The sequence below is a fragment of the Raoultella sp. genome, assembly GCF_039594335.1.
In the GTDB taxonomy this organism is placed as follows: Bacteria; Pseudomonadota; Gammaproteobacteria; order Enterobacterales; family Enterobacteriaceae; genus Klebsiella.
In genome coordinates this window covers 54,155-98,933 of sequence record NZ_JBCNNS010000001.1, presented here as the reverse complement: position 1 = coordinate 98,933, position 44,779 = coordinate 54,155, and the positions used below count along the sequence as shown (strand labels likewise).

43 protein-coding genes, 1 other RNA gene and 1 pseudogene (1 of these 45 only partly in view) are annotated in these 44,779 nt (G+C 55.0%); 24 read left to right on the top strand and 21 right to left on the bottom strand.

Annotation, left to right across the window (positions count from 1 at the left end; all coding sequences use genetic code 11):
- Positions 1 to 80 precede the first annotated feature (80 nt).
- The 10 genes from nusA (at position 81) to mtr (ending at position 13,216) form a co-directional block, all read left to right on the top strand.
- Positions 81 to 1,568, top strand: a complete 1,488-nt coding sequence (gene nusA, locus ACZAHD_RS00540) for a transcription termination factor NusA (RefSeq protein WP_004868073.1) — start codon at positions 81 to 83, stop codon at positions 1,566 to 1,568.
- Between the two features lie 24 nt (positions 1,569 to 1,592).
- The gene (infB, locus tag ACZAHD_RS00535) at positions 1,593 to 4,277 is read left to right on the top strand and encodes a translation initiation factor IF-2 (RefSeq protein ID WP_462455048.1); all 2,685 of its coding nucleotides are present in this window, start codon (positions 1,593 to 1,595) and stop codon (positions 4,275 to 4,277) included.
- Positions 4,278 to 4,568: 291 nt separating this feature from the next.
- Positions 4,569 to 4,970: a 30S ribosome-binding factor RbfA gene (gene rbfA, locus ACZAHD_RS00530; protein ID WP_002918248.1), complete on the top strand. Its 402-nt coding sequence runs from the start codon at positions 4,569 to 4,571 to the stop codon at positions 4,968 to 4,970.
- Complete coding sequence (gene truB / locus ACZAHD_RS00525) at positions 4,970 to 5,914, top strand: tRNA pseudouridine(55) synthase TruB (protein WP_462455047.1); 945 nt, start codon at positions 4,970 to 4,972, stop codon at positions 5,912 to 5,914. The genes rbfA and truB overlap by 1 nt, the downstream gene beginning before the upstream one ends.
- 147 nt (positions 5,915 to 6,061) lie before the next feature.
- Positions 6,062 to 6,331, top strand: a complete 270-nt coding sequence (rpsO, locus tag ACZAHD_RS00520; RefSeq protein WP_004868066.1) for a 30S ribosomal protein S15 — start codon at positions 6,062 to 6,064, stop codon at positions 6,329 to 6,331.
- A gap of 242 nt (positions 6,332 to 6,573) precedes the next feature.
- Positions 6,574 to 8,709, top strand: a complete 2,136-nt coding sequence (gene pnp, locus ACZAHD_RS00515; protein ID WP_462455046.1) for a polyribonucleotide nucleotidyltransferase — start codon at positions 6,574 to 6,576, stop codon at positions 8,707 to 8,709.
- Positions 8,710 to 8,817: 108 nt separating this feature from the next.
- Positions 8,818 to 9,702 carry a lipoprotein NlpI gene (gene nlpI / locus ACZAHD_RS00510; RefSeq protein WP_462455045.1) on the top strand — a complete coding sequence of 295 codons (885 nt, stop codon included), beginning with the start codon at positions 8,818 to 8,820 and terminating at the stop codon, positions 9,700 to 9,702.
- Positions 9,703 to 9,803: 101 nt separating this feature from the next.
- Positions 9,804 to 9,884, top strand: a complete 81-nt coding sequence (yrbN, locus tag ACZAHD_RS00505) for a protein YrbN (RefSeq protein ID WP_099001532.1) — start codon at positions 9,804 to 9,806, stop codon at positions 9,882 to 9,884.
- The gene (locus ACZAHD_RS00500) at positions 9,877 to 11,829 is read left to right on the top strand and encodes a DEAD/DEAH family ATP-dependent RNA helicase (RefSeq protein ID WP_462455044.1); all 1,953 of its coding nucleotides are present in this window, start codon (positions 9,877 to 9,879) and stop codon (positions 11,827 to 11,829) included. Before yrbN ends, ACZAHD_RS00500 begins: the two co-directional genes overlap by 8 nt.
- A 142-nt stretch (positions 11,830 to 11,971) precedes the next feature.
- A complete protein-coding gene (mtr, locus tag ACZAHD_RS00495; RefSeq protein WP_462455043.1) occupies positions 11,972 to 13,216 on the top strand; it encodes a tryptophan permease in 1,245 nt (414 codons plus the stop codon).
- A gap of 79 nt (positions 13,217 to 13,295) precedes the next feature.
- Here mtr and ACZAHD_RS00490 read toward each other — a convergent pair whose 3' ends face one another.
- The 3 genes from ACZAHD_RS00490 to ubiU form a co-directional block, all read right to left on the bottom strand.
- Positions 13,296 to 14,303: a luciferase-like monooxygenase gene (locus tag ACZAHD_RS00490; protein WP_462455042.1), complete on the bottom strand. Its 1,008-nt coding sequence runs from the start codon at positions 14,301 to 14,303 to the stop codon at positions 13,296 to 13,298.
- Between the two features lie 142 nt (positions 14,304 to 14,445).
- Positions 14,446 to 15,324 (bottom strand): U32 family peptidase, encoded by an 879-nt coding sequence (locus ACZAHD_RS00485; protein ID WP_462455041.1) that lies wholly within the window; start codon positions 15,322 to 15,324, stop codon positions 14,446 to 14,448.
- Between the two features lie 8 nt (positions 15,325 to 15,332).
- Positions 15,333 to 16,328 (bottom strand): ubiquinone anaerobic biosynthesis protein UbiU, encoded by a 996-nt coding sequence (gene ubiU, locus ACZAHD_RS00480; RefSeq protein ID WP_462455040.1) that lies wholly within the window; start codon positions 16,326 to 16,328, stop codon positions 15,333 to 15,335.
- 221 nt (positions 16,329 to 16,549) lie between these two features.
- Here ubiU and ubiT point away from each other — a divergent pair, with 221 nt between their 5' ends.
- Both ubiT and ACZAHD_RS00470 read left to right on the top strand, forming a co-directional pair.
- Positions 16,550 to 17,074 carry a ubiquinone anaerobic biosynthesis accessory factor UbiT gene (ubiT, locus tag ACZAHD_RS00475; RefSeq protein ID WP_462455039.1) on the top strand — a complete coding sequence of 175 codons (525 nt, stop codon included), beginning with the start codon at positions 16,550 to 16,552 and terminating at the stop codon, positions 17,072 to 17,074.
- On the top strand, positions 17,068 to 17,571 hold the full coding sequence (locus ACZAHD_RS00470) for a GNAT family N-acetyltransferase (RefSeq protein ID WP_462455038.1): 504 nt from the start codon (positions 17,068 to 17,070) through the stop codon (positions 17,569 to 17,571). The genes ubiT and ACZAHD_RS00470 overlap by 7 nt, the downstream gene beginning before the upstream one ends.
- Here the strand turns inward: ACZAHD_RS00470 and ACZAHD_RS00465 are convergent.
- Complete coding sequence (locus ACZAHD_RS00465; RefSeq protein WP_462455037.1) at positions 17,558 to 17,842, bottom strand: GIY-YIG nuclease family protein; 285 nt, start codon at positions 17,840 to 17,842, stop codon at positions 17,558 to 17,560. The genes ACZAHD_RS00470 and ACZAHD_RS00465 overlap by 14 nt on opposite strands.
- A 55-nt stretch (positions 17,843 to 17,897) precedes the next feature.
- Between ACZAHD_RS00465 and ACZAHD_RS00460 the strand changes: the two genes are divergently transcribed.
- The 3 genes from ACZAHD_RS00460 (at position 17,898) to ACZAHD_RS00450 (ending at position 20,172) form a co-directional block, all read left to right on the top strand.
- On the top strand, positions 17,898 to 18,335 hold the full coding sequence (locus ACZAHD_RS00460; RefSeq protein ID WP_462455036.1) for a YhbP family protein: 438 nt from the start codon (positions 17,898 to 17,900) through the stop codon (positions 18,333 to 18,335).
- Positions 18,336 to 18,426: 91 nt separating this feature from the next.
- Positions 18,427 to 19,071, top strand: a complete 645-nt coding sequence (locus ACZAHD_RS00455) for an NAD(P)H-binding protein (RefSeq protein ID WP_462455035.1) — start codon at positions 18,427 to 18,429, stop codon at positions 19,069 to 19,071.
- A 42-nt stretch (positions 19,072 to 19,113) separates the two neighbouring features.
- Positions 19,114 to 20,172 carry a permease gene (locus ACZAHD_RS00450; RefSeq protein ID WP_462455034.1) on the top strand — a complete coding sequence of 353 codons (1,059 nt, stop codon included), beginning with the start codon at positions 19,114 to 19,116 and terminating at the stop codon, positions 20,170 to 20,172.
- A 255-nt stretch (positions 20,173 to 20,427) separates the two neighbouring features.
- On the opposite strand, the gene dolP is transcribed toward ACZAHD_RS00450, so the two are convergent.
- The 4 genes from dolP to ACZAHD_RS00430 are packed head-to-tail and all read right to left on the bottom strand — an operon-like array spanning position 20,428 to position 24,036.
- Complete coding sequence (gene dolP / locus ACZAHD_RS00445; protein ID WP_462455033.1) at positions 20,428 to 21,003, bottom strand: division/outer membrane stress-associated lipid-binding lipoprotein; 576 nt, start codon at positions 21,001 to 21,003, stop codon at positions 20,428 to 20,430.
- A gap of 9 nt (positions 21,004 to 21,012) precedes the next feature.
- Entirely contained in the window at positions 21,013 to 21,603 is a 591-nt protein-coding gene (diaA, locus tag ACZAHD_RS00440; protein WP_004868024.1) for a DnaA initiator-associating protein DiaA, read from the bottom strand.
- 22 nt (positions 21,604 to 21,625) lie between these two features.
- Entirely contained in the window at positions 21,626 to 22,012 is a 387-nt protein-coding gene (locus ACZAHD_RS00435) for a YraN family protein (RefSeq protein WP_462455032.1), read from the bottom strand.
- Positions 21,970 to 24,036, bottom strand: coding sequence for a penicillin-binding protein activator (locus ACZAHD_RS00430; protein WP_462455031.1), 2,067 nt, complete (start codon positions 24,034 to 24,036; stop codon positions 21,970 to 21,972). The genes ACZAHD_RS00435 and ACZAHD_RS00430 overlap by 43 nt, the downstream gene beginning before the upstream one ends.
- Before the next feature lie 63 nt (positions 24,037 to 24,099).
- Between ACZAHD_RS00430 and rsmI the strand changes: the two genes are divergently transcribed.
- Positions 24,100 to 24,960: a 16S rRNA (cytidine(1402)-2'-O)-methyltransferase gene (gene rsmI / locus ACZAHD_RS00425; RefSeq protein ID WP_462455030.1), complete on the top strand. Its 861-nt coding sequence runs from the start codon at positions 24,100 to 24,102 to the stop codon at positions 24,958 to 24,960.
- A gap of 32 nt (positions 24,961 to 24,992) precedes the next feature.
- Here the strand turns inward: rsmI and ACZAHD_RS00420 are convergent, their stop codons facing one another.
- The 9 genes from ACZAHD_RS00420 to kbaZ all read right to left on the bottom strand — a co-directional run bounded on the left by ACZAHD_RS00420 (position 24,993) and on the right by kbaZ (position 34,347).
- Positions 24,993 to 26,882 carry an alpha-galactosidase gene (locus ACZAHD_RS00420; RefSeq protein WP_462455029.1) on the bottom strand — a complete coding sequence of 630 codons (1,890 nt, stop codon included), beginning with the start codon at positions 26,880 to 26,882 and terminating at the stop codon, positions 24,993 to 24,995.
- Between the two features lie 94 nt (positions 26,883 to 26,976).
- Positions 26,977 to 27,849, bottom strand: coding sequence for a tagatose-bisphosphate aldolase subunit KbaY (gene kbaY / locus ACZAHD_RS00415; RefSeq protein ID WP_462455028.1), 873 nt, complete (start codon positions 27,847 to 27,849; stop codon positions 26,977 to 26,979).
- 12 nt (positions 27,850 to 27,861) lie between these two features.
- The gene (locus tag ACZAHD_RS00410) at positions 27,862 to 29,019 is read right to left on the bottom strand and encodes an SIS domain-containing protein (RefSeq protein WP_462455027.1); all 1,158 of its coding nucleotides are present in this window, start codon (positions 29,017 to 29,019) and stop codon (positions 27,862 to 27,864) included.
- Positions 29,020 to 29,318: 299 nt separating this feature from the next.
- Positions 29,319 to 30,452, bottom strand: a complete 1,134-nt coding sequence (gene nagA / locus ACZAHD_RS00405) for an N-acetylglucosamine-6-phosphate deacetylase (protein ID WP_462455026.1) — start codon at positions 30,450 to 30,452, stop codon at positions 29,319 to 29,321.
- Positions 30,449 to 30,883 (bottom strand): PTS galactosamine/N-acetylgalactosamine transporter subunit IIA, encoded by a 435-nt coding sequence (gene agaF, locus ACZAHD_RS00400; protein WP_131048487.1) that lies wholly within the window; start codon positions 30,881 to 30,883, stop codon positions 30,449 to 30,451. The genes nagA and agaF overlap by 4 nt, the downstream gene beginning before the upstream one ends.
- 17 nt (positions 30,884 to 30,900) lie before the next feature.
- Complete coding sequence (gene agaE / locus ACZAHD_RS00395; RefSeq protein ID WP_015585675.1) at positions 30,901 to 31,779, bottom strand: PTS N-acetylgalactosamine transporter subunit IID; 879 nt, start codon at positions 31,777 to 31,779, stop codon at positions 30,901 to 30,903.
- The gene (gene agaW / locus ACZAHD_RS00390) at positions 31,769 to 32,548 is read right to left on the bottom strand and encodes a PTS N-acetylgalactosamine transporter subunit IIC (protein ID WP_100685523.1); all 780 of its coding nucleotides are present in this window, start codon (positions 32,546 to 32,548) and stop codon (positions 31,769 to 31,771) included. The genes agaE and agaW overlap by 11 nt, the downstream gene beginning before the upstream one ends.
- Before the next feature lie 10 nt (positions 32,549 to 32,558).
- On the bottom strand, positions 32,559 to 33,032 hold the full coding sequence (gene agaV / locus ACZAHD_RS00385) for a PTS N-acetylgalactosamine transporter subunit IIB (protein WP_015585677.1): 474 nt from the start codon (positions 33,030 to 33,032) through the stop codon (positions 32,559 to 32,561).
- A 19-nt stretch (positions 33,033 to 33,051) separates the two neighbouring features.
- On the bottom strand, positions 33,052 to 34,347 hold the full coding sequence (gene kbaZ / locus ACZAHD_RS00380) for a tagatose-bisphosphate aldolase subunit KbaZ (RefSeq protein ID WP_462455025.1): 1,296 nt from the start codon (positions 34,345 to 34,347) through the stop codon (positions 33,052 to 33,054).
- Between the two features lie 250 nt (positions 34,348 to 34,597).
- On the opposite strand from kbaZ, the gene ACZAHD_RS00375 reads away from it, so the two are divergent.
- Positions 34,598 to 35,419 carry a DeoR family transcriptional regulator gene (locus ACZAHD_RS00375; RefSeq protein WP_462455024.1) on the top strand — a complete coding sequence of 274 codons (822 nt, stop codon included), beginning with the start codon at positions 34,598 to 34,600 and terminating at the stop codon, positions 35,417 to 35,419.
- Between the two features lie 64 nt (positions 35,420 to 35,483).
- On the opposite strand, the gene garD is transcribed toward ACZAHD_RS00375, so the two are convergent.
- Entirely contained in the window at positions 35,484 to 37,055 is a 1,572-nt protein-coding gene (gene garD / locus ACZAHD_RS00370; protein WP_462455023.1) for a galactarate dehydratase, read from the bottom strand.
- Positions 37,056 to 37,561: 506 nt separating this feature from the next.
- Here garD and garL point away from each other — a divergent pair.
- From garL to ACZAHD_RS00345, 5 genes are all read left to right on the top strand, one after another.
- Entirely contained in the window at positions 37,562 to 38,332 is a 771-nt protein-coding gene (gene garL / locus ACZAHD_RS00365) for a 2-dehydro-3-deoxyglucarate aldolase (RefSeq protein WP_462455022.1), read from the top strand.
- Positions 38,226 to 39,251, top strand: a complete 1,026-nt coding sequence (gene garR / locus ACZAHD_RS00360; RefSeq protein WP_462455021.1) for a 2-hydroxy-3-oxopropionate reductase — start codon at positions 38,226 to 38,228, stop codon at positions 39,249 to 39,251. The genes garL and garR overlap by 107 nt, the downstream gene beginning before the upstream one ends.
- A gap of 61 nt (positions 39,252 to 39,312) precedes the next feature.
- A complete protein-coding gene (gene garK, locus ACZAHD_RS00355; RefSeq protein ID WP_462455020.1) occupies positions 39,313 to 40,458 on the top strand; it encodes a glycerate 2-kinase in 1,146 nt (381 codons plus the stop codon).
- Between the two features lie 32 nt (positions 40,459 to 40,490).
- An RNA gene (gene rnpB, locus ACZAHD_RS00350) (RNase P RNA component class A) lies at positions 40,491 to 40,869 on the top strand.
- A gap of 197 nt (positions 40,870 to 41,066) precedes the next feature.
- Complete coding sequence (locus ACZAHD_RS00345; protein WP_462455019.1) at positions 41,067 to 41,225, top strand: replication initiation protein; 159 nt, start codon at positions 41,067 to 41,069, stop codon at positions 41,223 to 41,225.
- Positions 41,226 to 41,433: 208 nt separating this feature from the next.
- Here ACZAHD_RS00345 and ACZAHD_RS00340 read toward each other — a convergent pair whose 3' ends face one another.
- The 3 genes and pseudogenes from ACZAHD_RS00340 to ACZAHD_RS00330 form a co-directional block, all read right to left on the bottom strand.
- Entirely contained in the window at positions 41,434 to 41,790 is a 357-nt protein-coding gene (locus tag ACZAHD_RS00340) for a hypothetical protein (RefSeq protein ID WP_462455018.1), read from the bottom strand.
- Complete coding sequence (locus ACZAHD_RS00335) at positions 41,787 to 42,113, bottom strand: hypothetical protein (RefSeq protein WP_462455017.1); 327 nt, start codon at positions 42,111 to 42,113, stop codon at positions 41,787 to 41,789. Before ACZAHD_RS00335 ends, ACZAHD_RS00340 begins: the two co-directional genes overlap by 4 nt.
- A 413-nt stretch (positions 42,114 to 42,526) precedes the next feature.
- Positions 42,527 to 42,607: pseudogene (locus ACZAHD_RS00330) on the bottom strand (MbeD/MobD family mobilization/exclusion family protein); the annotation flags it as partial.
- Positions 42,608 to 43,013: 406 nt separating this feature from the next.
- Between ACZAHD_RS00330 and ACZAHD_RS00325 the strand changes: the two are divergent.
- A complete protein-coding gene (locus tag ACZAHD_RS00325) occupies positions 43,014 to 43,391 on the top strand; it encodes a hypothetical protein (protein WP_462455016.1) in 378 nt (125 codons plus the stop codon).
- Positions 43,392 to 43,401: 10 nt separating this feature from the next.
- Positions 43,402 to 44,779, top strand: the 5' portion of a protein-coding gene (locus ACZAHD_RS00320) for a colicin E3/pyocin S6 family cytotoxin (RefSeq protein ID WP_462455015.1). The gene runs 158 nt beyond the window's last position; 1,378 of the gene's 1,536 nt are visible here — the first part of the coding sequence; its start codon is at positions 43,402 to 43,404; the stop codon falls past the right edge of the window.

Genomic DNA, 44,779 nt, shown 5'->3' with positions numbered 1-44,779 from the left:
AAGTGTTCGCGCTGAGTAACATCCAGAAGGCGAACCTGGTTCCCCACTTTTAACAGTCTGGATTGAGGTGAAAGGCCCCGATGAACAAAGAAATTTTGGCTGTTGTTGAAGCCGTTTCCAACGAAAAGGCGCTGCCGCGCGAAAAGATTTTCGAAGCGTTGGAAAGCGCTCTGGCAACGGCAACCAAGAAAAAATACGAACAAGAGATCGATGTGCGTGTCAGCATCGATCGTCGTAGCGGCGATTTTGATACGTTCCGTCGCTGGCTGGTTGTTGAAGAAGTGACCCAGCCGACGCGCGAAATTACGCTTGAAGCGGCGCGCTACGAAGACGAAAGCATGAATCCTGGTGACTACGTCGAGGACCAGATTGAATCCGTCACCTTCGACCGTATCACTACGCAGACCGCGAAGCAGGTTATCGTCCAGAAAGTCCGTGAAGCTGAACGCGCCATGGTTGTCGATCAGTTCCGCGAGCACGAAGGTGAAATCATCACCGGCGTGGTGAAGAAAGTAAACCGCGATAACATCACTCTTGATCTGGGCAGCAATGCTGAAGCCGTGATCCTGCGTGAAGATATGTTGCCGCGTGAGAACTTCCGTCCGGGTGACCGTATTCGTGGTGTCCTGTATGCGGTTCGTCCGGAAGCGCGCGGCGCTCAGCTGTTCGTGACCCGTTCTAAGCCGGAAATGCTGGTTGAATTGTTCCGTATTGAAGTACCGGAAATCGGCGAAGAAGTTCTCGAAATCAAAGCCGCCGCTCGCGATCCGGGCTCCCGTGCCAAGATTGCGGTGAAAACCAACGATAAGCGTATCGATCCGGTTGGCGCTTGCGTAGGTATGCGTGGCGCGCGCGTTCAGGCGGTTTCGACCGAACTGGGCGGCGAGCGTATCGATATCGTCCTGTGGGATGATAACCCGGCGCAATTCGTGATTAACGCGATGGCACCGGCTGATGTCGCCTCTATCGTGGTGGATGAAGATAAACACACCATGGATATCGCGGTTGAAGCGGGCAATCTGGCGCAGGCAATTGGCCGTAACGGTCAAAACGTCCGTCTGGCCTCGCAACTGAGCGGCTGGGAACTCAATGTGATGACCGTTGACGACCTGCAGGCGAAGCATCAGGCTGAAGCCCACGCGGCGATCGATACCTTCACCAAATATCTTGATATTGATGAAGATTTCGCCACGCTGTTGGTTGAAGAAGGTTTCGCGACGCTGGAAGAACTGGCCTATGTGCCGGTGAAAGAACTGCTGGAAATCGACGGTCTGGATGAAGCCACCGTTGAAGCACTTCGTGAGCGTGCAAAAAACGCGCTGACCACGTTGGCGCTGGCTCAGGAAGAAAGCCTGGGAGATACTAAACCTGCCGATGATTTGTTAAATCTGGAAGGTTTAGAACGTTTGATGGCTTTCAAACTGGCTGCCCGTGGTGTTTGTACGCTGGAAGATCTCGCCGAGCAGGGCATTGATGATCTGGCTGATATCGAAGGGTTGACCGACGAAAAAGCCGGAGAGCTCATCATGGCCGCCCGTAATATTTGTTGGTTCGGCGACGAAGCGTAATAAACTGTAGCAGGAAGGAACAGCATGACAGATGTGACCATTAAAGCGCTGGCCTCAGAGATTCAGACCTCTGTGGATCGCCTGATACAGCAATTTGCTGATGCAGGGATTCGCAAATCGGCTGATGATTCTGTGACAGCGCAAGAGAAGCAGACCTTGTTGACGCACCTGAACCGCGAACACGGTTCGGCGCCCGACAAGCTGACGCTGCAGCGCAAAACGCGCAGCACGTTAAATATTCCAGGTACCGGTGGTAAAAGTAAATCGGTACAAATCGAAGTCCGCAAGAAGCGCACCTTTGTGAAACGCGACCCGCAAGAGGCAGAACGCCTTGCCGCGGAAGAGCAGGCGCAGCGTGAAGCGGAAGAGCAAGCCCACCGCGAGGCAGAAGAAGCTGCCAAGCGAGAGGCGCAATTAAAAGCTGAACGTGAGGCCGCAGAACAAGCTAAACGTGAAGTCGCTGAGAAAGCGAAACGTGAAGCTGCGGAAAAAGACAAAGTGAGCAATCAACAAACCGACGACATGACAAAAAGCGCCCAGGCTGAAAAGATCCGCCGTGAAAACGAAGCAGCAGAGCTGAAACGTAAAGCGGAAGAAGAAGCACGTCGCAAGCTTGAAGAAGAAGCGCGCCGCGTAGCGGACGAAGCACGCCGTATGGCTGCAGAAAACGAAAAGAACTGGACCGAAACGCCAGAAGCTCCAGAAGAAACCAGCGATTATCACGTGACGACGTCTCAGCATGCTCGTCAGGCTGAAGATGATAACGATCGCGAAGTTGAAGGCGGTCGTGGCCGCGGTCGCAACAGCAAAACTGCGCGTCCGAAGAAAGGCAACAAGCACGCCGAATCAAAAGCCGATCGTGAAGAAGCCCGTGCAGCCGTTCGTGGCGGCAAAGGTGGCAAGCGTAAAGGTTCTTCTCTGCAACAGGGCTTCCAGAAGCCTGCGCAGGCTGTAAACCGTGACGTTATTATCGGTGAAACCATCACCGTTGGCGATCTGGCTAACAAGATGGCGGTCAAAGGCTCTCAGGTCATCAAAGCGATGATGAAGCTGGGCGCGATGGCAACCATCAACCAGGTCATCGACCAGGAAACCGCGCAACTGGTTGCTGAAGAGATGGGCCACAAAGTTATCCTGCGTCGTGAGAACGAACTGGAAGAAGCGGTAATGAGCGACCGTGATACCGGCGCGGCGGCAGAAGCCCGTGCACCGGTTGTGACCATCATGGGTCACGTTGACCACGGTAAAACCTCTCTGCTGGACTACATTCGTTCAACCAAAGTGGCATCCGGCGAAGCGGGTGGTATTACCCAGCACATCGGTGCATACCACGTTGAAACTGAAAACGGGATGATCACCTTCCTGGATACTCCGGGCCACGCCGCATTTACCTCAATGCGTGCTCGTGGTGCGCAGGCAACGGATATCGTGGTTCTGGTTGTCGCTGCAGACGATGGCGTAATGCCACAGACTATCGAAGCTATCCAGCACGCAAAAGCGGCTCAGGTGCCGGTAGTGGTTGCGGTCAACAAGATCGACAAACCTGAAGCAGATATGGACCGCGTTAAAAACGAACTGTCTCAGTACGGTGTTATGCCGGAAGAGTGGGGCGGCGAATCTCAGTTCATCCCTGTTTCTGCGAAAGCAGGTACCGGTATTGATGACCTGTTGAATGCTATTCTGCTGCAGGCAGAAGTTCTGGAGCTGAAAGCTGTACGTAACGGTATGGCCAGCGGTGCGGTTATCGAATCCTTCCTGGATAAAGGTCGTGGTCCGGTAGCAACCGTCCTGGTTCGCGAAGGTACACTGCACAAGGGCGACATCGTTCTGTGCGGCTTCGAATACGGTCGCGTTCGTGCGATGCGTAACGAGCTGGGTCAGGAAGTTCTGGAAGCGGGTCCGTCCATTCCGGTGGAAATCCTTGGTCTGTCCGGTGTTCCGGCTGCGGGTGATGAAGTGACCGTTGTTCGTGACGAGAAAAAAGCGCGTGAAGTTGCGTTGTATCGTCAGGGTAAATTCCGTGAAGTTAAACTGGCGCGTCAGCAGAAATCTAAACTCGAGAACATGTTCGCTAACATGACTGAAGGCGAAGTTCACGAAGTGAACGTTGTGCTTAAGGCGGACGTTCAGGGTTCTGTGGAAGCGATCTCCGACTCTTTACTGAAACTGTCTACCGACGAAGTCAAAGTGAAGATCATCGGTTCTGGCGTTGGTGGCATCACCGAAACCGACGCGACCCTGGCTGCGGCATCCAACGCCATCCTGGTGGGCTTCAACGTGCGTGCCGATGCGTCTGCGCGTAAAGTTATCGAAGCGGAAAGCCTGGATCTGCGCTATTACTCCGTCATCTATAACCTGATCGACGAAGTGAAAGCTGCGATGAGCGGTATGTTGTCTCCGGAACTGAAACAGCAGATCATCGGTCTGGCTGAAGTTCGTGATGTCTTTAAATCGCCGAAATTCGGCGCTATCGCGGGCTGTATGGTTACCGAAGGGACGATTAAACGTCATAACCCAATCCGCGTTCTGCGTGACAACGTGGTTATCTACGAAGGTGAGCTGGAATCCCTGCGCCGCTTCAAAGATGACGTTAACGAAGTCCGTAACGGTATGGAATGTGGTATCGGCGTGAAGAACTACAACGACGTTCGCGTTGGCGATATGATTGAAGTGTTCGAAATCATCGAGATCCAGCGTACCATCGCGTAATCTTCGTCGATTTTTGGGCCGCCACTGCGTTGGGCTGCGCTCGCTCACTCTGGTCACATAGTTATCTATGTGCCTGGAGATTGATGAGAGACATCGGTGTTTCTCACCGAAGGCCAGCCTTCGGTTGTTCAAATTCGTTGCTGACGAATTTGTCACGAGCCTGCAGCCTTGTTGCCACCCAAAATCCTTAGACGATTGACTCGTGTAGGCCGGGTTAGCATAGCGCCACCCGGCAATAATTCTAAAAAGGGGCTTATGGCCCCTTTTTTGTCTTTATCTGGAGAATTTATTATGGCGAAAGAATTTGGTCGCCCGCAGCGCGTGGCTCAGGAGATGCAAAAAGAGATTGCTATCATCCTGCAGCGCGAAATTAAAGACCCGCGTCTGGGCATGATGACCACCGTTTCTGGCGTTGAAATGTCCCGCGATCTGGCTTATGCCAAAGTCTACGTGACCTTTCTGAACGACAAAGACGAAGCGGCGGTTAAAGCCGGTATCAAGGCATTGCAGGAAGCATCCGGCTTTATCCGCTCTCTGCTGGGGAAAGCGATGCGCTTGCGTATCGTGCCGGAACTGACCTTCTTCTACGATAATTCGCTGGTTGAAGGGATGCGTATGTCTAACCTGGTGACCAGCGTGGTGAAGCATGACGATGAGCGTCGTGTGAACCCGGACGACAGCAAGGAGGACTGATGAGTCGTCCTCGTCGTCGCGGTCGCGATGTGCATGGTGTGCTGTTGCTGGATAAGCCTCAGGGCGCCTCCAGCAATGATGTACTGCAGAAAGTAAAACGTATCTATAACGCGAACCGCGCAGGGCACACCGGTGCGCTGGATCCGCTGGCAACCGGCATGCTGCCGATTTGTCTCGGGGAAGCCACCAAGTTTTCCCAGTATCTGCTGGATTCCGATAAGCGCTATCGTGTGATTGCGAAACTCGGACAGCGTACCGACACCTCTGATGCCGACGGCCTGGTGGTAGAAGAGCGCCCGCTGACCTTCAGCGATGAACAGCTTGCGGCGGCGCTGGACAGTTTCCGCGGCGAAACCCAACAGGTACCGTCGATGTATTCGGCGCTGAAATACCAGGGGAAAAAGCTCTACGAATATGCCCGCCAGGGGATTGACGTCCCGCGTGAAGCCCGGCCGATTAACGTCTATGAGCTGCTGTTTATCCGCCACGAAGGGGATGAGCTGGAGCTGGAAATTCACTGTTCCAAAGGCACCTATATTCGGACGATTATCGACGATCTGGGTGAGAAACTGCGCTGTGGCGCACATGTTATTTATCTGCGCCGTCTGGCCGTCAGCAAATATCCGGTTGAGCGGATGGTGACGCTGGAGCAGCTGCAGGCGCTGGTTGAGCAGGCAATGGTGCAGGATATTCCTGCCGCGCAGCTGCTCGATCCGCTGCTGATGCCGATGGACAGTCCGGCATCGGACTATCCACTGGTTAATCTTGCCGAAACATCGGCTGTTTACTTTAAGAATGGCAACCCGGTCCGCACCACAGGAGTCCCGCTACAGGGCCTGGTGCGGGTGACTGAAGGTGAAGACGGGAAGTTCCTCGGTATGGGTGAGATTGACGATGAAGGCCGTGTGGCGCCGCGTCGTCTTGTTGTCGAATACCCGGCTTGAGGGCTGTTCTTGCGATAACAGTCAGCTGCGGGTAGAATATCGCCGCTTAACGTCCGCAAAAGTGTTTTAACATTTTCGGGCGTTGCATCAGGGGTCGCTGAATTAGAGATCGGCACCCTTTCTTTCTTTTAAATCTGGAGTTTTAAAATGTCTCTAAGCGTTGAAGCTAAAGCAAAAATCGTTTCTGAGTTTGGTCGTGGCGAAAACGACAGCGGTTCTACCGAAGTTCAGGTTGCACTGCTGACTGCACAGATTAACCATCTGCAGGGTCACTTCTCCGAGCATAAAAAAGATCACCACAGCCGTCGTGGTCTGCTGCGCATGGTTTCCCAGCGTCGTAAACTGCTCGACTACCTGAAACGTAAAGATGTTGCACGTTACTCTTCGCTGATCGAGCGTCTGGGTCTGCGTCGCTAATTCTGCGAGTTTCAGAAAAAGGGGCCTCAGGGCCCCTTTTTTCGACCAGGCGGCAGCAATTCACTAAAAACTCATGTATTGTTGCTATTAATGATCTTCGTGCAGAGGTTCGCGCGGCTAATGAGAAGCTTGATCCGCAGGGGCGGGTAAAGGTTGTCATTAGTCGCGAGGATGCAGGAGATCGGGTCAACTGACGTTATGTCGTGGATATAGCGTCACCTATTGATATAAAGGATAGAATTTTGCTAAATCCGATCGTTCGTAAATTCCAGTACGGCCAACATACCGTAACGCTGGAAACCGGCATGATGGCTCGTCAGGCCACTGCTGCTGTCATGGTTAGCATGGATGACACTGCGGTATTCGTTACCGTTGTGGGTCAGAAAAAAGCGAAACCAGGTCAGGACTTCTTCCCTCTGACTGTTAACTATCAAGAACGTACCTACGCAGCAGGTAAAATCCCGGGTGGTTTCTTCCGTCGTGAAGGCCGTCCAAGCGAAGGCGAAACCCTGATCGCGCGTCTGATTGACCGCCCGGTTCGTCCGCTGTTCCCGGAAGGTTTCGTTAACGAAGTGCAGGTTATCGCTACCGTTGTTTCCGTTAACCCGCAGGTTAACCCGGATATCGTGGCGATGATTGGTGCTTCCGCAGCGCTGTCCCTGTCCGGTATTCCGTTCAACGGTCCTATCGGTTCTGCCCGCGTGGGTTACATCAACGACCAGTACGTTCTGAACCCGACTCAGGACGAGCTGAAAGAAAGTAAGCTGGACCTGGTTGTTGCCGGTACCGAAGCGGCCGTGCTGATGGTTGAATCTGAAGCTGAACTGCTGAGCGAAGACCAGATGCTGGGTGCGGTGGTCTTTGGCCACGAGCAGCAGCAGATTGTCATTCAGAACATCAACGACCTGGTTAAAGAAGCGGGTAAACCGCGCTGGGACTGGCAGCCGGAAGCTGTCAACGAAGCGCTGAATGCGCGCGTTGCTGCCCTGGCCGAAGCGCGTCTGAGCGATGCTTACCGTATCACTGATAAACAAGAGCGTTACGCTCAGATTGACGTGATCAAAGCAGAAACCATCGCGACCCTGATTGCTGAAGATGAAACCCTGGACGCTAACGAACTGGGTGAAATCCTGCATGCTATCGAGAAAAATGCCGTGCGTAGCCGCGTACTGGCAGGCGAGCCGCGTATCGATGGCCGTGAAAAAGATATGATCCGTGGTCTGGACGTTCGTACCGGCGTACTGCCGCGTACTCACGGTTCCGCACTGTTCACCCGTGGCGAAACGCAGGCGCTGGTTACCGCGACTCTGGGTACCGCACGTGATGCGCAGAACATCGACGAACTGATGGGCGAGCGTACTGACTCCTTCCTGTTCCACTACAACTTCCCTCCGTACTCTGTCGGCGAGACCGGGATGGTGGGTTCACCGAAGCGTCGTGAAATCGGTCACGGTCGTCTGGCTAAGCGCGGCGTACTGGCCGTTATGCCGACCACGGAAGAATTCCCGTACACCGTTCGCGTGGTGTCTGAAATCACCGAATCTAACGGTTCTTCCTCCATGGCTTCCGTGTGCGGTGCTTCTCTGGCGCTGATGGATGCTGGCGTGCCGGTGAAAGCCGCCGTTGCGGGTATCGCGATGGGTCTGGTGAAAGAGGGTGACAACTTCGTCGTTCTGTCTGACATCCTGGGTGACGAAGACCACCTCGGCGATATGGACTTCAAAGTGGCGGGTTCCCGCGACGGTATCTCTGCGCTGCAGATGGATATCAAAATTGAAGGTATCACCAAAGAGATCATGCAGGTTGCATTGAACCAGGCGAAAGGTGCACGTTTGCACATCCTGGGCGTAATGGAGCAGGCGATTAACGCGCCGCGCGGCGATATCTCCGAATTCGCACCGCGTATCCACACTATCAAGATCAGCCCGGACAAGATCAAAGATGTGATCGGTAAAGGCGGTTCTGTGATTCGTGCGCTGACCGAAGAAACCGGCACCACCATCGAAATCGAAGATGACGGTACCGTGAAGATCGCAGCAACCGACGGCGACAAAGCGCAGCATGCTATCCGTCGTATCGAAGAGATCACTGCTGAGATCGAAGTCGGCCGTGTTTACACTGGTAAAGTGACCCGTATCGTTGACTTTGGCGCATTTGTTGCCATTGGCGGCGGTAAAGAAGGTCTGGTGCACATTTCTCAGATCGCCGATAAGCGCGTGGAGAAAGTGACCGATTACCTGCAGATGGGTCAGGAAGTGCCGGTTAAGGTTCTGGAAGTTGACCGTCAGGGCCGCGTTCGTCTGAGCATTAAAGAAGCAGTTGAACAGACTCAGCCTGCCGCAGCACCGGAAGCTCCGGTTGCCGAGCAAGGCGAGTAAGGTTGCCGTTTGCCCTCCGCGTTGGCGGAGGGCGTATTACGGGCAGGACGCCTTGTTTGCAGCCGGGGAACTGGACGTTCATCCAATCGTTGTCTTCGGGAGTGGGAAATGAAGCCTTTTTTGCGCTGGTGTTTCGTGGCGACAGCTCTCACGCTGGCAGGATGCAGCAACTCTGCCTGGCGTAAGGACGCAGTCCTCGCGGTGCCATTGCAACCGACTTTGCAGCAAGAAGTGATTCTGGCGCGCATGGAACAAATTCTTGCCAGTCGGGCTTTAACCGATGACGAACGCGCACAGCTTTTATATGAGCGCGGAGTGTTGTATGATAGTCTCGGTCTGAGGGCATTAGCGCGAAATGATTTTTCACAAGCGTTGGCAATCAGACCTGATATGCCTGAAGTATTCAATTACTTAGGCATTTATTTAACGCAGGCAGGCAATTTTGATGCTGCCTATGAAGCGTTTGATTCTGTACTTGAGCTTGATCCAACTTACAACTACGCGCACTTGAATCGCGGTATCGCCCTTTATTACGGCGGTCGCGCTAAGTTAGCGCAAGATGATCTGCTGGCGTTTTATCAAGACGATCCCAATGATCCTTTCCGTAGCCTGTGGCTTTACCTCGCTGAGCGTAAGCTTGACGAGAAGCAGGCGCTTGAAGCACTGAAACAGCGCTTCGACAAATCGGATAAAGAGCAATGGGGATGGAACATTGTCGAGTTCTACCTTAGCGACATCAACGAAAAAACGTTGATGGAACGTTTGAAGGCAGACGCAACGGATAACACCTCGCTCGCTGAGCATCTCAGTGAAACCAACTTCTATTTAGGTAAGTACTACCTAAGTCTGGGGGACAAGGACAGCGCTACGGCACTGTTCAAACTGGCGGTCGCAAACAACGTTCACAACTACGTTGAGCACCGATACGCATTGTTGGAATTATCGCTCTTGGGCCAGGAGCAAGATGACCTGGCAGAATCGGACCAGCAATAGCTGACGAACACATCAGCCCATTTTTTGTTTGCCATCACCTTAACAGGTGAGGGCGTTGTTGTTCGTTAATACACCTACTTTGAGCCGGTTCACACTTTTCAATGAAAATTACTCTAAATTTTCACGTTGAGTTATGTAGACTGGCCGCCATTAATTTTGAGGCACACGTACTACATGGCTGAATTCGAAACCACTTTTGCAGATCTGGGCCTGAAGGCTCCTATCCTTGAAGCGCTTAACGATCTGGGTTACGAAAAACCATCTCCGATCCAGGCTGAGTGCATTCCGCATCTTCTGGGCGGCCGCGATGTTCTGGGTATGGCCCAGACGGGTAGCGGTAAAACTGCAGCGTTCTCTTTACCGCTGCTTAACAACCTTGATCCTGAGCTCAAAGCACCGCAAATTCTGGTGCTGGCGCCGACCCGCGAACTGGCGGTACAGGTTGCTGAAGCAATGACGGACTTCTCTAAACATATGCGCGGCGTAAACGTGGTAGCCCTTTACGGCGGCCAGCGTTATGACGTGCAACTGCGTGCTCTGCGCCAGGGACCACAAATCGTTGTGGGCACCCCAGGTCGTCTGCTGGACCACCTGAAGCGCGGTACTCTTGATCTCTCTAAACTGAGCGGTCTGGTACTGGATGAAGCTGACGAAATGTTGCGTATGGGCTTCATCGAAGACGTAGAAACGATTATGGCGCAGATCCCGGAAGGTCATCAGACCGCTCTGTTCTCTGCCACCATGCCGGAAGCGATCCGTCGCATTACCCGCCGCTTTATGAAAGAGCCGCAGGAAGTGCGCATCCAGTCCAGCGTCACCACTCGCCCGGACATCAGCCAGAGTTACTGGACTGCTTACGGTATGCGTAAAAATGAAGCGCTGGTGCGTTTCCTGGAAGCAGAAGATTTTGATGCGGCGATTATCTTCGTTCGTACCAAAAACGCGACCCTGGAAGTGGCTGAAGCGCTGGAACGCAGCGGCTACAACAGCGCTGCGCTGAACGGTGACATGAACCAGGCGCTGCGTGAGCAGACTCTGGAGCGTCTGAAAGATGGTCGTCTGGATATTCTGATTGCAACCGACGTTGCGGCTCGTGGCCTCGATGTTGAGCGTATCAGCCTGGTTGTTAACTATGATATCCCGATGGATTCCGAGTCTTACGTCCACCGTATCGGCCGTACCGGTCGTGCGGGTCGTGCGGGTCGCGCGCTGCTGTTCGTTGAGAACCGTGAACGCCGCCTGTTGCGTAACATCGAACGCACCATGAAACTGACGATTCCGGAAGTAGAACTGCCGAATGCAGAACTGCTGGGCAAACGTCGCCTGGAAAAATTTGCCGCGAAAGTTCAGCAGCAGCTGGAAAGCAGCGATCTGGATCAGTACCGCGCGCTGCTGGCGAAAATCCAGCCGTCTGCTGAAGGTGAAGAGCTGGATATCGAAACTCTGGCCGCAGCACTGTTGAAAATGGCTCAGGGCGAACGTCCACTGATTCTGCCGCCGGATGCACCGATGCGTCCTAAGCGTGAATTCCGCGACCGTGACGATCGTTTCGAGCGCCGTGGTGACCGTAACGACCGTGGCCCGCGTGGCGACCGTCCGGAGCGTAGTGGTGAAGATCGTCCTAAGCGCGAACGTCGCGATGTGGGCGATATGGAACTGTATCGCATTGAAGTGGGCCGCGATGATGGTGTTGAAGTTCGTCATATTGTTGGCGCTATCGCTAACGAAGGCGACATCAGCAGCCGTTACATCGGTAACATCAAGCTGTTTGGTACCCACTCCACGATCGAACTGCCGAAAGGCATGCCGGGCGAAGTTCTGCAGCACTTCACGCGCACTCGCATCCTCAACAAGCCGATGAACATGCAGTTGCTGGGCGATGCTCAGCCGCGTCCGGAACGTCGTGGCGGTGGTGAGCGTCGTGAAGGCGGTCGCGCATTCGGTGGCGAACGTCGTGAAGGTGGCCGCAACTTCGGTGGTGAGCGTCGTGAAGGCGGTCGTGGTGATGGTCGTCGTTTCAGCGGCGAACGTCGTGAGGGTGCTCGTGCTCCGCGTCGTGATGATACCGCTGCGGCTCCGCGCCGCGATGATTCCGCTGGCCGTCGTCGTTTCGGTGGCGATGCGTAATTAGCGCGCTCCGCTAGCGTAAAGTAAATAATACAGCCCCGATCGTGATGATTGGGGCTTTTTTTATTTCCTTTGTACTCATGTACTGGTACAGTGCCGCGCGTTAACAACAAAAAGCATGATTGACTGGAGATATCGGCAAATGGCGACACTTACCACTACGGCAACCCGACCGTCCTTGTTTGGCGGTGTGGTGATTATCGGCGGGACCATCATTGGCGCAGGCATGTTCTCGCTGCCGGTGGTCATGTCCGGTGCGTGGTTTTTCTGGTCGCTGGCTGCGCTGATCTTTACCTGGTTTTGTATGCTCCATTCCGGACTGATGATTCTGGAAGCGAACCTGAACTACCGCATTGGCTCTAGCTTCGACACCATCACCAAAGATCTGCTGGGTAAAGGCTGGAATCTGGTCAACGGTCTGTCGATCGCTTTTGTGCTCTATATCCTGACCTACGCCTATATCTCGGCCAGCGGTTCCATACTGCACCATACCTTCTCGGAGCTTTCATTGAATGTGCCGGCGCGGGCTGCGGGCTTTGGCTTTGCGCTGCTGGTGGCTTTTATCGTCTGGTTGAGTACCAAAGCGGTGAGTCGAATGACGGCAATCGTGCTGGGAGCAAAGGTCATCACCTTCTTCCTGACCTTCGGAAGCTTGCTGGGGCACGTTGAGCCGACAACACTGTTCAACGTCGGCGAAAAGAATGCCTCCTACACGCCGTACCTGTTGATGACTCTCCCGTTTTGCCTGGCCTCCTTTGGCTATCACGGTAACGTACCGAGCCTGATGAAGTATTATGGCAAAGATCCCCGGACGATTACCCGCTGCCTGGTCTACGGCACGCTTCTGGCTCTGGGGTTGTATGTCGTCTGGTTACTGGTGACGATGGGCAACATTCCACGCCCTGAGTTTATCGGTATCGCGCTGAAGGGCGGTAACATTGATGTGCTGGTACAGGCATTGAGCGGGGTGCTCAACAGCCGTAGTCTGGACCTGTTGTTGGTGGTGTTCTCGAACTTCGCCGTTGCCAGCTCTTTCCTTGGGGTCACCCTCGGCCTGTTTGACTATCTGGCGGACCTGTTTGGTTTTGATGATTCTGCTCTCGGCCGTTTTAAGACCGCGCTCCTGACTTTTGTTCCACCGGTTATTGGCGGCCTGCTGCAGCCCGATGGTTTCCTGTATGCCATCGGCTATGCCGGTCTGGCCGCAACCATCTGGGCGGCGATTGTCCCGGCGCTGTTGGCCCGGGCATCGCGTAACCGCTTCGGTAGCCCACAGTTTCGTGTCTGGGGCGGAACGCCGATGATTGTGCTGATTCTGCTGTTTGGCGCCGGTAACATTATCGTGCATTTCTTATCGAGCTTTAATCTGTTGCCTGTTTACCAGTAAACAGAATGCCCGGCGGCGCGATGCTTACCGGGCCTACAGGCTCGGGCGGGTCGGATAGGGCGCCGCCGTCCGGCAAAAACTACCCTACCAGCTCTTCTTTTATCTGCATCGCTAAATCAAACGAATGTAAGCGCGCCTGATGATCGAAGATCTGGCCGTTCACCATCAGCTCATCGGCCTCGGTTTCCCGCAAAATGGATTCCAGCCCATGGCGGATTCTGGCTTTATCGCCAACCAGCGACATGCTGAGCGCCTGTTGTACTCCGTACTGTTCAGAGGCGGACCATAGTTGATGCATATTTTCCACCGGTGGCGGGAGCTGACCGGTTTCACCACGACGTAGTTTCACGAATGCCTGTTGCATCGAGGTGAACAGGAATTCGGCATCACGGTTACTATCGGCGGCGATGATATTAATACATACCATGGCGTACGGTTTCGCTAAGCGTTCGGATGGTTTGAACTGGGTGCGATAGAGATGCAGCGCCTGGAATAACATATCCGGCGCGAAGTGCGAGGCGAAGGCAAAAGGCAGCCCAAGCTGTGCCGCCAGCTGCGCGCTGTATAAACTGGATCCTAACAGCCACACCGGGATCTTCTCTCCGTAGCCGGGAACCGGGCGCACGTGCGGATTGGGATCGCGGGCATCAAACCAGTCCACCAGTTCGGCGACGTCGCGTGGGAAGTTATCAACATCTCCGCCCATATGACGGCGGAGCGCCATCATCGTACGCTGGTCGCTGCCCGGTGCCCGGCCAAGCCCCAGGTCAATACGTCCGGGATACAAGGTATTGAGCGTACCGAACTGTTCGGCGATCACCAGCGGTGAATGGTTGGGTAACATTACGCCACCGGAGCCCAGTTGCAGCGTCGTGGTATTTGCCGCCAGATAACCGATAAGCACCGATGTTGCAGCGCTGGCGATGCCAACCATGTTGTGGTGTTCCGCCAGCCAATAGCGGTGATAGCCGCGTTTTTCAGCCAGACGCGCGAGATCCAGAGAGTGTGAGAAGGCCGCTTTGGCGCAAGAACCCTCGGGGATCGGTGCCAGATCGAGCACCGAGAACGGAATAGATTTGTCGGTCATAAAGGCTCACTTTGTTACAGCATCGTCATCAGATTGAAGGTCTTCTTTCAGCCTGGCGCATTCAGCGAGCGCCGGCCAGAAAAGCTGCAACGTTCATACTGCATGAAAAGACGAAGTATGCTGTTAACAAAGTGAGCTATTTTCAGGACTGCAGTTCCAGCCCGGCCAGCCGTTTCCAGTAACCGTTACAGTCACTGTTGGTGAGCAGCGGCAGCGGCGAGGTACCGTTCTCATTGGCGCGGAAAGCATCGATCATGGCAAAGGTATCGTTGCACAGCGGTGACAGGCGCACCATATCCACCAGCCCCTGCATCGACGTCAGTTCGTTGCCGAGGTTATAGACATAGCCGCTCATGGTCTGAATACCGTTCAGGACAAACACCTGCTGGTTTTCCTGGGACAGCACGCTGCGTCCGTTCGGGTACTTGATGCAGCAGGTCTCGCATTCGTCTTTTGGCCGATCTTCGGAACGCGCGGTAAAGCAGCGCGCGGAATAGGCCAGCGGAAGATGACCGTAGCTCAATACCTCCACTTCAAATTGATTGCGAATGCCAAGCTCTTCGCACTGGGTGAGCAGATTCCCCAACCAGTCGCGAGACAGTTCAACCGGCATGCACCAGCGGATCATGCCTTGTTTACGCAGCAGACGCAGGGTGACGGCGTTATAGCAGTTGAGCGCATGTCCGGCGACGAACGGCAGTTTGCGCTCTGCGCACATATTGACGACGCCAAGGTCGCTGGCTTCGATCAGAAATTCCCCGTTATCGACATAGCGCTTCAGCTCATTGAGCTCGGAAGAGGCCTGTACCAGCGCAAGCGTGGAGAGCACCACCTGCTTACCGCTGCCCGCCAGCTCTTTCGCCATCTCCAGCCAGTCGCCGACTTTGGTGGCGCGGCGTTTACTGCATACGGCTTCGCCGAGATAGATCGTATCGGCACTGGAACGTGCGGCCTGTTGGTAAAAATCTTCCAGCGTCTCTTTCGACCAGTAGTAAAGTACCGGCCCTAATGAATATTTCATTACTTTTCTCACTGCCATTTACGGTGGTAGGCGCCAAGAGTGGTTTGTGTCCCTTCGGACATCGCACCGAGCGTCTCCATCCACGCGGATTGCGGAATAAAGTTTTGCGGATCGGCTTTGCAGCGGTCGATTGCCTGGCGCCATACTTTCGCCACCTGGGTGACATAGGCCGGGCTACGCTGACGTCCTTCAATTTTCACCGACGCAATATTTGCCGCCATCAGTTCCGGCAGTAGCTCCAGCGTATTGAGGCTGGTAGGCTCTTCCAGTGCATGATAGCGCTCACCATCTACCAGATAGCGGCCCTTGCACAGCGTCGGGTAGCCCGCATTTTCGCCATCCTGATAGCGATCGATCAGCACTTCGTTGAGGCGCGATTCGAGACCCTGCGGCGTTTGTTGCCAGCGAACAAAACGCGCAGGTGAACAGGCTCCGACGGTATTCGGCGATTCGCCGGTGAGGTAGGAAGAGAGGTAGCAGCGGCCTTCCGCCATGATGCACAGGCTACCGAAAGCGAAGACCTCCAGCGGAACCGGCGTCGTGCGCGCCAGCTGTTTTACCTGATGAATCGAGAGCACGCGCGGCAGCACGACGCGGGCGACATCGAAATTACGTTGATAGAAACGCACCGCCTCTTCGTTGGTTGCCGACGCCTGAACCGAAACGTGGCGTTCAATGTACGGGTAACGCTCCGCGGCGTATTCCAGCATGGCGATATCGGCAAGGATTAAAGCATCCGCGCCCAACTGTGCCGCCATGTCTACCGCGCGCTGCCAGCGGGCATAACCGTCAGGATGCGCAAAGGTATTGATCGCAATATGCAGCTTACGACGGTGTCGATGTACAAAGCTAACGGCTTCCTGCAGTTTCTTTTCGGTGAAATTAAGGCCGGCAAAGTGGCGGGCGTTGGTGTCATCTTTCAGCCCGATATAGACGGCATCGGCACCGTTTTCGATGGCCGCCTTAAGTGCCGGAAGGTTGCCGGCTGGGCAGAGCAGCTCCATAACTTTTCCTGAGAAATGCGGCCCGTAGGGACGCTGATAGGGTTAATGAACAGGAATTTTAGTTAACCTTCTGGTGACAATTTTTGATTTGAGGCAGTTAATAGCGTATTGGCGGCGCCAATAATCGGTACCCGTCGTCGTGATTTTGTTGATTTACGCCGCTATGTCATTTATTTGATATGGCACAATAGCGGAACTATTGCTTTCATGGAGTAAGGCTTGTGTTGGATAAATTGCGTTCCCGGCTGGTCCACTTTGGCCCGTCTTTGATGAGCGTGCCGGTTAAGCTGGCGCCTTTTGCCCTCAAGCGCCAGGTGCTGGAGCAGGTATTAAGCTGGCAGTTTCGTCAGGCTCTGGAAGATGGCGAACTGGATTTTCTCGAAGGCCGCTGGTTAAGTATTAATGTGCGTGATATCGGTCTGCTGTGGTATACCTCGGTAAGCGAAGGGCGTCTGGTTGTCAGCTCTGTGGCCGAAGCGGATGTGAGCTTCAGCGCCGATGCCAGCGATCTGCTGATGATTGCCGCGCGTAAGCAGGATCCGGATACGTTGTTCTTCCAGCGTCGGCTGGTCATTGAAGGCGATACTGAGCTGGGGCTGTATGTAAAAAACCTGATGGATGCCATTGAGCTGGAGCAGATGCCAAAAGCGCTGCGCGTGATGCTGCTGCAGCTGGCTGACTTTGTTGAAGCGGGGCTGAACGGTCCGCGGAAACCTGAACAGACATCGGTAGGTGAGGCATGCTGATTCGAGTTGAAATTGGGATTGATGCACCGGGAATCGACGCGTTATTGCGCCGTACGTTTGGCAGCGATACCGAAGCGCAATTGGTGCACGATTTACGTGAAGACGGCCTGATCACACTGGGCGTGGTGGCGACAGATGATGAAGGGCAGGTTATTGGCTACGTCGCTTTCAGCCCGGTCTCCATTGAAGGCGAAGAGCTGCAGTGGGTCGGACTGGCGCCGCTGGCGGTAGATGAAAACTATCGCGGCCAGGGAATCGGCAGCCAGCTGGTCTACGAAGGGCTGGATTCATTGAATGAGTTTAGCTATGCCGCCGTGGTGACGCTGGGTGATCCGGCCTTCTACGGGCGCCTCGGCTTTGAGCCGGCTGCCCGCTTCGATCTGCGTTGCCGCTGGCCAGATACCGCCGAGGCGTTCCAGGTGCGCCCGCTGGCCGATGACGCGCTGGAAGGGGTGCATGGGCTGGTAGAGTACTGCGATCGCTTTAACCGCCTCTGAGGCTCTCCAGCAGAGTCTCAAAAGAACCATCTCCGGCAACGAGGCGCTCTTTCTGGCGCTTCGTTAGCTGCTTGATGCGATACTCCAGTCGTAGTGCAAGTGAGTGTTCACCAACTTCCTGGCTGAACGCCAGACGCAGCTCGCCTTTCCCCCGCAATGCTTTGGCTCCCTTGCCATCCTGATGCTGACAAAAACGGCGCGCAACATCGGTAGTAATCCCGGTATAAAGGCGATTATCGGCGGTACGTATCAGATAGAGAAACCAGCGCACGGTAGAAAGGTCGGTATGTTAAGGTAGATGCACCATAACATACCGGAGAGTAAAGATGGATACGCTTGCTGCTATCAGCCGCTGGCTTGGCAAACAGCATGTGATTACCTGGTGCGTTGCCAGCGAGGGAGAACTGTGGTGCGCCAATGCGTTCTATGTGTATGACGCGCAAAACATCGCCTTCTATCTCCTGAGTGATGACCATACCCGCCACGGGCAGATGACCGGCCTGCGTGCAAAGGTCGCCGGCACCGTAAATGGCCAGCCGAAAACCGTTGCCCACATTCGCGGCCTCCAGTTCAAAGGTGAAATCCGCCGTCTTTCCGGCGACGAGGAAGCGGCGATGCGCGCGCGGTACGTCAGCCGCTTTCCGATCGCCAGGATGCTGCGGGCACCGGTCTGGGAAATCCGTCCGGATGAGCTCAAGTTCACCGATAACACGCTGGGGTTCGGCGCCAAGTTACACTGGCTCCGTCACCCCGATAGCGAGTGAGGTCCGTAGCGGCCGTGCAGCGTCGCACATTTCCGCATACTCTTATTACCGCGGCATCCGCTGCTGAAGGGCTGATTTTTCAGGGGGCATAATGAGCCAGGTGCTAATAACAGGGGCTACCGGATTAGTTGGTGGGCACTTACTTCGAATGCTAATTCAGGCGCCGGGCATGGCGGCGATAACCGCCGCGACCCGCCGCCCGCTGGTGGATGCCGAGAGGGTACTGAATCCCCATGCTCCTCAACTGAACGATGCGCTGGCGCAGGTTGTTGACCCTGTCGATATCGTGTTTTGCTGTCTGGGGACCACGCTGCGAGACGCGGGCAGTAAAGCCGCCTTCATTCAGGCCGATTACCGGCTGGTGGTGGATACGGCGCTCACCGGGCTACGGCTGGGCGCGAAGCACATGCTGGTGGTCAGCGCGATGGGGGCCAATCCGCATTCGATGTTCTTCTACAACCGCGTTAAAGGCGAAATGGAAGAGGCGCTGCGTGCGCAGCCGTGGAGGCGTCTGACGATTTTACGCCCGTCGATGCTGCTGGGCGCTCGCGAGAAAAAAAGGACAAACGAAGCGGTGCTGGCGCCATTGTTCCGACTGCTGCCGGGAAACTGGAAATCTATCCATGCCCATGAGGTGGCGCAAGCGATGCTGAGCGAAGCGCTGACCCCTGGACGGGAAGGTGTGACGATTCTGCCATCGGCAAAACTGCGTGAAATTGCGACCAGCGAAGCGTAGTATTCTGCGCTTCACATCACCACATCCTTCCTGGGGAATGCTATGGCTGGTCAGTCTTCATCTCGGGCGGCATCACCGTTTCAATGGTGGAAGCCCGCACTGTTTTTTCTCGTTGTTATCATTGGCCTGTGGTTCGTCAAATGGCAGCCTTACTATGGCAAGGTGTTTACGGCCGCAGAAACGCACAGTATCGGCAAATCAATTCTGGCCCAGGCAGACGACAACCCGCTGAAAGCGGCATGGGACTACGCGGTGGTTTACTTCCTGGCGGTCTGGAAAGCGGCGGTGCTGGGCGTGCTGCTCGGTTCGCTGATTCAGGTGCTGATCCCGCGCGACTGGCTGCTGCGTACGCTGGGGCCATCGTGCTTTCGCGGTACGCTCTCAGGTGTGCTGTTTTCACTGCCCGGTATGATGTGTACATGCTGCGCCGCACCGGTCGCGGCGGGGATGCGTAAGCAGCAGGTATCGATGGGCGGCGCGCTGGCGTTCTGGATGGGCAACCCGTTGCTGAATCCGGCAACGCTGGTGTTTATGGGATTTGTGCTGGGCTGGCAGTTTGCGTTGATTCGGCTGGTTGCCGGGCTGGCAACGGTGTTGATCGTGGCGACGTTGGTGCAAAAATGGGTCAAAGAGGCGGCAACGCAGCCGTCAGCCGTTCCGGATGTCGGTGATACCGCGCAGGGGCCTTTTTTCACCCGCTGGCTGAGTGCGCTCTGGACCTTGTTCTGGAACACTATCCCGGTCTATATTCTGGCGGTCCTGGTGCTGGGAGCAGCACGCGTCTGGCTGTTCCCGCATGCCGATGGCGTGGTGGGGAATACCCTGTTCTGGGTAATAGCGATGGCAATAGCCGGCTGTCTGTTTGTCATCCCTACCGCGGCGGAGATCCCTATCGTCCAAACCATGATGCTGGCGGGAATGGGGTTTGCCCCGGCGCTGGCGCTGCTTATCACGTTGCCTGCCGTCAGCGTGCCGTCGTTGATTATGTTGCGTAAGGCTTTTCCGGCGAAAGCGCTGTGGCTAACCGGTGGGCTGGTGGCGCTGTGTGGCGCGGTGGTTGGCGCACTGGCGCTGATATCATTCTCCTGGGCTGCGGCGTAAACGCCTGAGCCGGGCGACAGGACGAGTGGCGCTGTGTGGCGCGGTGGTTGGCGCACTGGCGCTGATATCATTCTCCTGGGCTGCGGCGTAAACGCCTGAGCCGGGCGACAGGACGAGTGGCGCTGTGTGGCGCGGTGGTTGGCGCACTGGCGCTGATATCATTCTCCCGGGCTGCGGCGTAAACGCCTTGCCCGGGTGACGGGACAGCAAATTCGTGGCCCGGCTCAGCGTAGCGCAAGCCGGGATGTATAGCGTTTACTTGATATAGGTAAAGGCGGTGGTCACGCGCGACACGCCGCTCACCCGGCTGGCGATATCCGCCGCCGCACGACCTTCACGGTCGGTGACCAGACCCATCAGGAACACTTCGCCGTTTTCGGTTGTCACTTTCACGTTGGAGGATTTCACCTGGTCGGTAGCGAGCAGTTGGGAACGGACTTTAGTGGTGATCCAGGTATCCGAAGAAGCGGTACCTAAACCAATCGGCTGGCCCTGACGTACTTCGTTAAATACTTCCGTTGTACCTTCGACGCCCATCGCAATTTGTTTCGCGCGAGCGGAGAGATCTGCCACCGGAGACTGGCCGGTCAGCAGGACTTTACCCTGATAGGCGGTGACGTTAATCCGAGCCTGTTTCTTAATTTGCTCGTCTTTCGACAGCGCGCTGTTGACGCGCAGTTCCAGCGTACTGTCATCAACCTGAGTACCCACCGTACGCGGGTCCGTGGCGGCTTTAGTGCCGACAGCGGCCGTTCCGACTACCGCTGCCGCAACGCATCCTTGTAGCAGTAGTGCAGAAAGAATGATGGCGAGGGGCGAGAGAGCCTTCATGTGTTCTCCTTAATCGTCCTGGTGTGGAAAAAGCGTGTTATCAATCAAATCGCACAGGCAGTTAACGGTGAGCATATGCATTTCCTGAATTCGCGCGCTGCGATGAGACGGAATGCGTATTTCGACATCCTGCTGGCCCAGCAGGCCAGCCAGTTCACCGCCATCGTAGCCGGTGAGTGCGACGATGGTCATATCGCGGGTGACGGCAGCTTCAACGGCTTTCACGATGTCCCGACTATTGCCGCGCGTGGAAATAGCCAGCAGAACATCACCTGCGTGGCCTAACGCGCGAACCTGCTTGGCGTAAATTTCGTCATGCAGGCGATCGTTGGCAATTGCGGTTAAGACCACATTATCGGTATTTAGTGCAATGGCAGGTAAACCAGGACGCTCTGTTTCAAAACGATTAATCATGCTGGCAGCAAAATGCTGTGCGTTGGCGGCAGAGGTGCCATTGCCACAACAGAGGATTTTGTTGCCATTGAGTAACGACTGTACCAGGGTCAAGGCCGCACGGGAGATGGCATCCGGGAGAGCTTCCGCTGCTGCAATTTGGGTTTGAATGCTTTCAGTGAAGCAGGCTTTAATTCTATCGAGCACGGGATCCCTTAATTCATTTACGCTATTCGCCAAAGGCGTTTTTCAGCCATTGGATGTCGTTTCCGGTGAAGGCTACCACATCGAAACGGCAATCCACAGTGTCAAAGCTCCCATTCTGCCGGGAGAGCCACAGGCGAGCAGCCTGGAGGAGTCTTTGTTGTTTTTTTTGCGTGACGCTGGAGGCGGCATCTCCGTAGTTTGCGCTGCGCCGATAGCGCACCTCGACGAAAACGGTTACCGCGCCATCGCGCATGATGAGGTCAATTTCACCGCCCCGCTCACGAGCGTTAGCGGCGATAAAACGGAGCCCCTGGCTTTCCAGCCACCGGCGAGCCTGGTTTTCCCAGGCATCTCCGGTCTGTTTGGTTAGTTGGCTGCGACGATCTGTCCGTGTTGGTACTTGAGCCATGACAATTTCCTGTTGATCACGCAGTCCTGGGTGGCCGTCAGATCGCCGGTGTTACCGTTCAGCTCGAAGCCCGGCGTCTGGCGCATTTGGGCGAAATGGTTAGCCAGCGACCAGGCGTCTGCCCCCATCGCATACAGGCGAGCCAGCGAGTAATCGTTGCGCACGGCGGAGAGCGCCTGCTGCATCAGCATCGGGTTGCTGCCGGCCAGCATCGGGATCTCACTATACTGCAAACCTTCCATCTCTAGGCGGAAATCCGGACCGGAAGTCCCCTGGGCGCTGCGGGAACTGGCGTACAGGGTGACATTGCTTTGGCTGCCATTGCGCAGGGCGATCATCGGTTTGATATAGGCAATCTGTTCCGGCGTCGCCAGGATCCAGGCGGCATCGACACCACCGGTACTGCTGACCTGGACATCCTGTGGGTTGCTGAGGGGGCTGTCAGACGCTGACGGCAGCGTAGAAACTGGCGTTCCGCTCAGAGAGATACCGCTGTTGACGCTGGATTTCAGCTCGGAAGCTGAACCAACGCGCTGCTGCAGGACGGTTCCCCCACCCAGTTTTAACCACTCGTTGGCAAAGGCGTTCACCACGCGATCGCCGAGCGCGCCGCGAGGCACCAGCAGCAGCGGCGTTTGTTTGCCCTGATCGTGAATATGGCGCGCCGCGTCGCGGGCTTCATCTTCCGGGGAGAGGGCGAAATAGCAAATATTGGCGCGGTTTTCGACTTTCTCCGGCTGGTTCAGTGCCAGCACGTTGAGCGAGGTATTGCTCTTGATGACATCCTCGACGTTATCTTTGAGCAGCGGACCGACGACGAGGGTGGCGCCATCCTGCTGTACCTGCGCGAGCAGCTGACTCATTGGTTGCGTCGTGGTGTCGTAAATTTTCAGTTCAGCTGCCGGATTAGCCGGGGTCGTGGCAACCGGCTGGGCGGTGGCCGTGGGGGGAGCGGTCGTCGCGGTGGCGGCTTGAGAGGCGCTCGGCGTCGTCACCGGAGCCGGAGCCCGATCGGCTGCTGGCGCCTGCACAGGAACCTGCGCGGTATTGGCCGAGGTCAGGTCGCCCACTTCTGCCTGCGAAGGGCTCACGACGTCGCTACTGGCGACATTTGCGGCCTGCGCAACCTGGGCTGGAACGGCGCTTCCGGCGACGGTCGGCGCGCCATTTTTCGCCGCTTCAAAGCCCTGCTGGATGGTACGGCCAAAGACGGCGGCCTGGCCATTGAGCGGCAGCAGGAGCGCGATCTTATTGGTTGAGGCCGGTTGATAATTTTGCATATTCATCAGCGCTGTTGGCAGCATTTTCGCGCCAGGGTTCTGCGGATAGCGGGTTTGCCAGTCTTTCACACCGGCTTTGAGCATGGTGGGATCGTTGCGGTTGTCAAACCACATGTGTTGCAGATCCAGCCACCCCTGCAGGACGTTTTCATCGGCATTGATGACCAGCGCGTTAGCCTGGTCCTGGGTCATTGCGGTGAGCGCTTTCCAGGTTGCGTCAATATTCTGCTGCTGTTGTTTCGGCTGACTTAGCAGCGTCTGCCGGGCGATAAGGGCACGCAGCAGCGTAATTGACGGGTGGCCCTGGCTGGCATCAATTTGTGCCTGCCAGTATCGCGGCCGCTGATTGGGCTCAAAACTGGCAGGATCGAGCTTAGCCAGCAGTGCCTGAGCGCCCTGGAAATCGTTCTGCGCCAACTTCACTTCGACGGCCAGCAGAGATTGTTCGCGGGCCTGGGTACTGTTGAGATTAGACGGTAGCTGGTTGAACAGGTCGATGGCCTGCTGTTTTTTGCCTTCCTGTAACAGTGCACGAATGGCGAGTAATTGCCAGTTGGTCTTGCTATCATTCGAGCTTTGCTGCATTTGCTGTAGGTAGTAACTGGAATCTGCCTGTGCCGTACCCTGTAAAAACGCCGTGCTTTGATCCGGGGTATGGGTGCCGCAGCCAGCAAAGATCAAAGCAGCCAGCAGTACGGGCAGACAACGCGCGGGTTTAGAACGAAGAAATGTTGACGGTACCATATGTATCCAGTGATATTTTTTTGGCTCAATGCTCAATATTAATTCGGCAATACGGACGAGACAATGAAACAACACGAATCAGCAGATAATTCTCAGGGGCAGCTCTATATTGTGCCCACTCCGATCGGAAATCTGTCTGATATCACGCAGCGTGCCCTGGAAGTTCTACAAGCCGTTGATTTAGTTGCTGCGGAAGATACCCGCCACACCGGTTTGCTGCTCCAGCATTTTGCGATTAACGCCCGTTTATTTGCGCTGCACGATCATAATGAACAGCAAAAAGCTGAAACACTTCTGGCGAAATTAAAAGACGGACAGAACATTGCGCTGGTTTCTGACGCCGGGACACCGCTGATCAACGATCCTGGTTATCATCTGGTGCGGGCCTGTCGCGAAGCGAATATTCGTGTGGTGCCCCTTCCGGGGCCCTGTGCCGCTATTGCGGCACTCAGCGCGGCAGGCCTGCCTTCCGATCGTTTCTGCTACGAAGGGTTCCTGCCGGCAAAATCAAAAGGGCGCCGCGATACGCTGAAGGCGTTGGAAGAAGAGACGCGTACACTGATCTTTTACGAATCAACCCACCGTCTGCTGGAAAGCCTGGAAGATATCTGCGCGGTGCTGGGAGAGACCCGCTATGTGGTGCTGGCGCGTGAGCTGACCAAAACCTGGGAGTCTATTCACGGTGCGCCCATTGGCGAGCTGCTGGCGTGGGTGAAAGAGGATGAGAACCGGCGTAAAGGCGAGATGGTACTGATCGTCGAAGGGTTTAAAGCGCAGGAAGAAGCCCTGCCCGCAGACGCACTGCGTACGCTGGCCCTGCTGCAGGCGGAACTGCCACTGAAAAAAGCTGCTGCCCTGGCCGCGGAAATACACGGCGTGAAAAAAAATGCGCTGTATAAATATGCCCTGGAGCAGCAGGGATAAGAGACAGGCCCGGGAACTCCGGGCCATTGATCTTATTGGATCGGCGTAGCTTCAAAAACCAGCGTTTGCAGCGGCTGTAGCGTAATCACCACGGCGTCCTGATATTGCTCCGGAACCGTTGGGTTACTGCCGTAGCGAGCGGTCAGGGTGAACCGGGTTGCTTCGCCTTGAGGAATTTCAAAGTCTTTGGTCAGGTTCAGGTAGTAACTTTGCGCTTTATCCGCAGGGTTACGCAGCCCCAGTATCGCCTTGTCTTTGCTCCAGGATGCCCAGCCATATACCTCAAGCGCCGTCGGATCGCCGCCGACCCAGTGTGTATCCACCAGTACGCGGGCATTCTCACGCGACCATTTTGCCGCCTCTGCCAGAACGTCCCACTTGGCTTTGTTCAACATGGACGGCGTGATGTAAAGCTCTTGTAGCTGGGTTCCCGTGGCGAAATAGCTCCACACCTGATCGGCAAAATCGCTGTCGGTCTGCACTTTTTCCAGTCCGTAATAGGCATTCTCTGCACTGACAATGCCATGATACATCAAGGAATTAAGCGGGAATAACGGCCCCTTACGCACGATCGAGCGCCAGGTTTCCGCGTCGCGATAGGTCATCCACTGCTGTACCGGCGTTCCGGGACCGTACAGATTGATATCATCGCCCTGACGCCAGATTGAATCAGCGTAGAACAGCCACGACGGGCTGGCATCGGTGCCGGTCGTCAGGTTGATAAACAGGTTCGGGTTGGCGCTACGCATGTTGTGCAGCAGGGCGATGGAGGCATCGAAATCGGAAGCAAACGGGCTACCCTGAATATGCGAGTTGGCGTTGCCCATGCCGTCCAGTTTGAAGGAGGTGATGTGTTCGTCCTTAATCAGACGGGCGATCTGTTCATTGAAGTTCTTGAAATAACGAGGCCCGGAGAGCGCAAATTTACCGTCGACCGTTTCAAAACCATACTCTTTGGCATGAGAGACGCGAATATCGCGCGGTTTATTGTAACCGCCCCACGGCGAGAGCCATAAACCAACCGAACTATGCAGGCTGTCCGCTTTCTCCCTGACCTTACTGAAACCCTGGCTGAATGCCGGGCCAAATAACCATCTGCCGGTACGATCGTCCCAGCCATCATCCAGCAGGAAAGCATCGAGAGGTACGCCGCGGCCGGTAATAAACGCCTTATCCCATTCATCCATACGCCCCAGCACGTCCTGCTCGGTGTAGGTGGTAAAGAAGCCGATGTCCATCCAGCTATTGTAGTGGAGGTAGGGTTTATAAGGGCGCGGGCGAACGGCATTGATAAACTGGTTAACGCTGCGGCGCAGCTGGCTGGTTTCTGCCACGGTGCCAAACCAGGTGGTATAGCTCACCGGCGTTTCTGGCTGGACGGGCGTTTTAAGTTCGACGTTGAGATGGGTGGTGCCTTCATAGGCATAAGTATTGACGACAGGCTTATTCGGCAACATGAAAAACGTATCGGCAATAATCGGCGAACTGTTAATTGCGCCATCCACGTAAGGCGCCTGCGCCTGCTTTTTGGTCGGGAAGAAGGTGATTTTCGCGACATTCTGCGCTTTACCCACGGCGGCAAGGGTGTAATCGATACTGGCGTACTTGCCTTTCAGCAAATTCAGCGTCATGGTCACGTTGAAATCAGGGTGAGCGTACTCCACCACCAGCGCATTCTCTTTTTTCTCAACGTGTCTGATTTTAAAGTCGGCCGCATGGATAACGGTCTCGTCCGGCAGCGTCAGAAAGAATGGCTCCTGAGGCGACAGCTGATGGCCGGAATGGGTATCTTTAACCACCACAGCCGAGCTGGCATCATCGAATGAGAAAGCCATACTGTCGTTATTCAGGGCATAGTTCGCCGCAAAGGCGCTTTGTGAAATAAACAGGGCGAGCAACGAAACATTGAGCGCTTTTTTCATGGGGCAGAGGTCCTTTGTTTTCGTTTTATCAGCGTTATCCTGTCGGGAATAACGCTGTGGGACAGAGGCGTATCATGACCGCCAGCGAAAGCGATCAGGCTTCAGCGGGGAGCAGTAGACGGCTGGCTGAGCCGCAGACGGTGATTTTGTGTCTGACCACCTCTTTCATGGCATCCATACCGACGCGCATGTAGTAGCGAGGATCGTTACCCTGCGGATTTTCGGCGAACCATTTTTTGACCGCCGCGGCGAAGGCGATTTTTAGCTCGGTGGCGACGTTGACTTTACATACCCCCAGCTCGATGGTGCGGCGGACGTAATCGTCAGGTACGTCGCTGGCGCCGTGCAGCACCAGCGGTACATCCACGACCTCACGGATTTCCGCCAGACGCTGGAAGTCGATTTTTGGCGTTTTGCTATAGAGCCCGTGGGCGGTGCCGATAGCCACCGCGAGGCTGTCAACACCGGTCAGTTCAACAAACCGTTTTGCCTCCTGCGGATCGGTCAGAAAAGCGCTTTCAGCATCAACGCTCATGTCATCTTCCACGCCGCCCAGGCGTCCGAGTTCTGCCTCTACGCTGCAATCACGGGCATGGCAAAAATCCACGACCGATTTCACCAGCCGGACATTCTCAGTAAACGGGAAATGGCTGCCATCGATCATGGCGCTACGGACGCCGGCATTCACTTTACGGGTAATATCTTCCAGCGATTCATGATGATCGAGGTGCAGCGCCAGCGGCATGTCGTAGGTGGTGGAGTAAGCGCTGCATAGTGCATAGATCTCCTCCAGCGCGATGTGCTTAAACGTGCCCGGCGTCCCTGCGAGGATCACCGGCGATCGCATTTCATTGCAGACTTCGAGGATCGCCTGGATCGTCTCGGCGTTATGAATGTTGAATGCCGGGACCGCATAGCCTTTTGCCTGGGCGTCCAGCAGGAGATATTTTGTTGAAATAATACTCATGATGCGTTCCTCTCAAGCATTCCAGGGGTGAATGACGACACCTTGCACCACGCGGTTAACCGTACCGCTGGCGGAAGGGGTATCCGGCGTATTGCCAACGCGGATAGATTGTGCGAGCGCAAATGTCTGGGCGTACATCAGAAAGCAGAACGCCTGCTCAACATCGCTGAAGACGCGGGAAGCCGACGGTAAAAGGATGTGTGGGCCGGCTTTGACAGCGGCAGCGCTTTCGGCGGCTATCGCCACCACGCGCATGGCCTGGTTGTCACGACGCAGTTCGGCCAGTAGATCGAGATCGTACTGACGGGTATAGGGATGGCTGGACACCATCACCACCACCAGCGTTTCACTATCCACCAGCGATTTAGGGCCGTGGCGGAAGCCGACCGGAGAGTCATAAAATGCCGCCAGTTTGCCGGCGGTCAGCTCCAGGACCTTGAGGGCCGATTCACGCGCCGCGCCCTGTAATCCGCCGCTGCCAAGATAGACGATCCGTTTCCACGGCTCATCACCAAATACACCATCGCTAAAATCACCCAGCGACGTGAGGATCGTTTGGCAACGATCCGCCACGTCACGGAAGGTTTTGCTGTTGATCTTCTCCGGTGCGAATACCGCAAGGCAGCTTGCCATCATGGTGGTGATACTGCTGGTCATTGCGAAGCCGCGGTCGTGTGTTTCTGCCGGCATCAATAGCGCAAAGGCGTTATCGCTGTTCACCGCATTTTGGTACAGGTTGCCGGCTTCATTACAGGTAATCGACAGGTGGTAGCATTCCGGTACGAACTGATTGGCCAGCTCAACGGCGGCGACGCTCTCCGGGCTATTGCCGGAGCGGGCGAAGGAGACCAGCAGCAGCGGATGCGCGGCGTTAAAGTAGTCCATGGGGTTGCTGACCAGGTCAGTGGTCGGGATCGCGCTGATATTTTTTCCGCTCTGGCGCGACAGCCAGGGCGCGATGATCTCGCCGATAAAGGCAGAAGTGCCAGCACCAGTCAGGATAATCCGCAGATCGTTTTTGCGCAGCAGCGGGGCGAGGAAGCTGTCGATCGTTGCACGATTATTGTCGATGTTGTTGAGTGAGCGAAGCCAACAGGAGGGCTGTTGACGAATCTCTGCTTCAGTCCAGGTGCCAGTCGAGGCAAAGGCGGCGGTATAGGTTTCAGGCATAACTCAGTCCTTAGTCGTGTGAATTCCACATCAGACGCTGGCAAAAATGTCGCTATCTTTCGTTTCGTTTCACTTATTCATGTGATCAGTTAGATAAAATCTATAGGAAATAAATCGAAAGTTCAATGAAAGCAGTTGGAAATAAAACGAAAACTATGACCTTTAAGAGAATTTTGTTTTTAACATTATGATAAATAATGTTTTATTTAATTTTATTATCTGTTTTTCGCTATTTCAGAAAGAAAAGGAAAGGCCTTTCGGCACCAGGTCGAAGGCCAATGTGATGCATAACGAAAGGATTAAAGAGGGAGAGCCTGTCCCTGAACCCAGATCTTTTGCAGATGCAGGTTGTCGTCCAGCGCAATAACGTTCGCGCACTTTCCCGTCCGCAGCGATCCCAGCCGATCGTCGATACCCAACAGACGAGCAGGGTGGAGCGATGCCATATGAATGGCCTCTTCTGGCGCGGCCCCTGCTTGTTCAACCATGTTGCGAACGGCGGCATCAAGAGAGAGCGTGCTGCCCGCGAGGCCACCGGCAGCGGTACGTACGATGCCCTTACGCATTTCTACCTCTTCGCCGCACAGCGAATAGTGGCCATCCGGCATGCCGGCTGCCCGCATCGCATCGGTGATCAGGACCAGCCTCTCTTTGGCGCAGCGGCAACACAATTGCATGGCGGCAGGGTGGACATGATGGCCATCGGCGATAAGTTCCAGCCATGCGTGCCGGCTGGTTAACCCGGCACCGACCATCCCAGGCTCCCGATGATGTAATCCGCTCATGCCGTTGTAGCAATGCACCAGCCCATCGGCGCCTGCGGTAAGTGCCGCTTGGGTCTGCGCATAGGTAGCGGCGCTATGGCCCAGCATGACGCGGATACCCTGCTGTTTAAGATGGCGAATCGCCCGTATGGCATCCGCTTTTTCCGGCGCCAGGGCCACGACCCGCAGCGTTTGCCGGGAGCGAGCAATCAACGTATCCAGCTCGGCGATATCCAATTCACGGAACAACTCAGGGGGATGGGCGCCTTTATTCTCTGGCGTGAAATAGGGGCCTTCAAGATAGCTCCCCAGTACCAGGGCGCCGGGGCCGCCGGAAAGCGTGCGCCGGGCTATACGTTCCAGCGCACGGTGGATGGCCTGCAACGGCGCGGTGACGGTGGTGGGGAGCCAGGCTCCCACTCCCTCGCGAATTTTATACATCGCCAGCCTGTCGAGTGCTTCCGCTGCCTCGTCCATCACATCCATGCCCGCGCCGCCGTGAACATGCGTATCGATGTAGGCCGGGCAAAGCAGATCGGCATCGCGAGCGGTGACGCCAACCGGGATGGGCTCGATGGCGGTGATTACGCCCGCGTCCATACGAAGCTGATGATCGGCAAGCCAGCCCTGCTCGGTTAGCAAGCGTCTGGCACGCAGAATGTGCGTCATATTCCTTCCTCAACCGGTTTTTCTTCGCGACAGCGCGCCAGTTCATCGACCAGACTGGTTAACCCGCGATGCCCGCATTCCAGCGCCTGCAGGCGAAACGCCTCGCTGTTCAGCCCTTCTCGTTCCAGCACCATTTCAAGCAGTAGCTGCAAATTCGTGCCGGTAATCACCTCGCGCCCGGGTTTTTGCATTGCCAGCGTCGAGGCTACGCGAAAGGGGGTTCCCCCCAGGAGATCGGTCAGAAAAACGATATCGTTCTGCGCATCCAGTGCGTTGACTGCCTGCTCAAGCTGCGCCGTCAGCAGGGACGTGGTTGAGGTTTCTGGAAAGTCGATAGCAATAAACTGCGATTGTTCACCCAGAATTTGCTTCATCGCCATTTCCATACCGCTGGCAAAGCCGCCATGCCCCGTCAAAATAATGCCTAACATCGAATACCTCTTTGTCTTTACAGGAAATGGCAGAATTTACCCACAACGCCCAGCACAACGGTGAGCGCGATAAGGCGCAACGGGCTCCAGCCGCGGCGCACCAGCCAAAACATGGTCAGGGTATAAACCAGCGGCAGAAACGCCGGCATCAGTTTATCGATGACATCGGTTTGCAGTTTCACCACCGCATCACCCGCGGTGATCTCCAGCGTGGTGCTGAGGCGGACATAGGTGGCCACCAGCGCGCCAATGACCGTCATGCCAACAATCGACGCCGCGTGTCCGACTTTTTTGGTATTGGCTTTAATCAAAGGGATCGCCGCCACCCCCATACGATACGCGTAGTGCGCAAGACCAAAGCGCAATCCGAGATGGACCACGTTAAACAGCACAATAAACACCACCGCGCCGAGGATAGAGCCTTGTAGCGCGAGGCTGGCCCCAATCCCGCCGCAAATGGGCAGTAGCGTCAGCCAGAACATTGCATCGCCAATCCCACCGAGCGGGGCGCCTACGGCGATTTTGGTGCTCTGAATGCTGTTGACATCCTGCTTGGAGCGTTCCATGGCGAGAATGATGCCGATAACAAATGTCACCAGGAAAGGGTGGGTGTTGAAGAACCCCATATGCCCTTTCATGGCTCGCGCCAGGTCGCGTTGATTGGTATGGATCTTTTTCAACGCCGGCAGCAGACCGTACAGCCAGCCTGAAGCCTGCATACGTTCATAGTTGAACGAGGCCTGCAAAAGCATGGAGCGCCAGGCGACGCGGTTAATGTCTTTTTTCGTCAGCTCCGCACCGAGACTCTGGTCTTCGTAGACGTTTTCATTCACGCCGGAAAGCAGCGTCTCTTCAGGGGCGGAGACGCCTGGCAGAGTGGTTTGATTAGATGCCATCTTCGAATTCCTCTTTCTGTGCCGCAGATGCAGTCGGTTCAGGAGATTTACGCAGCAGGTCTATTAGCGCCATTGCCAGCGCCGCGGCGGCAATGGCCAGCACCGGTAGCTTCAGCCAGGCTGCGGCGACAAAACCGATGATAAAATAGGGGATATAGACGTTTTTCATCATGATTTTCAGCAGCACGGCGAAGCCGATAGCAGGCATAATGCCGCCAGCCACCCCGAGACCGTCGATCAGGCGCTCAGGCAGGACATCAATGGCCGTTTTCGCATGTTCCGCGCCGAAATAGATCGGCAGAAAAGCACAGAGAAAATAGAAAACCCCCAGCGCCAGCAGCGCCAGATAGTTCACCCGTTCAATACCGCGGGTATCGGCATTCGCTGCCATACGGTCGCAGCGGGACATCACGCCTGACATCACCGAGAACAGGAAGGTGATCCCCATTTGTACTGCGACGGCGAAGGGCACGGCGACACCGACGGCAACGTCAGGTTTCACGCCGGTGGTAATGGCAAAGGTGGTGCCGACGATGGTGCCGATAATCACGTTTGGCGGCTGAGCACCGGCCAGCGGGGCCAGCCCCATCCAGACCAGTTCCAGCGTACCGCCGGTTAAAATACCGGTATGCAGATCGCCGAGAATCAGGCCAACCAGCGGGCCGAGCACCACCGGGCGATGCATGTGTGTTAAGCCATTGAACATATCCAGGCCCGCAATAAAGGCCAGAATGCCCAACGCAGATGCCTGCAACAGACTGATTTCCATTATGAATCCCTCAGAGTAGTTTAAAGAGATCCAAAGCGGGTTCTGTCGGAACGCCCTGAACAAAGCATTCCACCCCGGCGGCCTTCAGGCCGTTAAACGCCGCAATATCGTCAGCGTCTACAGAAACCGTTTTGGCAATGTGTTGTTTGCCATTGGCGTAGTGCATATTGCCTACGTTGATACGTGTGACGGGAACGCCGCCTTCGACCAGGCGTAAGAAATCTGCTGGTGTTTTGCAGACCAGCAGAATCTTTTGTCGATCGGCGGCGCGGTGGATATTGTCGATAACCTTTTGCAGTGACCAGAAGCGTACGGCGATCCCTTCCGCCAGGACCATTTCCATCAGGTTCTGTTGTACCGGGTCTTCAGCAACCTCATCATTGGCCACCAGTACCAGGTTCGCTCCGGCAAATCCGACCCATTGGACACCTACCTGGCCGTGGATCAAACGTTCATCAATACGGCTTAAGACAATGTTTGGCATCGCGTTTTCCTCTTCGTTGTTATGCGTTATGGGACGTCATGCCCACACAGGCGGCGTGGTACTGCTGCAGTATGTCCTGAATGTGATCGAGGATGAGTTCTCGCGGCTCCGCCTTGAGATCGCCCTCGCGAACTTTGATGTACTGCAGCGGCATATACTGACTGAGGAGCGGCAGCGGGAGCGGCCAGTCCGCGAGATTACGCACCAGGCGGGCAAACGCCTCATCGATTTGCCGATCCGGCCAGTAGTAGCGCACGCGGTCTGAATAGCTATAGCCTCGCGCCAGACGCCGCGCATGACCATCGCCGTGATAGTGGTTTTGCCAGTATTCCGGGCGATCGAGCATCACGTTTTCCAGCACCTGACGCAGTCCGGAGCAGGCCTTCTCAGGCAGCAGTTCTTCCTCGATTGCCGCCAGTGAGAACAGCGCTTCACGCAGGGCGAAGGTGAGCGCCGGGCCAACCTTCAAAATAGCAAAGTGATCTTTAACCAGCTGCCGCAGCGCCTGCGGCGTCTGGTAATCGGTCGAGTGGGCTTCAAAGACCAGCGCGTCATAGTCTTCAACCATGGCGCTAAGCGCTTTGGCTCGCAGGGGTTGATAGTCGATGATATGCGTGTGATCGAATTCGACGCCGGGCTGGACCACTAATCCGATGATACGTGGCCAGATGTGGGTCAGCTCGCGTAGCTCAAAGGCATGTCGATGTGCTTCCAGCGTCGCACGCGCGGCATCAGGTGTTGTGACCTGTAGTTCGGTCAGGGTTTCATGGGCCCCGCCTGGGACGGGGACTTCGGTGCCGATGACGTAGACCAGGTCAGATTCGCCAAAACGTTCGCGACAGGTCTCTTCCGCCACCTGAGCCAGCCGCGCGGCGCGTTCGGCGACGATGTCATCGGTTAGCGGTAGCGGATCGCCTTCGCAGGACATACTGCAATCGAGGTGGATCTTTTTAAAACCGGCGGCGACGTAGCTTTTTATTAAATCATCGGCATTCGCCATCGCCTGGGCGGCAGGCAGGGTTTGCCAGCGGTTGGGCCCAAGATGATCGCCGCCGAGGATTAGCTGTGATTGAGGAAAATCGAGCGAATCGGCGAGCTGGTGGACAAAGCCGCGGAAATCAGCCGGCGTCATGCCGGTATAACCGCCAAACTGATCGACCTGATTGGATGTGGCTTCAATCAGTAGCGGGGTCTGCTGCGCCCGGGCGTAACGAATGGCGGCCTCAAGTACCAGTGGATGGGCGGAACAGACGGCATAAATACCGTTGTCCCCATCTTGTTTATGCTGCGCCACCATTTTTGTCAGATGTTTCACTTTCCTCTCCATTTCGGATGGTAATGAGATTAATCTTTCGTTTTGTTTCATTTAATACTGCATCATGGTGGTGTAAAAATAAAACGAAAGGTAATGGTTTTCCGATCTGTTTCACAAAAGAAACATAATGAAAGGTTTCAGCGAGGGGCGTTGCGCTTCCCCCTGGCGTTGTGGGGCTTGCTTTCCGCTAAAAGAAAGGTGTTAATAGGGTAATCGAAATGAAACGAAAGATTTGATGAAAGGAATACTTATGAGCGGCAGCGACTCTTCTGCAGATAAGCGTACCAGCGGCACCAGTGAAAGGCGGGAGCAGATTATCCAGCGCTTACGGCAGCAGGGAAGCGTGCAGGTGAACGATCTTTCCCTTTTATACGGCGTCTCGACGGTCACCATTCGCAACGATCTGGCCTTCCTTGAAAAACAGGGGATTGCGGTTCGCGCCTACGGTGGCGCGCTGATCTGCGATGGGACCATGCCGGCTCCCGAACCGTCGGTGGAAGATAAAAGTTCGCTCAATACCGCAGTGAAGCGCAGCATTGCGCGGACGGCGGTAGAACTGATTCAGCCGGGGCATCGCATTATTCTCGACTCCGGGACCACCACCTATGAAATCGCCCGCATGCTGCATCAGCATACGGACATTATTGCGATGACCAACGGGATGAATGTGGCGAATGCGCTACTGGCTGCCGAAGGGGTAGAACTGTTAATGACCGGCGGACATCTGCGCCGTCAGTCGCAGTCGTTTTATGGCGATCAGGCCGAACAGTCTTTGCTGAATTACCACTTCGATATGCTTTTTCTTGGCGTCGACGCCATCGACCTCGATCGCGGTGTGAGCACCCACAATGAAGATGAAGCCCGCCTGAACCGGCGGATGTGTGAAGTGGCGGAACGCATTATTGTCGTTACCGATTCCACCAAATTTAATCGTTCGAGCCTGCATAAGATCATCGATACGCAACGCATTGATATGATTATTGTCGATGAAGGGATTCCGACGGAAAGCCTGGAAGGGCTGCGTAAGTGCGGGATTGATGTGCGGCTGGTGAAGCGCCAGGAGGCGGCATAGACCCCCTTCCTGAGGGAAGAGAGTCTGCGGTCAGGCGGCTGGTGTCGCGCCGCCCGACGGGCAATCAGGTCACCGGTGCCGGATTAAAGACCGCCAGCTGATTATGCAGGCCCCATCGATCGGAGAAGGTTTGTTTGCGACCACTGGCGACATCAAGAATAAAGCCGAACAGCTTTTGACCAACTTCTTCAATCGTTTCCTCGCCGGTGGCGATAGTCCCGGCGTTGATATCCATTAAGTCATACCAGCGGTTTGCCAGTTCGGTACGGGTTGCCATCTTGATGACCGGCACGGCGGCCAGGCCATACGGCGTGCCGCGCCCGGTTGTAAACACCTGAACCGTGATCCCTGAAGCAACCTGTTGAGTGCCGCAGACAAAGTCGCTGGCCGGGGTAGCCGCGAAGATCAGGCCGCGTTTGGTTGGGCGCTGGCCCGGAGAGAGGACCTCGGTAATCGCGCTCTTGCCGGATTTCGCTATCGAACCCAGCGCCTTTTCCACCACGTTTGCCAGGCCACCCTTCTTATTACCGGGGGAAGGGTTGGCGCTGCGATCGGTTTGCCCTGAATCGAGATAGTTATCGTACCAGGCCATCTCTTCGAGCAGACGCTTACCCACCTCTTCGTTGATGGCCCGCGGCGTCAGTAGATGGATAGCATCACGAACTTCAGTGACCTCAGAGAACATGACGGTTGCGCCGCAGCGGACCAGCAGGTCGGAGGCATAGCCGACCGCCGGGTTGGCGGTTACCCCGGAAAAGGCATCGCTGCCGCCGCACTGCATGCCTACGACCAGTTCAGAGGCTGGACAGGTTTCACGCTGGCGGACATTCAGTTTTGCCAGATGCCGTTCCGCTACCTGCAAAATATCGTCAACCATTGACTGGAACCCGACATGTTGTTCATCCTGCAGGCGGATGATACTGGTGCTGTCGACGGCGACGGGCTGGACATCTTCGGTGCCCTGAAGCAGGCGTTCCGGCTGGAGCTTTTCACAGCCGAGTCCTACCACCATGACTTCGCCGCCGAAATTGGGGTTCAGCGAGAGGTTATGGATTGTGCGAATGGGGATCACGGCGGCCGGGGCGTTGATCGCCACTCCGCAGCCATACAGATGGTTGAGACCGACCACGCCGTCGACATTCGGGTATTTCGGCAGCAGGTCTCGTTCAATAATTTTCACTACATAATCTACGACGCCCGCGACACAGTGCACGCTGGTGGTGATGCCGAGCAGGTTCCGGGTACCAACGCTGCCGTCGTCATTGCGATACCCTTCAAAGGTGTAGCCGGTCAGCGCAGGCAGAGGCTGCGGAACTTTGCTTGCCAGCGGTAGCGTATTCAGCGGCGGTGCCTTCGGGAGCTCGACCAGCGATTCGTCAATCCAGCTGCCCTGCGGGATGTCGCGCGTCGCGTAGCCAATGACTTCGCCATAGCGGAGGATTTCACCGTGTACGGGAATATCAACCAATGCTACTTTGTGACCTTGCGGGATATGTTCGATGAGCGTAAGCCCATCGGGAAAACGCGTTCCGGCTTTTAAACCGCGATCGTTAACAATAATCGCGACATTATCCGTTTCGTGTACTTTTATATAAAATGCCGTCGGCGATTCCCGTCTGATTTCAATGTCAGCCATTGTCCAGTCTTCTCCAGCAAGGTGCGAATAATAAAATAAAACGGCTATTCAGTTTCTGATGAGCGAATTTACTCGGCAAAGAATGTCAGGTGTTTTGCTTTAGATGTGTGATCCCAGTCACTCATTGTTGCGGGAGCAAATCCGCGGCAAAGAGAAATCAATGGAACTGTGCATCAGCGCCCACTGACTATGGCGTATGCACAATTTTAATGATTATTTATGCCATCTTATGGGGGTTTTGCACGGTGTTCTATAACCGTGAGCTGATTATACTGGGTCATGCTTGCTATGTACCGGATGAGTAAATGGGGGCTTCTGATATTGGTTTATAAATAATGAAGCGACACGCCAATAATAAATGAAGCAACATGCTCTGCTTCAACGCAGCGCTAATCTTTGTCGGGTGTTTGGCCTGATAGCAATGACTTACGATCTGTTTATTATCGGCGACATTCAACATATAGAACTGCAGAAATAATTAACGGTTAAGTGACAAGGTATAAGTGATGAATAACGATATCTTCCCCAACAAATTTAAGGCGGCTCTGGCGGCGCATCAGATTCAAATTGGCTGCTGGTCCGCCCTGGCCAGCCCCATCAGTACCGAAGTGTTAGGTCTGGCCGGTTTCGACTGGCTGGTGCTGGATGGCGAGCATGCGCCGAACGATATCTCAACCTTTATCCCCCAACTGATGTCGTTGAAAGGCAGCGTCAGCGCGCCGGTTGTGCGCGTACCGACTAACGAACCGGTAATCATTAAGCGTCTTCTGGATATTGGTTTCTACAACTTTCTCATCCCGTTCGTGGAAAGCGAAGAAGAAGCGATCAGCGCCGTTGCCGCCACGCGCTATCCGCCAGAAGGGATTCGCGGCGTTTCCGTGTCTCACCGCGCCAATATGTTTGGCACGGTGCCGGATTACTTCACGCAGTCGAACAAAAACATCACCATCCTGGTGCAAATCGAGAGCCAGCAGGGGGTGGACAACGTTGATGCGATTGCCGCTACGGCGGGCGTTGACGGTATTTTTGTCGGCCCAAGCGATCTGGCCGCCGCGCTGGGACATCTGGGCAACGCCTCTCACCCGCAGGTCCAGCAGGCTATCCAGCACATCTTTGCGAGCGCGAAAAAGCACGGCAAGCCGAGCGGCATTCTGGCGCCGGTAGACGCGGATGCGCGCCGCTATCTGGAATGGGGCGCGACCTTTGTCGCCGTTGGCAGCGATCTGGGCGTATTCCGCTCCGCCACACAGAAACTGGCTGATTCCTTTAAGAAATAGCCGTCACCGCAACAAGAGAGATAAAGAGATGACAATGAAAGTTGGTTTTATTGGTCTTGGCATCATGGGTAAACCCATGAGTAAAAACCTCCTCAACGCGGGTTACTCATTGGTGGTGACCGATCGTAATCCGCAAGCCATCGCAGAAGTGATTGCCGCAGGCGCTGAAACCGCCGCTTCGGCGAAAGCGATAGCCGAACAGTGTGAGGTGATCATCACCATGTTACCAAACTCCCCGCATGTGAAAGAGGTGGCGCTGGGCGACGGCGGCATTATCGAAGGGGCGAAGCCGGGCACCGTACTGATTGATATGAGCTCTATTGCACCGCTGGCGAGTCGCGAAATCAGCGATGCGCTAAAGGCGAAAGGTGTCAATATGCTGGATGCGCCGGTCAGCGGCGGCGAGCCGAAAGCCATTGACGGTACTTTGTCCGTCATGGTTGGCGGCGATAAAGCGATTTTTGACCAATATTATGACCTGCTGAAAGCGATGGCGGGCTCTGTCGTGCATACCGGTGATATCGGCGCGGGTAATGTGACCAAGCTGGCCAACCAGGTGATCGTGGCGCTGAATATTGCGGCCATGTCTGAAGCATTGACCCTGGCGACTAAAGCAGGCGTGAACCCGGATCTGGTGTATCAGGCAATTCGTGGCGGTCTGGCCGGCAGCACTGTGTTGGATGCCAAAGCGCCCATGGTGATGGATCGCAACTTTAAACCGGGCTTCCGTATCGATTTGCATATCAAAGATCTGGCGAATGCGCTGGATACCTCCCATGGTGTGGGCGCACAGCTGCCGCTGACTGCGGCGGTGATGGAGATGATGCAGGCGCTGCGCGCTGACGGTCTGGGTACCGCCGACCACAGCGCACTGGCGTGTTACTACGAAAAACTGGCGAAAGTGGAAGTCACTCGCTAACAAGAAGGGCGGATGACGCCCTGTCATTCTTGCCTTGCGCGGCACTGTCAGGCTAATAACTATGAAAATCGTAATCGCCCCAGACTCGTATAAAGAAAGCCTCTCGGCCACTGAGGTTGCCCAGGCTATAGAAAAAGGTTTTCGGGAGATTTTCCCCGATGCGCTGTACGTGAGGGTTCCTCTCGCCGATGGTGGAGAAGGTACCGTTGAGGCGATGATAGCCGCGACGCAGGGAACCAAAATGAGCGCCTGTGTGACGGGGCCGCTGGGGGGGCCGGTTGATGCCTGTTGGGGGCTTTCCGGGGATGGTCACACCGCATTTATTGAAATGGCGGCGGCCAGCGGGTTGGGGCTGGTGCCTCCCGCGCAGCGCAATCCGCTATTGACGACCTCACGCGGTACCGGTGAGCTGATTTTGCAGGCACTAGAACATGGGGCGAGAAATATCATTATTGGCATTGGCGGCAGTGCGACCAACGACGGTGGCGCGGGGATGGTGCAGGCGCTGGGGGCGCGGCTTCGCGACGCGAACGGTGTTGATATCGGTGACGGCGGCGGCAGTCTTGCCTGCCTGAATTCGATTGACCTGTCGGCGCTGGATGTTCGTTTGCAGGGATGTTCAATTCGCGTGGCCTGTGATGTCTCTAATCCACTGGTTGGCGAGACGGGCGCTTCGTGGATTTTCGGCCCGCAAAAAGGGGCGACGGAAGCGATGATCCTCGAGCTGGATCGTAATCTTGAGCACTATGCGGATGTGATTAAGCGAACTCTGCGCGTCGATGTCAAAGAGGTCGCCGGAGCCGGAGCCGCAGGTGGCATGGGCGCGGCGCTGATGGCGTTTCTGAATGCTGAATTACGTAGCGGTATCGAGATTGTGACCCAGGCGCTAAATCTGGAAGAGCATATTCTTGACTGTTCGCTGGTCGTGACCGGTGAAGGAAGGCTCGACAGTCAAAGCATTAGCGGTAAGGTGCCGGTCGGCGTCGCGAGCGTGGCGAAAAAATACCATAAGCCGGTGATTGGTATTGCCGGTAGCCTGACCCGTGATGTCGGCGTGGTACATCAGTACGGTATCGACGCGGTATTCAGCGTGCTGACCACGATCACGAGCCTGGAGGAGGCCTTCCGTGGTGCATCGGACAATATTTATCGCGCTTCACGGAATGTTGCTGCGACTTTGCAGGTTGGGATTGTGATGGAAGGATGACAACCGGCGGTAAACCTTTTATACTTCGCGCCGAAGCTGACCAGACAGTCGCCGCTTCGTCGTCGTCCTCTTTCGGGGGGAGACGGGCGGAGGGGAGGAAAGTCCGGGCTCCATAGGGCAGGGTGCCAGGTAACGCCTGGGGGGGAAACCCACGACCAGTGCAACAGAGAGCAAACCGCCGATGGCCCACGCAAGCGGGATCAGGTAAGGGTGAAAGGGTGCGGTAAGAGCGCACCGCGCGACTGGTAACAGTTCGCGGCACGGTAAACTCCACCCGGAGCAAGGCCAAATAGGGGTTCACAAGGTACGGCCCGTACTGAACCCGGGTAGGCTGCTTGAGCCAGTGAGCGATTGCTGGCCTAGATGAATGACTGTCCACGACAGAACCCGGCTTATCGGTCAGCTTCCTCATTCACCGAAAACCCCCGTCAGTAATGGCGGGGGTTTTTGCTTATTGCATAGAAATAAAAAAAGATGAATGACTGTCCACGACGCTATCCCTAAAGACAAAGCGGCTTAGCGGTGTCATTCTGCTGTTGTGGCCGCGGTTTCTCATTCCACGCCTGACACTCGGTTCCGGGTAGGCAGTTCGCTCCAGGATGGACTGTATGCACGAACCCCCCGTTCAGTCCGACCGCTGCGCCTTATCCGGTAACTATCGTCTTGAGTCCAACCCGGAAAGACACGACAAAACGCCACTGGCAGCAGCCATTGGTAACTGGGGATTAGTGGATTTAGATATTCTGAGACTTGAAGTGGTGGCCTGACTGCGGCTACACTGAAAGGACAGTTTTGGTATCTGCGCTCCACTTAAGCCAGTTACCTTCGGGATAAAGAGTTGGTAGCTCTGAATTCCGGCAAACGAACCACCGTTGGTAGCGGTGGTTTTTTTGTTTACAGAGCAAGAGATTACGCGCAGAAAACAAGGATCTCAAGAAGATCCTTCATATGGCTAGTATTCGGACTGAAATTCTTTCATCCAATGTGATAGTTCGTATCAATCTCAGGGAATCCATGACTTCCTTTTTTCATCCCCAGCCAACAGGCATCTTTATGTTTATGAGTCAGATACATATTTATTGCCACTAACCCCATTGTTATTGATTGAAACTTGTCGGTCCCATGGGCTTCATCTTCTCGCAATATTTTCCCTCCTGAAGATATTCGCACAGCTGTTACCCATACATAATCAATAACACCCTCATGATTTATCTCAACATTTATCGGTAACCACATCTCTACACTTAGAGATGCGCCCAGAGATTCTGAATAAACATCTCGCTCAAAAAAAGGTTTGCCTATCTTACTGAAATCTATGTTCATTTTTTTCACAGCTCATGAGATTGTAATATATAAGACCTGCAGAAATTTTGTTTTTCAATTCCTATATTAAATTGCTGCATTCGGCATGTTGATGAAGCTCTTGATGAATATCTAAGCAGTTTACTACAGAAAGCATTCCATTCATTCACGTTTACTGTTGGAACTGGTTTTTGTCTGTCAGGTGTATTTTCTGCGACTGTCATGCAATCTCTATAAAGCAACAATCTGTCCGGATTGGACATTTTACTTTCATCTAAACCATCTTTACTCATCTCTTTCGAAACCGAGGAAAAAGACTTAACCATCAGCAATATGAGTAAAAAATTTTTCATCTGTCGCGCTCCTGATTTTGGCCTGTTCCTGCATGAGAAACGTTCCGCAACACAGAAATCATCAAAATCGGTTCTGATCCGCCGGCTGACCGGATTGAACATAACAGTGCCTGGCCGCACCGCTCCGGACGGGGTCGGCGCAAATGCGGCATCAGTCCGGCAAAACCGGCAGTAAACCATCCCGCAAACTGCGCATTCTGCACCTGATAAATTTCGCCGCCATGCATAGCCATGCAGCCGGGTGAATGGCTCAGGCTTTCAGCACCCATCCTTGCTGAAAGCCCCGTTTTATCCGGTTTGTTACAGCGACGGCCCGTTGTACGTCCGCTGCCGCTGCGATCGTTCCAGCTCCAGTGCTTTCTGATGCTGCGCCGCGCGCTCCTGCTCCCGGTGCGCCTCAATGCCGTCCAGTCTCATGACAACCGGCGCAGCTGCTCGCTCAAACTCTGCACCTGCCTACTCAAGCCCGTAACGCGCTCGCTCAGCGCCGCGTTCTAGCGGTTAGCTTCAACTCGTTCAATGAGCAATACCCTTTTTCACTAGTCATCATCATACCCACCCAAGATACTTTCACCTCCGCCGCTCTGAAGCGGGACAATCACATCATCCATGAAGTCCTTTCTTTGATATTTCACAGACCGGATGAAAATCTACGAAATATTCATGCAACGAATATTTTGAAATTACGTTTTATTTTTATTGAAAATAACTTCCTTGGTGTGGGCGTTATTTGTACAATAGATTACGTATGAGGGAAAATTCACAACAAGCAGAGGGACTTATGCAGCAATACACTAATGAACTTACCGCCGAAATACTGGCAGCCTTTGACCAGTCACCAGTCACCAGTCACCAGTCACCAGTCACCAGTCACCATTCACAGCTGAGCAGCTCGCGGAAATGAACGAAGAAGCCCGTAGCCTGATCGCTGAAAGAAATGACTACAACCTCGCTCATCCAGTTACAGTCGCTTATCTGGTCGCTACAGAAGGCAGCTTAACCCGCGATGGAGGAACGGTTTTCAGTGAATACAACGGGCAGCAGATCGAAATTGAGGGCGGTGTACGGCTAAATGTTTCTCTTGTGGGTGATGAGGTTCGTTATCCGGATGGAGCCTCCGCGAAGATTAGCACCGGGGCAGGAAATACTTCTGGTGACTCCGTCGCTCTTGTTGGTAGTTCACTCGATAACGGCGACGAAATAATCAGTAGCCCTCAGGGAAGTGTCAGAAGGTCAGTCCGGGCCGGAGAATCCTTACCAGAAAACTTTCTGAAATAAGGCGGTCACTATGGCATCGGTAAACAGAGGCTGTACGGTTCACGGTAAAAATGTTGGGCTACACGGGGATAAAACCTCAACAGGCGCACAATGTATTGCCGCTCGCCCCGGTATGTCGGTCATGGGCAAGTTAAAACTCTACATTGGTGATAAGACCACACCTTGCCCGAAATGCGGGGAAGTAGGGGTAATTATTACCGGCGATCACCGACAAAAGAATGGCGAAGCTGTCGCCGTAGATGGTTCGGTCATTCACTGCGATTGCCCGATGGGCTCAAACTTCCTTATCGCCCCCGGAACGGTGCAGGTCAATGATCCTTTCGGTGTTTTAGAACCACCAGTAAATAAAGCCGCCGCCGCTGCGGCAGCGCTGAGTGCATTACCTGTCTTTGCAAAATCCTGTCTACGGGGGGAAGGTTGCACCGACGCAGGGACCGATCAGGAATCCGTTGATAATTTCGGTCATGCTGGCTATTACTGTGCAACTCCTCAAGCGGAACAACCAGAAGAAGAACCCGTTCAGCATGCACAGGCAGCAAAGAAACACAAACCAGCTGAACCAACACCACCACCAGAAGACAACCGCCCGTGGTATAAGCGCCTTTTCAGTTCCCCGGATACAACTAAAGCCGCTGTGACAGCAGGAACGGCAACAGCAAGAGCCGCGACAACTGCCGGGATTACGACAGGTGCGACGACTGAGGCCGGGTATGCGACATTGCAAAAAATCGGCGGGAACCTTACTGCCGCTGGTCGTTGGATTACGCCTAACCCCTCAACAGTTTTTCTATTCGGTATGTTCTACTCGCCAAAACTCAACAGCGGCGAGCAGGACTATATCGACAGGATGCGCCTTGAACAGGCAGCACAGAAAAAAGAAGATGTTCCAACCCGCGTGCGTTTTCGCTGGGAGGCTGACCAGTACGGCACCATGAGACCGAAAGGATTCCACGTCAGCGCCAGAGGCGGGCAGGATAAAGTTCCGGTGCGGATGCTTCAGAAGAACACCACTACGGGGAATTACGAATTCTGGGAAGATGGTGCAACTAAACCGATTATTGTCTGGACACCAGATGATCCTGGATATGCTTCACCTTCCAACACTGGCAAGCAGGATAACGTCTACATTCCGCCGAACGTGCTGGTTTACCCGGAAAGTGAAATCGACAGCCCGTGGTCAACGGAAACACCCGCACCGGGAGAACGCTCCTTCCGGGATTATATTCTTGTACATCCAGCCGGGATCTTTGACCCAGTTTATATCTATCTAAACGCGGCTCACAAATACCACACACCTCCAAAAGAAAATCCGCCGTTGCCGGCATTCCCTGATGCAAAAAAAGCACAGGCTAAAACCCCTGTGAAAGGTGGTGGGAAATTGCGAAATA

Coding starts and splice junctions, on each gene's coding strand:
- garL (WP_462455022.1), top strand. CDS start 37,562: ATGAATAACGATATCTTCCCCAACAAATTTAAGGCGGCTCTGGCGGCG.
- ACZAHD_RS00460 (WP_462455036.1), top strand. CDS start 17,898: ATGGATACGCTTGCTGCTATCAGCCGCTGGCTTGGCAAACAGCATGTG.
- rsmI (WP_462455030.1), top strand. CDS start 24,100: ATGAAACAACACGAATCAGCAGATAATTCTCAGGGGCAGCTCTATATT.
- ACZAHD_RS00485 (WP_462455041.1), bottom strand. CDS start 15,324: ATGAAATATTCATTAGGGCCGGTACTTTACTACTGGTCGAAAGAGACG.
- yrbN (WP_099001532.1), top strand. CDS start 9,804: ATGAAAATTACTCTAAATTTTCACGTTGAGTTATGTAGACTGGCCGCC.
- rpsO (WP_004868066.1), top strand. CDS start 6,062: ATGTCTCTAAGCGTTGAAGCTAAAGCAAAAATCGTTTCTGAGTTTGGT.
- ACZAHD_RS00335 (WP_462455017.1), bottom strand. CDS start 42,113: ATGAAAAATTTTTTACTCATATTGCTGATGGTTAAGTCTTTTTCCTCG.
- ACZAHD_RS00435 (WP_462455032.1), bottom strand. CDS start 22,012: ATGGCTCAAGTACCAACACGGACAGATCGTCGCAGCCAACTAACCAAA.
- ACZAHD_RS00470 (WP_462455038.1), top strand. CDS start 17,068: ATGCTGATTCGAGTTGAAATTGGGATTGATGCACCGGGAATCGACGCG.
- ACZAHD_RS00455 (WP_462455035.1), top strand. CDS start 18,427: ATGAGCCAGGTGCTAATAACAGGGGCTACCGGATTAGTTGGTGGGCAC.
- nagA (WP_462455026.1), bottom strand. CDS start 30,452: ATGACGCACATTCTGCGTGCCAGACGCTTGCTAACCGAGCAGGGCTGG.
- truB (WP_462455047.1), top strand. CDS start 4,970: ATGAGTCGTCCTCGTCGTCGCGGTCGCGATGTGCATGGTGTGCTGTTG.
- garD (WP_462455023.1), bottom strand. CDS start 37,055: ATGGCTGACATTGAAATCAGACGGGAATCGCCGACGGCATTTTATATA.
- dolP (WP_462455033.1), bottom strand. CDS start 21,003: ATGAAGGCTCTCTCGCCCCTCGCCATCATTCTTTCTGCACTACTGCTA.
- garK (WP_462455020.1), top strand. CDS start 39,313: ATGAAAATCGTAATCGCCCCAGACTCGTATAAAGAAAGCCTCTCGGCC.
- rbfA (WP_002918248.1), top strand. CDS start 4,569: ATGGCGAAAGAATTTGGTCGCCCGCAGCGCGTGGCTCAGGAGATGCAA.
- agaV (WP_015585677.1), bottom strand. CDS start 33,032: ATGCCAAACATTGTCTTAAGCCGTATTGATGAACGTTTGATCCACGGC.
- ACZAHD_RS00345 (WP_462455019.1), top strand. CDS start 41,067: ATGCACGAACCCCCCGTTCAGTCCGACCGCTGCGCCTTATCCGGTAAC.
- ACZAHD_RS00450 (WP_462455034.1), top strand. CDS start 19,114: ATGGCTGGTCAGTCTTCATCTCGGGCGGCATCACCGTTTCAATGGTGG.
- nlpI (WP_462455045.1), top strand. CDS start 8,818: ATGAAGCCTTTTTTGCGCTGGTGTTTCGTGGCGACAGCTCTCACGCTG.
- garR (WP_462455021.1), top strand. CDS start 38,226: ATGCGCGCCGCTATCTGGAATGGGGCGCGACCTTTGTCGCCGTTGGCA.
- agaW (WP_100685523.1), bottom strand. CDS start 32,548: ATGGAAATCAGTCTGTTGCAGGCATCTGCGTTGGGCATTCTGGCCTTT.
- ACZAHD_RS00410 (WP_462455027.1), bottom strand. CDS start 29,019: ATGCCTGAAACCTATACCGCCGCCTTTGCCTCGACTGGCACCTGGACT.
- agaF (WP_131048487.1), bottom strand. CDS start 30,883: ATGTTAGGCATTATTTTGACGGGGCATGGCGGCTTTGCCAGCGGTATG.
- nusA (WP_004868073.1), top strand. CDS start 81: ATGAACAAAGAAATTTTGGCTGTTGTTGAAGCCGTTTCCAACGAAAAG.
- ubiU (WP_462455040.1), bottom strand. CDS start 16,328: ATGGAGCTGCTCTGCCCAGCCGGCAACCTTCCGGCACTTAAGGCGGCC.
- ACZAHD_RS00325 (WP_462455016.1), top strand. CDS start 43,014: ATGAACGAAGAAGCCCGTAGCCTGATCGCTGAAAGAAATGACTACAAC.
- infB (WP_462455048.1), top strand. CDS start 1,593: ATGACAGATGTGACCATTAAAGCGCTGGCCTCAGAGATTCAGACCTCT.
- ACZAHD_RS00375 (WP_462455024.1), top strand. CDS start 34,598: ATGAGCGGCAGCGACTCTTCTGCAGATAAGCGTACCAGCGGCACCAGT.
- ACZAHD_RS00490 (WP_462455042.1), bottom strand. CDS start 14,303: ATGACCGACAAATCTATTCCGTTCTCGGTGCTCGATCTGGCACCGATC.
- agaE (WP_015585675.1), bottom strand. CDS start 31,779: ATGGCATCTAATCAAACCACTCTGCCAGGCGTCTCCGCCCCTGAAGAG.
- ACZAHD_RS00500 (WP_462455044.1), top strand. CDS start 9,877: ATGGCTGAATTCGAAACCACTTTTGCAGATCTGGGCCTGAAGGCTCCT.
- kbaY (WP_462455028.1), bottom strand. CDS start 27,849: ATGAGTATTATTTCAACAAAATATCTCCTGCTGGACGCCCAGGCAAAA.
- ACZAHD_RS00430 (WP_462455031.1), bottom strand. CDS start 24,036: ATGGTACCGTCAACATTTCTTCGTTCTAAACCCGCGCGTTGTCTGCCC.
- ACZAHD_RS00420 (WP_462455029.1), bottom strand. CDS start 26,882: ATGAAAAAAGCGCTCAATGTTTCGTTGCTCGCCCTGTTTATTTCACAA.
- mtr (WP_462455043.1), top strand. CDS start 11,972: ATGGCGACACTTACCACTACGGCAACCCGACCGTCCTTGTTTGGCGGT.